This is a genomic window from Herminiimonas sp. KBW02, assembly GCF_003852535.1.
GTDB lineage: Bacteria > Pseudomonadota > Gammaproteobacteria > Burkholderiales > Burkholderiaceae_D > Oxalicibacterium.
Genome location: NZ_QAJP01000003.1, coordinates 341,984 through 398,123, shown reverse-complemented (window position 1 = coordinate 398,123; position 56,140 = coordinate 341,984). Strand labels below are relative to the sequence as shown.

60 protein-coding genes and 1 riboswitch (2 of these 61 cut by a window edge) are annotated in these 56,140 nt (G+C 55.1%); of the genes, 30 read left to right on the top strand and 30 right to left on the bottom strand.

Annotated features, from left to right (window positions below; translation table 11 throughout):
- Window positions 1–331 carry the final stretch of a TerC family protein gene (locus tag DBR37_RS03735; protein ID WP_124572982.1) on the top strand. The gene continues 437 nt to the left of window position 1, outside the view, so only the last 331 of its 768 coding nucleotides appear in the window; the start codon falls outside the window, past its left edge; it ends in the stop codon at window positions 329–331.
- Between the two features lie 50 nt (window positions 332–381).
- On the opposite strand, the gene DBR37_RS03730 is transcribed toward DBR37_RS03735, so the two are convergent.
- On the bottom strand, window positions 382–2,064 hold the full coding sequence (locus DBR37_RS03730) for a SulP family inorganic anion transporter (protein ID WP_124572981.1): 1,683 nt from the start codon (window positions 2,062–2,064) through the stop codon (window positions 382–384).
- A 131-nt stretch (window positions 2,065–2,195) separates the two neighbouring features.
- On the opposite strand from DBR37_RS03730, the gene DBR37_RS03725 reads away from it, so the two are divergent.
- A complete protein-coding gene (locus DBR37_RS03725; protein WP_124572979.1) occupies window positions 2,196–2,414 on the top strand; it encodes a DUF3717 domain-containing protein in 219 nt (72 codons plus the stop codon).
- 1 nt (window position 2,415) lies between these two features.
- Here DBR37_RS03725 and DBR37_RS03720 read toward each other — a convergent pair whose 3' ends face one another.
- Window positions 2,416–3,954, bottom strand: coding sequence for a B12-binding domain-containing radical SAM protein (locus DBR37_RS03720; protein ID WP_124572977.1), 1,539 nt, complete (start codon window positions 3,952–3,954; stop codon window positions 2,416–2,418).
- Window positions 3,955–4,082: 128 nt separating this feature from the next.
- Here DBR37_RS03720 and DBR37_RS03715 point away from each other — a divergent pair, with 128 nt between their 5' ends.
- A complete protein-coding gene (locus DBR37_RS03715) occupies window positions 4,083–4,910 on the top strand; it encodes a M15 family metallopeptidase (protein WP_233588266.1) in 828 nt (275 codons plus the stop codon).
- Between the two features lie 112 nt (window positions 4,911–5,022).
- Window positions 5,023–5,988 carry a magnesium/cobalt transporter CorA gene (corA, locus tag DBR37_RS03710; protein WP_124572975.1) on the top strand — a complete coding sequence of 322 codons (966 nt, stop codon included), beginning with the start codon at window positions 5,023–5,025 and terminating at the stop codon, window positions 5,986–5,988.
- Between the two features lie 22 nt (window positions 5,989–6,010).
- On the opposite strand, the gene DBR37_RS03705 is transcribed toward corA, so the two are convergent.
- Complete coding sequence (locus DBR37_RS03705; RefSeq protein ID WP_124572974.1) at window positions 6,011–7,636, bottom strand: NAD(P)/FAD-dependent oxidoreductase; 1,626 nt, start codon at window positions 7,634–7,636, stop codon at window positions 6,011–6,013.
- Window positions 7,637–8,106: 470 nt separating this feature from the next.
- Here DBR37_RS03705 and DBR37_RS03700 point away from each other — a divergent pair, with 470 nt between their 5' ends.
- From DBR37_RS03700 to DBR37_RS03690, 3 genes are all read left to right on the top strand, one after another.
- A complete protein-coding gene (locus tag DBR37_RS03700) occupies window positions 8,107–8,601 on the top strand; it encodes a chemotaxis protein CheW (protein WP_124572972.1) in 495 nt (164 codons plus the stop codon).
- A gap of 111 nt (window positions 8,602–8,712) precedes the next feature.
- Complete coding sequence (locus DBR37_RS03695; RefSeq protein WP_124572970.1) at window positions 8,713–10,425, top strand: methyl-accepting chemotaxis protein; 1,713 nt, start codon at window positions 8,713–8,715, stop codon at window positions 10,423–10,425.
- Between the two features lie 279 nt (window positions 10,426–10,704).
- Window positions 10,705–11,235: an SET domain-containing protein gene (locus DBR37_RS03690; RefSeq protein ID WP_124572968.1), complete on the top strand. Its 531-nt coding sequence runs from the start codon at window positions 10,705–10,707 to the stop codon at window positions 11,233–11,235.
- A gap of 44 nt (window positions 11,236–11,279) precedes the next feature.
- On the opposite strand, the gene sugE is transcribed toward DBR37_RS03690, so the two are convergent.
- Together sugE and DBR37_RS03680 are read right to left on the bottom strand one after the other, a co-directional pair.
- On the bottom strand, window positions 11,280–11,594 hold the full coding sequence (sugE, locus tag DBR37_RS03685) for a quaternary ammonium compound efflux SMR transporter SugE (protein WP_124572966.1): 315 nt from the start codon (window positions 11,592–11,594) through the stop codon (window positions 11,280–11,282).
- Between the two features lie 733 nt (window positions 11,595–12,327).
- A complete protein-coding gene (locus tag DBR37_RS03680) occupies window positions 12,328–12,897 on the bottom strand; it encodes a DNA-3-methyladenine glycosylase I (RefSeq protein ID WP_124572964.1) in 570 nt (189 codons plus the stop codon).
- 234 nt (window positions 12,898–13,131) lie between these two features.
- Between DBR37_RS03680 and DBR37_RS03675 the strand changes: the two genes are divergently transcribed.
- Window positions 13,132–14,373, top strand: a complete 1,242-nt coding sequence (locus DBR37_RS03675) for a TIGR03862 family flavoprotein (RefSeq protein ID WP_124572962.1) — start codon at window positions 13,132–13,134, stop codon at window positions 14,371–14,373.
- Between the two features lie 4 nt (window positions 14,374–14,377).
- On the opposite strand, the gene DBR37_RS03670 is transcribed toward DBR37_RS03675, so the two are convergent.
- Both DBR37_RS03670 and DBR37_RS03665 read right to left on the bottom strand, forming a co-directional pair.
- Window positions 14,378–15,391 carry an AI-2E family transporter gene (locus DBR37_RS03670; protein WP_124572960.1) on the bottom strand — a complete coding sequence of 338 codons (1,014 nt, stop codon included), beginning with the start codon at window positions 15,389–15,391 and terminating at the stop codon, window positions 14,378–14,380.
- A gap of 21 nt (window positions 15,392–15,412) precedes the next feature.
- Window positions 15,413–15,892, bottom strand: coding sequence for a CreA family protein (locus tag DBR37_RS03665; protein ID WP_124572957.1), 480 nt, complete (start codon window positions 15,890–15,892; stop codon window positions 15,413–15,415).
- 164 nt (window positions 15,893–16,056) lie between these two features.
- Between DBR37_RS03665 and DBR37_RS03660 the strand changes: the two genes are divergently transcribed.
- Window positions 16,057–16,359 carry an antibiotic biosynthesis monooxygenase gene (locus tag DBR37_RS03660; protein ID WP_124572955.1) on the top strand — a complete coding sequence of 101 codons (303 nt, stop codon included), beginning with the start codon at window positions 16,057–16,059 and terminating at the stop codon, window positions 16,357–16,359.
- Between the two features lie 86 nt (window positions 16,360–16,445).
- Here the strand turns inward: DBR37_RS03660 and DBR37_RS03655 are convergent, their stop codons facing one another.
- The 4 genes from DBR37_RS03655 to DBR37_RS03640 form a co-directional block, all read right to left on the bottom strand.
- Window positions 16,446–16,784 (bottom strand): DUF3144 domain-containing protein, encoded by a 339-nt coding sequence (locus tag DBR37_RS03655; protein ID WP_124572953.1) that lies wholly within the window; start codon window positions 16,782–16,784, stop codon window positions 16,446–16,448.
- Window positions 16,785–16,955: 171 nt separating this feature from the next.
- Complete coding sequence (locus DBR37_RS03650; protein WP_124572951.1) at window positions 16,956–17,408, bottom strand: YiiD C-terminal domain-containing protein; 453 nt, start codon at window positions 17,406–17,408, stop codon at window positions 16,956–16,958.
- Window positions 17,409–17,462: 54 nt separating this feature from the next.
- A complete protein-coding gene (locus DBR37_RS03645; RefSeq protein WP_124572949.1) occupies window positions 17,463–17,891 on the bottom strand; it encodes a VOC family protein in 429 nt (142 codons plus the stop codon).
- Window positions 17,892–17,948: 57 nt separating this feature from the next.
- Window positions 17,949–18,599 carry a DUF2238 domain-containing protein gene (locus DBR37_RS03640; protein ID WP_124572947.1) on the bottom strand — a complete coding sequence of 217 codons (651 nt, stop codon included), beginning with the start codon at window positions 18,597–18,599 and terminating at the stop codon, window positions 17,949–17,951.
- A gap of 327 nt (window positions 18,600–18,926) precedes the next feature.
- Between DBR37_RS03640 and DBR37_RS03635 the strand changes: the two genes are divergently transcribed.
- From DBR37_RS03635 to DBR37_RS03610, 6 genes are all read left to right on the top strand, one after another.
- Window positions 18,927–19,319, top strand: coding sequence for a DUF2946 domain-containing protein (locus DBR37_RS03635; RefSeq protein ID WP_124572945.1), 393 nt, complete (start codon window positions 18,927–18,929; stop codon window positions 19,317–19,319).
- Window positions 19,320–19,403: 84 nt separating this feature from the next.
- On the top strand, window positions 19,404–19,637 hold the full coding sequence (locus DBR37_RS03630; RefSeq protein WP_124572943.1) for a hypothetical protein: 234 nt from the start codon (window positions 19,404–19,406) through the stop codon (window positions 19,635–19,637).
- Between the two features lie 32 nt (window positions 19,638–19,669).
- Window positions 19,670–20,107, top strand: coding sequence for a copper chaperone PCu(A)C (locus DBR37_RS03625; RefSeq protein WP_124572941.1), 438 nt, complete (start codon window positions 19,670–19,672; stop codon window positions 20,105–20,107).
- Window positions 20,108–20,137: 30 nt separating this feature from the next.
- On the top strand, window positions 20,138–22,294 hold the full coding sequence (locus DBR37_RS03620; RefSeq protein WP_199739021.1) for a TonB-dependent siderophore receptor: 2,157 nt from the start codon (window positions 20,138–20,140) through the stop codon (window positions 22,292–22,294).
- Between the two features lie 8 nt (window positions 22,295–22,302).
- Entirely contained in the window at window positions 22,303–23,832 is a 1,530-nt protein-coding gene (locus DBR37_RS03615) for a PepSY domain-containing protein (RefSeq protein ID WP_124572939.1), read from the top strand.
- A gap of 185 nt (window positions 23,833–24,017) precedes the next feature.
- Window positions 24,018–24,830 carry a ParA family protein gene (locus DBR37_RS03610; protein ID WP_124572937.1) on the top strand — a complete coding sequence of 271 codons (813 nt, stop codon included), beginning with the start codon at window positions 24,018–24,020 and terminating at the stop codon, window positions 24,828–24,830.
- Here the strand turns inward: DBR37_RS03610 and DBR37_RS03605 are convergent.
- Window positions 24,795–25,004 carry a hypothetical protein gene (locus DBR37_RS03605; RefSeq protein WP_124572935.1) on the bottom strand — a complete coding sequence of 70 codons (210 nt, stop codon included), beginning with the start codon at window positions 25,002–25,004 and terminating at the stop codon, window positions 24,795–24,797. The genes DBR37_RS03610 and DBR37_RS03605 overlap by 36 nt on opposite strands.
- Before the next feature lie 340 nt (window positions 25,005–25,344).
- Here DBR37_RS03605 and DBR37_RS03600 point away from each other — a divergent pair, with 340 nt between their 5' ends.
- Window positions 25,345–25,593, top strand: a complete 249-nt coding sequence (locus DBR37_RS03600; RefSeq protein ID WP_124572933.1) for a DUF6139 family protein — start codon at window positions 25,345–25,347, stop codon at window positions 25,591–25,593.
- A gap of 171 nt (window positions 25,594–25,764) precedes the next feature.
- Window positions 25,765–26,904, top strand: coding sequence for a PQQ-dependent sugar dehydrogenase (locus tag DBR37_RS03595; protein ID WP_124572931.1), 1,140 nt, complete (start codon window positions 25,765–25,767; stop codon window positions 26,902–26,904).
- Between the two features lie 7 nt (window positions 26,905–26,911).
- Here DBR37_RS03595 and DBR37_RS03590 read toward each other — a convergent pair whose 3' ends face one another.
- The 3 genes from DBR37_RS03590 to DBR37_RS03580 form a co-directional block, all read right to left on the bottom strand.
- Entirely contained in the window at window positions 26,912–27,790 is an 879-nt protein-coding gene (locus DBR37_RS03590; RefSeq protein ID WP_124572929.1) for an EF-hand domain-containing protein, read from the bottom strand.
- A 151-nt stretch (window positions 27,791–27,941) separates the two neighbouring features.
- A complete protein-coding gene (locus DBR37_RS03585; protein ID WP_124572927.1) occupies window positions 27,942–29,012 on the bottom strand; it encodes an ATP-binding protein in 1,071 nt (356 codons plus the stop codon).
- On the bottom strand, window positions 29,009–29,725 hold the full coding sequence (locus tag DBR37_RS03580; RefSeq protein WP_124572925.1) for a response regulator: 717 nt from the start codon (window positions 29,723–29,725) through the stop codon (window positions 29,009–29,011). The genes DBR37_RS03585 and DBR37_RS03580 overlap by 4 nt, the downstream gene beginning before the upstream one ends.
- 222 nt (window positions 29,726–29,947) lie before the next feature.
- Here DBR37_RS03580 and DBR37_RS03575 point away from each other — a divergent pair, with 222 nt between their 5' ends.
- The 5 genes from DBR37_RS03575 (at window position 29,948) to DBR37_RS03555 (ending at window position 34,269) form a co-directional block, all read left to right on the top strand.
- Complete coding sequence (locus tag DBR37_RS03575) at window positions 29,948–30,226, top strand: hypothetical protein (RefSeq protein ID WP_124572923.1); 279 nt, start codon at window positions 29,948–29,950, stop codon at window positions 30,224–30,226.
- Between the two features lie 13 nt (window positions 30,227–30,239).
- Window positions 30,240–30,443, top strand: coding sequence for a DUF1653 domain-containing protein (locus tag DBR37_RS03570; protein WP_124572921.1), 204 nt, complete (start codon window positions 30,240–30,242; stop codon window positions 30,441–30,443).
- A 90-nt stretch (window positions 30,444–30,533) separates the two neighbouring features.
- A complete protein-coding gene (locus DBR37_RS03565; RefSeq protein ID WP_124572919.1) occupies window positions 30,534–31,217 on the top strand; it encodes a response regulator transcription factor in 684 nt (227 codons plus the stop codon).
- A complete protein-coding gene (locus DBR37_RS03560) occupies window positions 31,207–32,451 on the top strand; it encodes a HAMP domain-containing sensor histidine kinase (protein ID WP_124572917.1) in 1,245 nt (414 codons plus the stop codon). The genes DBR37_RS03565 and DBR37_RS03560 overlap by 11 nt, the downstream gene beginning before the upstream one ends.
- Before the next feature lie 108 nt (window positions 32,452–32,559).
- A complete protein-coding gene (locus DBR37_RS03555; protein ID WP_370454222.1) occupies window positions 32,560–34,269 on the top strand; it encodes a phosphoethanolamine transferase in 1,710 nt (569 codons plus the stop codon).
- Window positions 34,270–34,273: 4 nt separating this feature from the next.
- Here DBR37_RS03555 and DBR37_RS03550 read toward each other — a convergent pair whose 3' ends face one another.
- On the bottom strand, window positions 34,274–35,374 hold the full coding sequence (locus tag DBR37_RS03550; RefSeq protein ID WP_124572913.1) for an acyltransferase: 1,101 nt from the start codon (window positions 35,372–35,374) through the stop codon (window positions 34,274–34,276).
- Window positions 35,375–35,572: 198 nt separating this feature from the next.
- Here DBR37_RS03550 and DBR37_RS03545 point away from each other — a divergent pair, with 198 nt between their 5' ends.
- Window positions 35,573–36,058, top strand: coding sequence for a hypothetical protein (locus DBR37_RS03545; RefSeq protein ID WP_124572911.1), 486 nt, complete (start codon window positions 35,573–35,575; stop codon window positions 36,056–36,058).
- Window positions 36,059–36,088: 30 nt separating this feature from the next.
- Here the strand turns inward: DBR37_RS03545 and DBR37_RS03540 are convergent, their stop codons facing one another.
- The 7 genes from DBR37_RS03540 to DBR37_RS17125 all read right to left on the bottom strand — a co-directional run bounded on the left by DBR37_RS03540 (window position 36,089) and on the right by DBR37_RS17125 (window position 43,914).
- Entirely contained in the window at window positions 36,089–36,319 is a 231-nt protein-coding gene (locus tag DBR37_RS03540) for a hypothetical protein (protein ID WP_124572909.1), read from the bottom strand.
- Between the two features lies 1 nt (window position 36,320).
- Window positions 36,321–37,076 (bottom strand): PIG-L deacetylase family protein, encoded by a 756-nt coding sequence (locus DBR37_RS03535; RefSeq protein ID WP_124572908.1) that lies wholly within the window; start codon window positions 37,074–37,076, stop codon window positions 36,321–36,323.
- Window positions 37,076–40,195, bottom strand: coding sequence for an efflux RND transporter permease subunit (locus DBR37_RS03530; protein WP_124572907.1), 3,120 nt, complete (start codon window positions 40,193–40,195; stop codon window positions 37,076–37,078). Before DBR37_RS03530 ends, DBR37_RS03535 begins: the two co-directional genes overlap by 1 nt.
- Before the next feature lie 8 nt (window positions 40,196–40,203).
- On the bottom strand, window positions 40,204–41,394 hold the full coding sequence (locus tag DBR37_RS03525) for an efflux RND transporter periplasmic adaptor subunit (protein WP_124572905.1): 1,191 nt from the start codon (window positions 41,392–41,394) through the stop codon (window positions 40,204–40,206).
- A gap of 32 nt (window positions 41,395–41,426) precedes the next feature.
- On the bottom strand, window positions 41,427–42,881 hold the full coding sequence (locus DBR37_RS03520; RefSeq protein ID WP_124572903.1) for an efflux transporter outer membrane subunit: 1,455 nt from the start codon (window positions 42,879–42,881) through the stop codon (window positions 41,427–41,429).
- Window positions 42,878–43,621, bottom strand: a complete 744-nt coding sequence (locus tag DBR37_RS03515; protein WP_124572902.1) for a CerR family C-terminal domain-containing protein — start codon at window positions 43,619–43,621, stop codon at window positions 42,878–42,880. Before DBR37_RS03515 ends, DBR37_RS03520 begins: the two co-directional genes overlap by 4 nt.
- 134 nt (window positions 43,622–43,755) lie before the next feature.
- Entirely contained in the window at window positions 43,756–43,914 is a 159-nt protein-coding gene (locus tag DBR37_RS17125) for a hypothetical protein (RefSeq protein WP_158610221.1), read from the bottom strand.
- 338 nt (window positions 43,915–44,252) lie between these two features.
- Between DBR37_RS17125 and DBR37_RS03510 the strand changes: the two genes are divergently transcribed.
- On the top strand, window positions 44,253–45,140 hold the full coding sequence (locus DBR37_RS03510) for a polysaccharide deacetylase family protein (RefSeq protein WP_233588265.1): 888 nt from the start codon (window positions 44,253–44,255) through the stop codon (window positions 45,138–45,140).
- 11 nt (window positions 45,141–45,151) lie between these two features.
- Here DBR37_RS03510 and DBR37_RS03505 read toward each other — a convergent pair whose 3' ends face one another.
- Complete coding sequence (locus tag DBR37_RS03505) at window positions 45,152–45,295, bottom strand: oxidoreductase-like domain-containing protein (protein ID WP_233588269.1); 144 nt, start codon at window positions 45,293–45,295, stop codon at window positions 45,152–45,154.
- Window positions 45,296–45,494: 199 nt separating this feature from the next.
- Between DBR37_RS03505 and pnuC the strand changes: the two genes are divergently transcribed.
- Window positions 45,495–46,100 carry a nicotinamide riboside transporter PnuC gene (gene pnuC / locus DBR37_RS03500; protein ID WP_124572896.1) on the top strand — a complete coding sequence of 202 codons (606 nt, stop codon included), beginning with the start codon at window positions 45,495–45,497 and terminating at the stop codon, window positions 46,098–46,100.
- On the top strand, window positions 46,100–46,627 hold the full coding sequence (locus DBR37_RS03495) for an AAA family ATPase (RefSeq protein ID WP_124572895.1): 528 nt from the start codon (window positions 46,100–46,102) through the stop codon (window positions 46,625–46,627). The genes pnuC and DBR37_RS03495 overlap by 1 nt, the downstream gene beginning before the upstream one ends.
- Window positions 46,628–46,777: 150 nt before the next feature.
- Here the strand turns inward: DBR37_RS03495 and DBR37_RS03490 are convergent, their stop codons facing one another.
- The 5 genes from DBR37_RS03490 to DBR37_RS03470 all read right to left on the bottom strand — a co-directional run bounded on the left by DBR37_RS03490 (window position 46,778) and on the right by DBR37_RS03470 (window position 51,315).
- Window positions 46,778–48,964 carry a TonB-dependent siderophore receptor gene (locus DBR37_RS03490; protein ID WP_124572894.1) on the bottom strand — a complete coding sequence of 729 codons (2,187 nt, stop codon included), beginning with the start codon at window positions 48,962–48,964 and terminating at the stop codon, window positions 46,778–46,780.
- Window positions 48,965–49,024: 60 nt separating this feature from the next.
- Window positions 49,025–49,128: riboswitch (TPP riboswitch) on the bottom strand.
- Between the two features lie 130 nt (window positions 49,129–49,258).
- The gene (locus DBR37_RS03485; protein WP_124572893.1) at window positions 49,259–49,555 is read right to left on the bottom strand and encodes a hypothetical protein; all 297 of its coding nucleotides are present in this window, start codon (window positions 49,553–49,555) and stop codon (window positions 49,259–49,261) included.
- Between the two features lie 63 nt (window positions 49,556–49,618).
- Window positions 49,619–50,146, bottom strand: a complete 528-nt coding sequence (locus DBR37_RS03480; protein ID WP_124572892.1) for a GreA/GreB family elongation factor — start codon at window positions 50,144–50,146, stop codon at window positions 49,619–49,621.
- Window positions 50,147–50,333: 187 nt separating this feature from the next.
- Complete coding sequence (locus tag DBR37_RS03475) at window positions 50,334–50,519, bottom strand: 4-oxalocrotonate tautomerase (RefSeq protein WP_011979267.1); 186 nt, start codon at window positions 50,517–50,519, stop codon at window positions 50,334–50,336.
- Between the two features lie 37 nt (window positions 50,520–50,556).
- A complete protein-coding gene (locus tag DBR37_RS03470; protein WP_124572891.1) occupies window positions 50,557–51,315 on the bottom strand; it encodes a class II aldolase/adducin family protein in 759 nt (252 codons plus the stop codon).
- Between the two features lie 327 nt (window positions 51,316–51,642).
- Between DBR37_RS03470 and ahpC the strand changes: the two genes are divergently transcribed.
- On the top strand, window positions 51,643–52,206 hold the full coding sequence (gene ahpC, locus DBR37_RS03465; RefSeq protein WP_124572890.1) for an alkyl hydroperoxide reductase subunit C: 564 nt from the start codon (window positions 51,643–51,645) through the stop codon (window positions 52,204–52,206).
- 94 nt (window positions 52,207–52,300) lie between these two features.
- Window positions 52,301–53,896 carry an alkyl hydroperoxide reductase subunit F gene (ahpF, locus tag DBR37_RS03460; RefSeq protein WP_124572889.1) on the top strand — a complete coding sequence of 532 codons (1,596 nt, stop codon included), beginning with the start codon at window positions 52,301–52,303 and terminating at the stop codon, window positions 53,894–53,896.
- 68 nt (window positions 53,897–53,964) lie between these two features.
- Here ahpF and DBR37_RS03455 read toward each other — a convergent pair whose 3' ends face one another.
- Window positions 53,965–54,330 carry a hypothetical protein gene (locus DBR37_RS03455; protein ID WP_124572888.1) on the bottom strand — a complete coding sequence of 122 codons (366 nt, stop codon included), beginning with the start codon at window positions 54,328–54,330 and terminating at the stop codon, window positions 53,965–53,967.
- Between the two features lie 194 nt (window positions 54,331–54,524).
- On the opposite strand from DBR37_RS03455, the gene DBR37_RS03450 reads away from it, so the two are divergent.
- Together DBR37_RS03450 and DBR37_RS03445 are read left to right on the top strand one after the other, a co-directional pair.
- On the top strand, window positions 54,525–55,466 hold the full coding sequence (locus tag DBR37_RS03450) for a diguanylate cyclase (protein ID WP_199739020.1): 942 nt from the start codon (window positions 54,525–54,527) through the stop codon (window positions 55,464–55,466).
- 140 nt (window positions 55,467–55,606) lie between these two features.
- On the top strand, window positions 55,607–56,140 hold the 5' portion of the coding sequence (locus DBR37_RS03445) for an OmpW family protein (RefSeq protein WP_124572887.1). 192 nt of this gene lie beyond the right edge of the window; the window shows 534 of its 726 coding nt (coding positions 1–534); its start codon is at window positions 55,607–55,609; the stop codon falls past the right edge of the window.

Below are 56,140 nucleotides of genomic sequence, written 5' to 3'. Positions count from 1 at the left end.
CGCAGTCGGCATGGTGGATCAGATCGAAGTGATGGTGGCAGCGGTGATCGTCTCGGTCGCGCTGATGATGCTGTTTGCCGGACCGATCGGCCGCTTCGTCTCGCGTCACCCATCGATCAAGATACTGGCGCTGGCTTTCCTGGTTGCGATTGGCGTGGTGCTGATAGCCGAAGGTTTCGACCACCACATCCCGAAAGCCTATATCTATAGCGCGATGGGCTTCGCCCTGGTGGTAGAGATGATCAATATCCGCATGCGTTCACGCACCGCCAAACCGGTGCATCTGCATGCGCAGTATGCGAACGACGAAACTACGCCTGACAATAAGTAAGGAAGAATATGGTGTGACTGCAGCTCAACTGTGGTCACACCATCACTGGCTCAGGCCAGCTTGCGCATCGCGAGGATGGCTTCGTGATCGGTCATGAAAATGTGATCATCACCCAGCGCCTTGATCCAGCCCGCATGATCCAGCACATCCCACACCTGCTTCTTGATATTCGATGCATACAGTTCTATACCCAGTCCCTGCAAGGTAATCTGCAGGGACTCCAGGGTTTCAACGCCGGTCGCGTCTATATCATTGACCGCACCCACACATAGCAGCACCCGGCGGATATCGTGATCGTTACCGCATTGCGTCACGACAAAACGCTCCAGAGAAGAACCTGTCAGGAAGTTAAGTGCAGCATCTATGCGCACCGCCAGTACGCCCGGTGCCAGTCGTGGCAAATCGAAGCGCTGGCTATCGCGCAAAGTACCGTCGCCATGCTCGCTGACTTCAATAATGCGCGGCTGCATATGGCGATACAGATACGACACCATGGTCAGCGTAATCCCGGCGACCACGCCCCAGTGCAGGCGCGGCATCGAAATAATCGTGACAACGAAAGTGACGATGGCAATCGCCGCATCATCCCGCGAAATCATGAACAGACGCTTGAACGCAGAGAAATCAAACAAGCCAAATACCGGGATGATAATCAGCGCCGCCAATACTGAGCGCGGCAGGTAGTACAACAGATCCGCCAGGAACAGCAGGCTGAATAGCACGCACAGGGCGCTGAACAAAGTAGACCAGGCACTGGTTGCACCTGCATACAGATTCAGTGCCGAACGTGAAAAAGAACCGCTGACGGGGAAGGCACCACTCAGGCCGCTGGCCGCCTTGGCCAAACCCTGGCCTATCAATTCCTGGTTTTCATCCCAGCGTTCACGACGTTTGCGCGCCAGCACGCGGCAGCTCGACATCGCTTCGGTAAAACTGATCAACGCCAGTACCAGTGCCGCCGACCACAACTCACGATGATGCTCGAACGGGATCGCGGCAGGCAGGGCCAGTGGCGGCAAACCCTTGTCGATATCCCCGACGATAGCCGCACCGGTCGCGGCATAGCCGACCAGCCAGCTCAGGAAAGTACCGAGTATGGTCACCAGCAAAATTCCGGGGAAACGCGGGAATAAACGCTTGATAACAACCAGCAAGATCAGCGTGCCGAAACCGAAGGCACTCGTCATCAGCATGATGGATGGTGCGTCGATGACACGCTGTACCACCTTGCCGATATCAGCCACGAATAAATCCGGTACGCCTATCAGCGCAGGCAGTTGCGACATCATGATGATGATGGCGGCCGCATTGATAAAACCGATGATCACTGGCTGCGACACCAGATTGGACAAGCGCCCGAGGCGGAACGCGCCCAGCATGAACTGGATCACACCGGTATATATAGAGAGCCAGATCGCCAGCGTCACCCACTGCATGCTGGCCGGAGCCGCCATCGGCGACAGCGAGCCAAACACCAGCAAGCTGGTGAGCGCCGCCGGCCCCACCGCCAGCAAGGCGGACGAACCCCACAAAATCCCGATGACGCTAGGCAACAGAGCTGCATACAAACCCGTCGCGGCAGGCATCCCGGCCAGTGTCGCATACGCCACCGCCTGCGGAATCAACACCAGACCGACACTGATACCCGCCCAGGCATCGCTTTTCAGCGAAGCAACAGTCGGCCGTGGCCAGTTCAGGAAAGGGAAAAACCGCTTGATATCGAATGCACTCATGGAATCGAAAGGCCAGGCTGGGGATACAGAAAGGCATAGTTTACTCGCATTGCATTTGCCCCAGTGCAAAGCTGTGCAGCAACTTTTTACGCCTGCTTACCGCCACAGCGGTGCGAGCGTACAATGAGGCGATGGACATCACCCTAGCCGACCTCGAACAAGCCATTAATCACTGGCGCCACCGACGTCCCTCCACCGGGGAAGAGCGCGCCTTGTCGCCTGAGGTCAACATCCTCGCCAAGCTCTATGCACTGATGATCTTCCATCAGCAAAAGAGCATCGCGATGGATACCATAGACCCGGCGGCGCGCCAGTTAGTCGAGGCCTGGCAGCAACAACTGACGACTTGAATTACGACGCCATATGCCGTGCCTGCCGACGCGGAAGACTCGATAAGGCTTCCCCCTGCAACACGGCTTGCTTTTCTTCCTTGACGGCCTGCTTGTGCACGGCCTGCGTCTTGAGCTTGGTATTGGCCTGACCGGCGTAGTCGCTGCGCACGACTTCCGCCGCCGCTTCTTCGTCCATGCCTTCCAGCACCAGCCATTGCCGCACCAGTACCGCCAGGCGCTCCAACGCAATCCGGTTGGTCGCATCGGTAGTCGAGTAGAGCCAGTTCGATAGACGCATGAAGTTCGCGAACGGGGTCTCTCGCAGGATGAGCGGCAAGGTATGCGCGAAGCGGCCGGAGTTGGCGATCAGATCCCAGTAGCGCGCGAAGCGCACCAGCTGCTGCATTTCATTAAAATCTATGCGGTCCGTCGCGAGAATGGTGTAAGGCGGGTACGGATCGAATACCAGGCCGTATTCCTGCGTATGACGGATGATAGGCGTACCGCGCAAACGCTTCAGGATACCGAACTGAATTTCATGCGGACCCAGTTCCAGCAAGCGATCAAAGCCACGCGCAAAACTGGCCACATCTTCACCCGGCAAACCCGCGATCAGATCAACGTGCAAATGCGCGTGTGAGTTCTCGCAGAGCCAGCGGATATTCTCGGCGGCTTTTTCATTATTCTGTTTACGGCTGACTAAAGTCTGCACTTCAGGATTGAAACTCTGGATGCCGATTTCAAACTGCAAGGTACCGGCCGGGAATTTTTTGATGCCTTCTTTTAAGGCGTCGGGCAAATGATCGGGCACCACTTCAAAGTGTGCATAGACCGGATCTTCCGGATGCGCTTCCAGCTTGTCGAGGAAGAACTGCATGATCTTCAGGCTGGATTTGATATTCAGGTTGAAGGTGCGATCGACGAATTTGAACAGGCGTGCACCACGTGCATGCAGCGTTTCCAGTTCACCGAGGAATAAATCGAGATCGTAAGGCCAGGCGGTCTTGTCCAGTGCCGACAGACAAAACTCGCATTTGAACGGGCAGCCGCGCGACGCTTCCACATACAACGTGCGGTTCTTGATGTCTTCATCTGAATACAGGCTGTAAGGCATGGTCAGCTCGGCCAGCGGCGGCTGCACGCCTGCGTGTGTCTTCATCAGCGGCTTCGGACCGTGCAGTATCTGTTTGCATACTTGCGGGAAGGTGACGTCGCCCCAGCCGGTAATCAGATAATCGGCCAGTTGCACGATGGTTTGCTCGGACGACTCGTACGATACTTCCGGCCCACCCAGCACGATCACCACTTCCGGTGCCACACGTTTGAGCAGGGCAACCAGTTTGGTGGTTTCTTCCACATTCCAGATATAGACGCCAAAGCCGATGATACGCGGCTTGCTTTGCAGCAGCTTCTCCGCCATATCGGTGGTACGCGCGCCGATCACGAATTCCTGGATGTGCGTGACGTCCTGCAAGTCGCCCATGTTCGCCAGCAGATAGCGCAAACCGAGGGATGCATGCGTGTAACGGGCGTTCAGCGTGGAAAGCAGTATGGTCATGAGGCGAGAACAACGACGAAACGGCCATTTTACGCCGCTATAGTGGAAACCAACGCGGATTTGGTATAACTGGCAACATGGGACTCATATAATGAGCCATATCCTCACAAAAGCACCTTCACTGATTCATGACACCATTCCCGCTCATACACCGCTACCTCGCTATTGCTTTGTTATGCGTCGCAGCAACAGCCCAGGCCGGATCAAGCATCTCCGAAGTCAGCGACACCGCCTGCAACACCATGCGCCAGCAAGGCGTGATGCAAAAAGATGCGCCGCTTAGCTGCGCGCAATTGCGCATCGTGCATTTCTCTTACCTCGACTTCGACGGCAAGCTGCGCAACGACGGCGAGATCATGGTGCTGGCTGCGGTGGCCGAACATGTGCAGGCGATATTCGATACGCTGCTGCAACGCAAATTCGCCATCGCCCGCGCGCGTCTGATGGATCACTATCGCGGTGACGATGTCGCGTCCATGCGCGACAACAATACCTCGGCCTTCAACGACAGACGCATCACCAATGGCAAGACACCATCGCTGCATGCCTATGGCGTCGCCATCGATATCAATCCGCTGCAGAATCCCTACATCCAGTTTGAAGCCGACGGCAAAGCGCTGTACAGCCCACCCGGTGGCAGCAAGTATGCAAACCGTCTTGCCGTGCGCCCCGGCAAGGCTGCGCGGCCGGGCATGGCGGAAGAAGTGGTGGATGTCTTTGCCGAACACGGCTTCCTGGGTTGGGGCGGCAACTGGGATGCGCCCATCGACTACCAGCACTTCCAGGTCAACCGCGCACTGGCCTTGCGCATGATCAGCTTGCCAGTGCCTGAAGCGCGCAGCGTGTTCCATGCTTATGTCGAACGCTATCGCCAGTGTGTACTGGGCGGTAAAGAACAGAACCGCGCAAGCGTGCAGGCCAGCTGTGCAACTTCGGTCGAACGCAACGGTCAATAATCAAACACAGTCTGCATGGAAAGCTTGACTGAGCGACACAGTGAGTGTGTACTCTCCGTTAAGCGCAAGCAAAAATAAAAACCAAACAGCCCCAATTTCGGAGACTTTATACATGCTGATCAACTGCGTCGTCTATCAGGACGGCAATAAACTATCCGACATCCCGATAGAAGAAATCAGCGATTACCTGAAACGCCCGGATTGCTTCGTCTGGGTCGCACTGAAAGATGCAGATCCGGCCGAGCTGGAGAAGATGCAAGAGGAATTCAACCTGCACGAACTCGCCGTCGAAGATGCACGCAACGGCCATCAGCGTCCGAAAATAGAAGAGTATGCCGACTCGCTGTTTACAGTTGTGAAGACTGCAGAAATGGTGGATGGCGAATTGCATATAGGCGAGATCGATATCTTTACCGGCAAGAACTATGTGCTGTCGGTACGCAATCGCAGCAATCAGGGTTTCCTCGGCGTGCGTGCACGCTGCGAGCAGGAACCGGAGCAATTGCGTAAAGGCTCGGCCTTCGTCCTGTATGCGTTGATGGATGCGGTCGTTGACCGCTACTTCCCGGTAGTGGAAAGCCTGGAAGCGGAACTGGAAACCATCGAAGGCAAGATTTTCGAAAAAGGACTGGCGCGCCTGAACATCGAACGTTTATACGACCTGAAACGCCAGGTCGTGATGCTCAAGCACGTAGTCGCACCGCTGATGGAAGCGGTCGGCAAACTCTCCGGCGGACGCGTACCGGCACTGTGCGAAAGCACACGTGATTACTTCCGTGACGTCGGCGATCATCTGTACCGCATCAATGCGCTGACCGATGCGATCCGCGATACGGTCGCCACCGCGATTCAGGTTAACCTGTCGATGGTGACGATTGAAGAGAGCGAAGTGAACAAGCGGCTCGCAGCATGGGCCGCTATCTTTGCGGTAGCCACAGCCTTCTTCGGCTTATGGGGCATGAACTTCAAGTTCATGCCGGAACTGGACTGGAAGTACGGCTACCCGGCCTCGGTCTTACTGGTGGTCGGCGTCTGCGGCTATCTGTATTACCGCTTCAAGAAATCCGGCTGGTTATAAGTATCACCCGCCGGATCAATATTTAAAACGTGGTACCGCGGCTGACGCCGTCCAGCATGCTGAGTGCGACGGCTTCGGCCACGCGTATGCCATCTATTGCGGCTGACATAATGCCACCTGCATAACCGGCGCCTTCACCTGCCGGGAACAGACCACGCGTGTTCAGGCTTTGCAGGTCATCGTCATTGCGCTTGATGCGGATAGGCGATGAGGTGCGCGTTTCGATACCGGTCAATACTGCATCCGCCATCGAGAAACCTTTGATCTGCTTGTCAAAAGCAGGCAGGGCTTCACGTATCGCCGCAATCGCATAGTCGGGCAGCGACGGATTCAGGTCGCCGAGTTTGACGCCCGGCTTATAGGAAGGCAATACCGAACCGAAGGCCGTCGATGGACGATTCGCAATGAAGTCGCCGACCAGCTGGCCCGGCGCATCGTAGTTGCTGCCGCCGAGTTCATAAGCACGTGATTCCCACTGCCGCTGAAACTCCATACCAGCCAACGCATGACCCGGATAATCGGCTGGCGTGATGCCGACCACGATACCGGCGTTCGCATTGCGTTCGTTGCGCGAGTACTGGCTCATGCCATTGGTCACGACCCGACCCGGCTCGGATGTCGCCGCCACCACAGTACCGCCCGGACACATGCAGAAGCTGTACACCGAGCGACCATTGCTGGCGTGATGCACCAGTTTGTAATCGGCGGCGCCGAGGAGTTCATTGCCGGCATTCGGGCCGAAGCGGCAGCGATCAATCAATGATTGCGGATGCTCGATGCGGAAGCCCATCGAGAAGGGTTTCGGTTCGATATAGATGCCACGTGCATGCAGCATCTGGAAAGTATCGCGTGCGCTATGGCCGATGGCCAGCACGATATGGTCTGTTGCGATGTGCGTACCATCCGCCAGTTTCAGGCCGCGCACCTGGCCGTTTTCGACTTCGATATCATCTACCTTGCTCTCGAAACGGAATTCGCCGCCCAACTCTTCAATAGACGCACGCATCAGTTCCACCATCTTCACCAGACGGAAGGTGCCGATGTGCGGCTTGCTGACGTACATGATCTCTTCCGGTGCATCGGCTTTGACAAACTCGGTCAACACCTTGCGACCATAGTGTTTGGGATCCTTGACCTGGCTCCACAGCTTGCCGTCCGAGAAAGTCCCGGCACCGCCTTCGCCAAACTGCACATTCGATTCCGGATGCAGTTCGCGCTTGCGCCACAGGCCGAAGGTATCTTTGGTTCGTTCGCGTACAGCTTTACCGCGCTCCAGGATGATGGGGTTAAAGCCCATCTGCGCCAGGATCAGTCCGGCAAAGATACCGCAGGGACCGGTGCCGATGACGACCGGACGCGTTTTAAGACCAGCCGGCGCCTGCGCCACGAAGTGGTAACTGGTATCCGGAGTGAGTCCTACATGGCGATTGCCAGCCAGGCGCTTTTGTACCTTGGCTGCATTCTTTACTTCCACATCCAGCGTATAGACGAGTGTGATCGCGCTCTTTTTACGCGCGTCATAGCCACGACGAAATATCGTGTAGGCAATCAAATCATCTGCAGCAATACCCAGGCGCGCGAGGATCGCGGCCTTAAGATCTTCTTCTTGATGGTCGAGTGGGAGTTGAACGTCGGTCAATCGCAACATGCTTGTTTCCAGCCAGGCCCTGTAAAAAACTGTGCTGCCGCCAGGGTCGTGTCGGTCGGCAGCGCGCTATTTTACTCCAGCTAGGCCATGCGACCATGCTGCATATCGGCGGTATTGCGCCGCACACATGCGATGCCGGATAAGCAATTCCGGGATGATCCAGCCTTATTTAACAATCTTTTGCCTTCCTGCCCGATGCCAGCAGACGGCCGATATTCGTGCCTGACACGCGCACATTCTCCTATGACACGACCTGCCGCCAGCCACAAATAAACCCGGCTCTGCCCCGATTCCCGCGTCAGATATGGCCTCCGGCATTGTTGACGCATGGAAACTAATTGTTTATGGTGGGTGTGCAAGGCTGCAGCGGCTAGCATGGTCTTGTGGCAATCGCTCTACATCCATTAAGAATCGACGTTAAAAACTAGACGTTCACAGAACGCTTAACAGAGACCGCAAGGAGGATGCACATGGCCACACTCAGCACGCAATCCGCCATTCCCAGTCATGGCGAATCACTCGAATACCTGGCTTTCACGCTAGGCAAGGAAGAGTACGGCGTTTCCATACAAAAGGTGCAGGAACTGCGCGGCTACGACGCCGTCACGCAGATTGCCAATGCTCCCGAGTTCATCAAGGGAGTCGTCAATCTGCGCGGCATCATCGTGCCCATCATCGATATGCGCATCAAGTTCAATCTCGGCACCCCGACCTACGACCAGTTCACGGTTGTCGTCATTCTCAATATCAACAATCGTGTCGTTGGCATGGTGGTCGATAGCGTGTCCGACGTCATCACGCTGACAACGGAGCAAATCAAACCGGCACCGGAAATGGGCGGCGCAGTCGACACCAATTATCTGGTCGGCCTCGGCACCGTCGATGAGCGCATGCTGATCCTGGTTGATATCGACCGCCTGATGTCCAGCAATGAAATGGGCCTGATCCAGCAACACGCGGCCTAAGCCAGCCTGCCTTTACTCCTTGTCCGTCCGTGAGGATGGGCGTGCGCCCGTGCACGCCTTATCGGCAACTTTTCTTCCACTCCTGTCACATATCACTTGTCTGAGAGCGTCATGTTGAAGAATCTAACCATCAAATCCCTGCTGCTGTCCGTCATGGGCATTCTTGCCGCTCTGCTGGTCGGTACCGGCCTGCTTGGCCTGAGTTCCCTGTCCGCCACCAACAATGCGCTGAAAAGCGTGTACGAAGACCGCACCACAGCGCTGGGTGAATTGAACACCGTCATCACCTTGCTGACCATCAATCAGCTCGATCTCGCGACATCCATTTATGGCGATCCGAATCTGGTGCTGCCCAAGATGGATGCCATCGAGAAACGCGCCAAGAAAATAGAAAGCACCTTCGCCGCCTACGCACAAACCGAGGCCACTGCGGATGAAAAAGCACTTACGGAAAAATTCCGCGCTGATTACAAAACGTTTGTCGATAAGGCACTGACGCCGGCTATCGCTGCATCGCGCGGCGGCAACGTTCTGCGTGTCACCGAGATCGTGAATGAAACGATGGAAGGCCTGATCACGCCAGTGCGCAATGACGTCTCCGCGCTGATCGATATCCAGTTGCAGGAAGCCAGACATGAGTTCGAAGCTTCGCAGACGCGCTTTACGTTTGTCCGCAGTATTTCCATCGCCGCGATTATCGTCGGCGTTGTACTGGCCGCCTTCATGGCGTTCTGGCTGCTGCGCCTGATCGTGCGGCCATTGCGTGAAGCCGTCAGCGTCGCACGCAGCGTGGCCGCTGGCGACCTGACACAGCAAATCCAGGTACGCTCCGGCAATGAAACCGGACAATTGCTGCAAGCCATCAAGGATATGAACGACAGCCTGGCGCAAACCGTCGGCGCGGTACGGCACGGCACGGAAACCATAGCGCTGGCATCCGGCGAAATCGCATCCGGCAATGCCGACCTCTCCAGCCGCACCGAAGCACAGGCCGGCTCGCTGGAAGAAACCGCAAGTTCGATGGAAGAACTGACTTCAACCGTACGCCAGAATGCCGACAATGCACGCCAGGCGAATCAGCTGGCTGCATCTGCCTCCGAAGTCGCACTCAAAGGCGGCGTCGTGGTATCCGAAGTCGTACATACCATGGGTTCCATCCAGGATAGCTCGCGCAAAATCGTCGACATCATAGGTGTCATCGACGGCATTGCCTTCCAGACCAACATCCTGGCGCTCAATGCTGCGGTCGAAGCAGCCCGCGCCGGTGAACAGGGCCGCGGCTTCGCGGTCGTTGCAGCCGAAGTACGCAATCTGGCGCAACGTTCCGCCGCTGCCGCGAAGGAAATCAAAACCCTGATCGGCGATTCAGTTGATAAAGTCAAAGCAGGCAGCAAGCAGGTGAGCGAGGCCGGCGCAACAATGGATGAGATCGTCAGCAGCGTCAGGCGCGTGACCGACATCATGGCCGAGATCACCGCCGCCAGCCAGGAACAGACTTCCGGCATCGAGCAGATCAACCAGGCCATTGCGCAAATGGATGAGATGACGCAGCAGAACGCCGCGCTGGTTGAGCAGGCCGCTGCTGCTGCCGCTTCCTTGCAACAACAGGCAGGCGGATTGTCGCAAGTGGTCGGCACGTTCAAGTTAAGTGGCGGCTATAGCCAGCCTGACGATGCTCGTCATTACACTGCTGAGCCACCAGCACACATCGCCGGCAAACCCGTCCGCAAGGCGCTGCCTGTAAATAGCGCCGACAGCAGCGGCGCCAGACCACAGAAGGCAATCGCTACTGATCGCGGTAGCGGCGACTGGGAAGAATTCTAGTCCACACATGACAACAAGGTGGCGCGTGCCGGAGGCGCTGCCTTTTTTCTTTTCGCACGTCCTGTCATACCCCTGTCATCAAAGTGTTTTTACACTGACACCGATGTGGATGTGCATGCACTCTGTCGCGTATCTGCACTAATCTTCCGATAAAGCTATCCACTCAATTGTTCTTGCACGCGTATTGATAGACAATAGCGCGCGTAGCAAGTGGAACGCTTCTTGCAGATTGTTGTCGGACTCAAGCAAGCCTGAAAAACTCATCCCTTTAGATTCAACATGACCAAATTGAGCAAGACCCCAACTGCGGCATCATCAGAAAAACCTGCATTCCTCGTCAGAAATTCACCGGTACACGGCCGCGGCGTTTTCGCGACACGCAATATCAAGGCTGATTCGATGCTGCTGGAGTACGAAGGCGAGCGCATCAGCGACAAGGAAGCCCTCAAGCGTCACAGCACCGATCCGGAAAATCCGTACCACACCTTTTTCTTCAGCCTCGAAAGCGGAAAAATGATCGATGGTGGTGCAGACGGCAGCGACGCGCGCTGGATCAATCATGCTTGCGAGCCAAACTGCGAAGCACGCGAAGAAAAAGGACGCGTCTATATCTACACGCTGCGCGATATCAAACGCGGTGAAGAATTCAATTACGACTACGGCCTGATCGTGGAAGATCGTCAGACCAAGGCATTGAAAAAAGCTTATGAATGTCGTTGTGGCGCTGAAAGCTGCCGCGGCACGATGCTGGCACCGAAAGAGAAAAAAGCATCGAAGAAGAAAAAGAAGAGCAAAAAGAAAGACAAATAAAAAACGGAGCGCTGAGCTCCGTTTTTTATTCCTGCCTTCGCGTATTAGCTGAAGTACTTCAGACCGGCGATACCGGAAACAATCAGCATGATGCAGAGTATGCGCACCACGGTGACTGCATCACCCAGCAGAATCATGCCGAGAATGACGGTGCCGACGGTACCGATACCGGTCCAGACCGCATACGCAGTTCCTACTGGCAGCGTTTTCATCGCCACGCCGAGCAAGGCGACACTGATCACCATCGCCAGTACCGTACCGACAGTAGGCCAGAGCCGGGTAAAACCCTCGGTGTATTTCAGGCCGATCGCCCAGCCGATTTCAAACAAACCCGCAATAATCAGAATAGTCCAAGACATAGTGCTGCTTCCTATAGTGTCGAGGCCGTCCTCAATTGATGGTGGAGCGGTGGGGTCGTCCCCACTTCCTTGTACTTCACGGCCCGGCACATAGTGCGATGTGGCGATACCGACAACAATGCATAACGCTGCATCGCTTTGCATCAGCCTGCGGATATTAGCAAAGATTTTGCAAGTGCACCGAAGGCGAAAAATGCGTTTCAGCTGGTGAAATGATGTCGGGCTGACATATCTATGAGGCTTTTTGTACGCGGAAGGTGACAAAGATAAAGACAGTATGTGAGCAGTTACTGTGATTTAGAGACAGGCTGTAAGGGACTTTTACGGCAAAAAGTTGCCATATATGAAAATTCTATAACTGATATCAGAAAAGGAAAGTGGCCTGCAGGCGCGCCCATCCCTATACTTCAGTTGTCTCCTCTATGTCTCCTCCTTTGATATAGATTTAGCCCGCCACCTGCGCGGGCTTTTTTTTGCCCAAGAATAAGCGATCTGCCAACTTCTCGCCACTTCTTGCAGCACTTTACTGACATATCAAAACAGCCATTTTCATAGATATTCGCATTGTGAATATCGGATATCAGAAAAGGAAAGTGGCCTGCAAGCGCGCCCATCCATATACTTCAGTTGTCTCCTCTATGTCTCCTCCTTTGATATAGATTCAGCCCGCCTTCTTTGAGCGGGCTTTTTTTTGCCTGTCGCTCGCACAGCCGCGCCAGGCCTGGCTTACACCTTATTTCTTCCCCTTGTAGCAAAAGCAGTCGACCGTATGATCGTTGACCATGCCTATGGCCTGCATATATGCATACATAATTGTCGACCCGACAAATTTGAAGCCGCGTTTGGCCAGGTCTTTGGACAATTGATCCGATAACTCCGTCTTTACCGGCGCATCCTTGATGGTTGCCCAACGGTTTTTGATCGGCTTGCCACCCACGTATGCCCACAGATAGGGATCCAGGCCGCCGACCTCATCGCGCAGACGCAGATAAGCTCTGGCATTACCTATGGTGGCAGCGACCTTGAGCTTGTTGCGGATGATGCCGGGATTGGCCAGCAATTCCGCAACTTTCTTGTCACCATAGCGCGCGATTTTCTCTGCATCCCACTGGTCAAAGGCGGCGCGATAACTTTCACGCTTGTTCAGCACGGTCAGCCAGCTCAGACCAGCTTGCGCACCTTCGAGATTCAGCATCTCAAACAAGCGCGTTTCGTCATGGCAGGGCACGCCCCACTCTTCGTCGTGATAAGCCACATAAAGCGGACTATCGAGATTGACCCAGCTGCAACGTGTACGTGTCATGATTGCGTCCTATAGCTTGTGATGAACTTGATGTCAGACGCGCATTATCGCTGATAGCGTCTAATTGATTAAATCGGCACATACACTTGAGAAAATTCCATCCATGATCAAGAATGGCGCCTTCGCCGCTGCAAGCAATTGCAAAAGCCGTGCTTCATCCGACACCTGACCCCATGGACACAGCCGCTTACCCTTTGATCTGCCACACCATTTCCTTGCTTAAAGGAAGTGCAGATGCATGAGCTGCAGAAATATACGGTCGCTGTCATAGGCGGCGGCCCGGCCGGACTGATGGCGGCAGAAGTGCTGATCGCGCAGGGCGTACAGGTTGATCTGTACGATGCGATGCCCTCGGTAGGACGCAAGTTCCTGCTGGCAGGCAAAGGCGGGATGAACCTGACGCACACCGAAGCCGAACCTGCCTTCGTCGCGCGCTACGGCGCCCGCGCCACGCAACTCGCACCCATGCTGCAAGACTTCAACCCGGATGCTTTACGCGCATGGGTACATGAGCTGGGCATCCCCACCTTCGTCGGCAGTTCCGGACGCGTGTTCCCGACCGATATGAAAGCTGCGCCTTTATTGCGTGCCTGGCTCAAACGCCTGCGTGATGCAGGCGTACGTTTCCATATGCGGCACCGCTGGCTGGGCTGGGATGAAGCTGGACAATTGCGCTTCAGGACACCGGAGCAGGAATTACACGTCCAGCCTGATGCGATAGTGCTGGCACTGGGCGGCGGCAGCTGGGCCCGTCTCGGCTCTGATGGCAAATGGTTAGCGATGCTGGAACAGCAGGGCATACACAGCGCACCGCTGCAGGCAGCAAATTGCGGCTTCGAAGTTACGTGGAGTGCCCACTTCCGCGAGCGCTATGCGGGTGAGCCTGTCAAACCCGTGATCGCCGCTTATACCGACCAGCAAGGCCAGCAGCAACAAAGACAGGGCGAGTTCGTCATCAGCGATACCGGCGTGGAGGGCAGTTTGATCTATGCCTTGTCGTCGGCGCTGCGCGAACAAATCAACGCCAGCGGCAGCGCCACGCTCACACTCGACCTCGCACCCGGCAAGTCAGCGGAACGCGTACTCGAAGAAGTATCGCATCCGCGTGGTTCACGTTCGATGGCCAGCCATTTGCAAAGCAAGGTCGGCATCGCTGGTGTAAAGGCTGGATTGCTGCATGAATATCTGACTAAGGAAGAATACACACAGCCGGACAAACTGGCGGCAGCGATCAAGGCCTTGCCGCTGCGCCTGCAGGCAGCGCGCCCAATCGATGAAGCCATCAGCAGCGCCGGTGGCGTATTGTTTGAAACGCTGGATGCGCAATTGATGGCACGCAGCAAGCCGGGCGTTTTTTGCGCGGGTGAAATGCTGGACTGGGAAGCGCCGACCGGCGGTTATCTGCTGACCGCCTGTTTCGCCAGCGGTCGCACTGCAGGCCTGGGCGTGCTGGCCTGGCTACGCGCACAAGCCTGAGCACTTACACCAGGCCCCTATCCATCAATTCTTTTTTGACATAGGCATAGAACACCGGCGCGGCAATCACGCCGGGTATGCCGAATATCGATTCCATCACCAGCATCGCCGTCAGCAATTCCCAGGTACGGGCATTGATGTGCGAACCGATGATCTTCGCATTCAGGAAGTACTCCAGCTTGTGTATCACCATCATGAACACCAGCGAACTCAATGCAACATGCACTGAGTGCGACAGCGCGATGACGACCAGTATCGTATTTGAAATCAGGTTGCCGATGACAGGCAGCAGGCCGACGATGAAGGTCACCACCACCATGGTTTTACGCAAAGGCAGATCAACTCCGGCCAGCGGCAAAATCACGATCAGGTAAATACCTGTCAGCGCCGCATTGATGGCAGCGATACGCACCTGCGCAAAGACCACATTGCGGAATGAAGCGTGCAGCGCAATCATGCGTTCATGCAACGCCGCTGCCAGCGGTTGATACACCCGTGTCGTGGTGGTGTCGTACAAACCAGCCATCGCGCCGATGATCATGCCGATCAGGATGTGCGCGAGGATGCGGCCGGCTTCGCTACCCATGGTACGTGCCTCCAGCGCATGCGAGTGTAACCAGCCGGTGATCATGGTACGCAGCGCTTCCGCATCCACCGGGATATACGCGGCGATCCAGGCCGGAATCTGGCTGCGCGTCGCTTCCAGAATATCGGCCATCTTTTGCAACAGCACCGACAACCTGCCGACATCGCTGCGAAAGAAAGCAACCGAGCCCCAGACCAGCGCGAACAGAATAATGACGATCAGGCCGCTGAGTAAAGCGACGGCAGCAACCTTGCCTTTCTGCCCGACCAGCTTGCCGCCCAGTCTCGGCGCCAGCATCTGCACCAGTGAATACACCAGCAAGCCGGAGAACAACGCTGCCAGCAAACCCTGATGCATCACCAGCAGCAGGGAAAATGCTGCCAGGGAATAGGAAGCAGTGACTACATGGGAATTCTTGATCGGGGCAGACATGGGACTCCGTGTGTCTATGGCTTACTTGATCGGGATAGGATTGCTGCGCGGTACCGGCACGGCGGTCACGCCATTCTTCGGACTACCGTCGATCAATTTATCGGAGTAGGTCAGATAGACCAGGGTGTTACGCACCGGATCAACGATGCGCACGATGTGAAGGCGTTTGAACAGGATCGACTGGCGTTCCGAAAAAACCTCTTCCTGCTGCGGCAGTTTGCCTTTGAAGGTCAACGCATCACCAACCTGGCGACAGGCAATCGACGCATCCGCCGTATCCTCTGCCAGACCGACCGTGCCGCTGACACCACCAGTGCGTGCGCGGGACACAAAACAGGAAACACCTGTCACTTTGGGATCGTCATAAGCTTCGATCACGATACGGTCATTCTTGCCAAGGAAGCGGAAGGCAGTACTGACTTCGCCTATTTGCTGCGCATGCAGCGGCAGCGCCGCTATCGTACTGCCTGCCAAAATAATACTGACCAAAACTCTACGCATACTTATTCCTCTCGTGTATTTCTTATCAAGCATACTGACAGCTTACGCACATCACCGCTGACTGAACAGTAGCCGCCCGCCAGTATAGAAAACAGCGAAGGGATGCAGTCCACCGGGCAAAATGTAATAATTCCGCATTCACCACACTATTACAGGAAGCAAACATGATTCTCGAACTCGTCGATATCCGCATCCAGCCTGGCCAACAATCCGAATTTGACGCTGCCGTACAGCGCGGCCTGGAACAAGTGATAGGCAAGGCGACGGGCTATCAATCGCACGTCATCAACAAATGCATAGAAACGCCGGAACGCTATGTCATACAAATCTACTGGGCGACACTGGAAAATCATACCGTTGAGTTCCGTGGCTCGCCGGCCTTCCTCGAATGGCGCAGCATCGTCGGCCCATTCTTTGCATCGCCACCAGTCGTTGAACACTTCAACATCCTGTCGAAATCGGCCTAAGCCATTCCTGAGCAGATACAAAAAAGCCTCGCCACTGTTTAACAGGGCGAGGCTTTTTTATTAGTACACTGCCGGGCAGCTTAAGCTCAGCTTTTTTCCGGGTGATAGCTTTTGAAGTTCTCAGCATAATCACGGAAATTTTCACGCAACATTTTTTCAAACTCGGTGCGGAAGTAAGCAACTGCCGGCTCCTGTTCGGATTTATAGATCGCGCCGTTCGGTGCATCCACTGAAGCAGTAAACGCATTGAAACGTGCCGCCGCGTACATCATTGCTGCGCAAACCTGGCCGCGCTCTGCACCCTTGCAATTTTCATTCGCAAGGTGAATGAAGGTATCGGCGATATCCCAGAATTTGGCATTAGGATCCGGTGCTTTGGTGCTGGGACGGCTGACGTCCCGTGCATTGAAATTGTCGTCGCTCATGATTTAAAAGTGATATCTGATTGTAAATATTGCGTATTCATAAGCAGGAAAAACGGCATTTTTAAAGGGCGAAAACCGCTGCCCGGGCCAAGCCGCTTACTTGCGTGTGCAGCACTATAGCCTAAAAATGGACCGACGCTTACAGCCGCATACGGGCGGGCGTACCTGCTATCAGGGTATTTCCGGTGCCAGCGCGACGAATTCCCCATGCAATTTACCGGCTTGCTGCCCCTGAAATTCCAGCACCGAACTCACCGCAATCCGCGCGCGGCCCTTGCGCGCCAGCGTACGCACGAAGCGGGGCCAGTCCGCATCCGGCGCCAGACAGGAGCGCGCGGTAAAACTACCGGCGATAGGCAGTTCATATTGCATGGTGTTGCTCTGGATAAGCAGGCGACTACTGATGCCTTCATGCTGCAGGCGTACATGCAGCAACGACCATGCAGCCAGTATCGCCACCGCAGAGGCACTACCGCCGAAGATGGTTTCCTGATGATTGATGTTGGGCGGCAGGGGCGCGGTGAGCAGCACGCCGTCCGGCTGCGCGCTGAGTACTTCCACCTGCATCGCCTGTGACAAGGGAATGTGATCGTATAAATATTGCCGCAAGATACCCTGATCCACATTCAACCCCTTATAGTCATAACGCGATAATCGGAAGAGCGCCTGTGCGGCACATCATTGCCACGGATCGTAAGTGCCGATACTCCACAGACGACCTTCCAGATCACGGCAACTGAAACCGCGCCCGCCGTAATCTTCAAATTTGATATCGATAACAATCTCCGCGTCGCGCTTCAGTGCCCGCTCGTAAACCAGATCGGCATCCGCTACGACCAGATACGGACTTTGTGTTTCATCCCCGCCTATATCATCCGGCTGGCGTATCAGCTTGCCCCACTCGCTATCGGTGACCACCGATCCGATCATGAGCATGCCGCCACCCAGAATGAGCTGCGCATGGGCCACGCTGCCATCGGGATTGGTATACACCGCCTGCTTCTCAAAACCAAAGACTTCGCACAACCAGTCTATCGCCGCCAGCGCATCGCGATAACGCAGGCAGGGAATAATGGTGGATTTCGTTGCGACTGCAGATTTGCTCATGATGACCTCCTCAGCTAAAGATGAGAACGGATGACAGCATTAGCTTGCCACAGTTGCTCAGGGATGTCTGATCATGCGTGCGATTTGCCTGTCATGCCATCTGGCAAGCAGGATGACGGCTATCGTCGCACCGATGAACGCCATGCACATATCCGACTGTGTATCCCACTGATCACCTTGCGTACCAAGGAACTCATCCGCGCCTTGCCCCATGAGGACGGCCGCCCACCATTCGATCAGTTCATACCAGGCACTAATCGCCATCGCCACGCATATCGCCAGGAAGGCGACCATTTTCTTGCCCGTAACAAACTGCCTGCGCACCAAGATCTCTTTCGCCACCAATGCCGGCACCAGCCCTTGCCACAGGTGACCCAGCTTGTCGTAGGGATTACGCGCCAGCGAAAACAAATCCTGCACCCAGAAGCCGACAGGTACATGCGCATAGGTGTAAGTACCGCCGACGATCAGAATCAAGGCGTGCAGGAAAACCAGGAAATACAACAATGGTGTCAGTGGAAAGCGCTGATAAGTGAAGCCGAGCAAAGGCAGAGCGAACAATACCGGCATGACTTCCATCAGCCAGGTCAGGCGGTCATGCGGATTGATGAAGGAAACGACCAGCGCCAGCACGATCAGTGCACCTGCGGCAAGCAAGTAGCGCGGCGATGGCGGAGCTAACTGCGGAGATGGATGCAGTGCAGGCATGTAAGGGTATGGTTAATGAGCCAGCATCAACCATACCTTTTTTACCTGGTCAGCGCATGCGTGACGCGATGCAACACATTTTCCCGCCTGATCTTGAGCACGAGCAAATTGCATTTCCATCGCCAGCGAAAATTATTCTTTTCATAAGTGAAGATGCATATAACACGCCCTTCCGGCGTGCATAAGGATGGCGAGCACACAGGATTTATACGATAGCCACTATCGCTTTTACCAAAGGCACGGCTATAATCAGCCGCGATAAGTCGCCAGCCGTCAACAAGTTGGTTGTCTGAATTCCCCCTTTTCCTTGATGCCCGCGCCATGCGAATGACGAAAGCCAAGCATAGATGGACCACATGGATCGCATGTTTTGCGATCCTGCTGGCATCGCTTGCGCCGTCGATCTCGCATGCGGTTGCTGCGGCCAACGGTGCACCCAATGCCTGGGTCGAAATTTGTACGGTGGACGGCAGCAAGATGATGATGGTCGACCAGGACCAGAATACTCAAACCCCAAAACCGGCTGAAAGAACCATCCACTTTGAACACTGTGCGTTTTGTATGACGCACGCAGGCTCGGTAGGCTTGCCGCCTCCGGCCGATTTCGTGATGCCCGTCGTCAGCGGCGATCACATTCTTCCTTCCCTGTATTACCAGGCATCGCGCCCGCTGTTCGCATGGGCCGTTGCACAACCGCGCGCTCCCCCGGCTTTTTCCTGATCGTTGCTGAGTACCGCCAGCACGTACGCCTTCAGGCGTGCGTTTGTCTGGCGGTGTGTCTTCATCTCGAAACAGGGGTTTGCCATGTCAACTCGCCGTAAATTCGTCATCACCCTCAATCTGATTGCGCTCGTGATTGCTGCGCTGCTGATCAGCATCCAGCGTCATGCAACTGTCGCCGCATCGCCCGCTACTGACGCGGCCGTCGAAATGCAACTGGTCGCACTCCCGGTATTAGCCACGGGCAGCGATTGCAGCACATCCTGCATCGTCACGAGTCGCGCTGCGCTTGGCTTAGCTACGCAAATCGCACAGTAATCCATCACCATCTTCCATCAGAGGACATCCATATGAACAAGTTTTTACTCGCTTCATTGCTGAGTCTCGCCTGTACTTCATCCTTCGCTCAAGTTTTAGTCAGCGACGCCTGGGTACGCGCTACCGTGTCACAACAAAAAGCCACCGGCGCTTTCATGCAACTAAGCAGCGCCAAAGGCACGCGCCTGATCGATGCGCGCTCACCCGTCGCGCGCACAGAGATCCATGAAATGGCAGTGCAGGACCACGTCATGCGTATGCGCCAGATCAACGGCCTGGATTTACCCGCTGGCCAGAACGTGATGCTCAAGCCGGGCGGTTATCACATTATGTTTTTCGATCTGAAGCAGCCGGTTAAAGAGGGCGATGTGATTCCGCTCACGCTGATATTTGAAGACAAGGACAAGCAGCGCGAAACGCTGGAACTGCAAGTTCCGGCCCGCGCACTCAATAGCGCAGCCAAACACTAAGCGCTCCTTCAGACTATTTTTGGATCAACAATGAAACTCGTATTTGAAAACCGCACACTGCCACGCCGACTCGCACACGCTGTTTTGTACACGCATTGCACACTGGGATGCTTGCTGGCCATGCACTCCGCATCCGCGGCAGAGACCACCACCTTGCCTGGCATCTCGGTCAGCCCGGAGCCAGCCGGCACATTGAAATCGCCTGCGTCTACCGGCTCCAATCTGGACCTCACACCATTCCAGACACCAGCCAGCGTCAGCGTCATCACCCGTGAACAACTTGAACAGCGTGGCGACGCCAACCTGGTCGACGCCATTACCCGTAGTGCAGGCATCAGCGGCATGGGACATCCGGGCAATAGCGGCTCATCGCTCTCCGCGCGCGGCTTTACCGACACGACTTCCGTCATGCGCCTGTATGACGGCACCCGTCAATATGGCGGCGTAGGCGTGTCCTTCCCGTTCGACACATGGTCTATTGATCGCGTCGAAGTATTGCGCGGGCCCGCTTCTGTGATTTACGGTGACGGCGCAATCGGCGCAGTAGTGAACGTCATCCCGAAGAAACCTACGCGTGGTGCAATACAGAATGAAGTACAAGCCACCATCGGTACCGACAACACGCAGCGTCTGGGCTTCGGCAGTGGCGGCGCAATCAACGAAAAGCTGTCGTATCGCGTCGATCTCAGTGGCGATCGGTCCGACGGCTGGGTTGATATGGGCAATTCGCGCAACCTGAGCTTTTCCGGCGCATTGCAACTCGACGTCTCTGCCGACTTCCGTTTGAAACTGAGCTATGCACAAGGCCGGCAGGAACCGATGCGCTACTTCGGCACACCGCTGGTCAACGGCCGCCAACTGGAAGCGCTGCGCACCAAGAACTACAACGTCAGTGACAGCAAAATCCAGTATGACGATCGCTGGACCGAGTTATCCGCAGAGTGGACCCCGAATGCGGATACGACGGTGCGCAGCAAGTTGTACTACATAGACAGCAAACGTCACTGGCGCAACGCGGAATCCTATGTCTACAACCCTGCTACCGGCCTGATCGACAGACCGGCATCCAGCGGGGCGACTGAAATCATGCATGATCAAACCCAGATCGGGAACACCACCGACGCGACTTTCCGTGGTCGTCTGTTCGGCCTTAAAAATCAGGTATCGGTAGGTTTTGATGTGAGCAACAGTTCGTTCCAGCACACCAACAATACTTATTTCGGTGCCTCGCCATCCGTTGATCCTTATAACCCGGTGCCGGGTACTTTCTTCAGCGCGATACCTACCATCCCGCGTTACCGCAACAAAGCGCAGCAATATTCGGTCTTTGCCGAAAATCGTCTGGAGCTGACAGACAAATGGTCGGTACTCGGTGGTTTGCGTTACGACCACGCCGATGTATCACGCGCCGACCTGACGACGAATACCCAGTCTTTCGACCAAAAATATTCGAATGTAGGCTGGCGTCTGGGCACCGTCTACAACATCACTCCTGATACTGCACTCTACGCGCAGTATTCGGAAGCAGCCGATCCGGTCGGTGGCTTGCTGATGATTACGGCAGCAAACAGCAAGTTCGATCTGTCCACCGGGAAGCAAATCGAAGTCGGTGTGAAACAGGCGTTCTGGAACAAGAAGGGTGAATGGACGCTGGCCGCTTACAACATCAGGAAAAACAATTTGCTCAGCCGCGACACCACCAATCCTGCAGTACGTATACAGGTTGGTGAGCAATCATCGACCGGACTCGAAGGAACCTTGGCACTCGCATTTGCACCTGGCTGGCAACTCGATGCGAATGCTGCAATCCTGCGTGCGAAGTTTGATGACTTCAACGATTCTGTCGGTGGCGTCGCTGTCTCCCGTTCCGGCAATGTCCCGCCGAATGTCGCCGAACGCCTGGCCAACGTCTGGCTGAGCTGGAACTTCATACCTGCCTGGACTGCCAGCGGTGGTCTGCGTTACGTCGGCAAGCGCTATGCAGATAATGCCAATACTTTGGTCATGCCTGCGTACACCACCACCGATCTGGCGCTGCAATGGAAGGCATCACGCGATACCACGGTGACATTGCGCGGCTTTAATGTGTTCGACAAGCAGTACTTCACGACTGCTTACTACTCCGGCACGCAATGGTTTAACGGCCCCGGACGTCGTATCGAGCTGACCGCCAACTATCGCTTCTGAGTCACCACATGACCCTGTCCGCACGCGTCAAACGCCTGACTTACCTGATCCATCGCTGGACAGGCGTGGCCGCGTGCGTACTGATGGCCTTGTGGTTTGTCAGCGGCATCGTGATGCTGTTCATCGGTTATCCGAAGCTGACGCCGTGGGAACGATTGCAGACTGTGCCCGCATTGCAGGTACAGCATTGCTGTGTATCGCTGCAGCAGGCACTGGCACACAGTCGCGCACCGGATAAGGTGCAGGAGATTGTACTCACCTCTATCCGTAATCAACCGTATTACCGCTTGCGCGAAGGTAAAGGAAATTATCTGCTGGTCGATGCACGCAGCGGTGCACTGGCGCCAACGATGGATAAGCAACTGGCGCTGGCCGGCGCACGCGCCTTCGTTCCAAATGCAGACGCGCATTATCTCGGCATCGTGCACGAAGACAGGTGGACGCATGCACGCTCACTCGATCCACACCGCCCGCTGCATCGGGTGCAAATGGATGATGCAGAGCATACCCTGCTGTATCTGTCGGATAGCACCGGACAGGTCGTGATGGATGCGCCGCGCGCGCAACGGCTGTGGAACTACGTCGGCGCGTGGCTGCATTGGTTGTATATGTTTCGTGACCGACCAGTCGATCCGGTCTGGAGCTGGATAGTGATCGCGCTGTCTGCGTTCGGCACCTTGACTGCCATCAGCGGCACGCTGGCGGGTATCTGGCGCTGGCGTTTTCGCGGACGTTATAAATCCGGTGCACGCACACCTTATCGCGAAGTGTATTTACACTGGCATCACATCATAGGCCTGAGCTTTGCAGCGATTATCTTTACCTGGATCTTCAGCGGCCTGATGTCCATGAATCCGCTCGGCATCTTTGATGCGCGCGGCGAGAAACCAAATAGTGCGGCCTATCGTGGTGCGACTCCCGGCACCACACACTTGTCACTGGACACAGCACAGGCTGTCAATTTATTGAATGATGCAGGGTTCCGTGCAAATGAAATCGAATGGCGTGTACTGCATGGCCGCCCATATCTGCTGGCACGCAACGGCGCCAATGCGACACGCCTGATCGTTGAGGAAGGCGGGCGCTATCAGGTACGGGAACGATGGAGTGATGCGGAGCTGTTCCAAGCCGCAACGCAATTGCTGCATGCACCGATACGCGATCATCAGGTACTGACGCAGTACGATACTTATTATTACGGTCGTCAGCAGGAAGCGATGATGGGTGCCGCCGAGCGACGCCTGCCTGCCTTGCGCGTACGCTTTGACGAAACGCATCAGACCTGGGTACACCTGGATCCGTTTACCGGTGATGTGGAAAGCAGTTCGGATCAGGCGCAGCGCACCGGGCGCTGGCTGTTCAGCTTCCTGCATAGCTGGGATTTGCCGCCCATGTTGCAGGCCGGGGCGTGGCGCGATGCGATTCTGATTTTGCTCAGTCTCGGTGGTCTGGCCCTCAGCCTGACCGGCATCGTCATCGGCTGGCGTCGCTTGCGCACCTGGTTCGGCCAGCATAGTCAGCACCATCGCACACATTGACATATCAGGACGCTGGCGCAGATAGATCAATTCCGCCACATCATGATGTTACTATTCCATCAGCTCTTGTACGCCGTCGCCTCTTGTCAACAAATGAAAGCACGGTAGTATAAGAACCAGGTCACGACAAACCGGTATCACCAGATTGATACCGGCGATGCGCCAGCATCGAATCCGGGAGGGTTATGACGATAGTTACCGTATTCAACCAGAAAGGCGGAGTGGGTAAGACTACTACTGCGCTGAATCTCGCCGCTGCATTGGCACGGCGCGGTTGCCAACCCTACGGTATAGATCTCGACCCGCAAGCACACTTAAGCGCCATCGCTGGCATTACCGCCCAGTCGGGCGACGACACCATACTCAGCATGTTCCAGCGCGACCGTCCGTTACAGGAACTGGTACAGCGCTCGCCGACCAGCAGCCTGGGGCTGATCCCGTCGCATATGGAATTGTCCAAGGTGGATACCTTGTTCGGCAAAGGCTATGACGTCGTCAATCGTCTCAATGCAAATTTACGCGCCGAGAAGTTCAACACGGAAAACACGCCGGTGCTGATAGATTGCTGCCCACTGATAGGCGTACTGTCACTGAATGCGATTTTTGCGTGCGACTGCATCATCGTGCCGGTATCGGCCGATCATTTGTCCGCCAAGGGCGCGATGCAAATCGAAAAAACCCTGCGTGCGCTGGAGCCGGTACTGAAACGACGCGTGAACCGTCGCTACCTGCTGACGCGCTTCGACGGGCGACGCGGCATGGCGTGGGAAGTATTGAAAGTGCTGGAAGAAAAATTCGGTGCTGATGTATGTCGCACACGCATCGCAGAGAACGTCAGTCTTGCGGAAAGTCCTGCTCACAATAAAACGATTTTCGAACATGCGCCCAACAGTCGCGGCGCTCAGGACTATGAAACCTTGCTCGATGAATTACTGGCTGACGGCTTTATCCAGCAACCGGCATTAACGCGAGATGAGCGAGAGGATATCGTCAACTGAGTGTGCAATGCCGGGACGCTGCACCGCACCTTTGATATCACAACGCAGTACTTCGCAATGCCGATACATCTGTCGTAGCTTGCGCTCCGCATCACTACGATCCATACCGCCGATAACGATGCTTTCCAGCTTCTGGCCTTCGCGCGTCTTCACAGAAAAATCATATTTCAACATGAGCACCTCCTCTACACTGCACAAATGGGGCAGTCCGCATTGCGCTATAAAGGGGCGCAACGAATTAGCAGATTAGCACGGACAAACAAAATAGGTTTCCAAAACGTAACATAGAGCAACAAGAATGATCCTATTTTGTGCAAAAAAGCCACTAACTGCGTCTAAAACCCCGATTTACCGCCCGGCACTGCAAAAAGTCTTAAGAAAAGCTTAACTGGGGGAAACCCATAGCAAGTATCAAGCCATCACCGTGCGCCAAGATCGGCTATGCTGAGGACGCAACCTTTGTAGTGAAGCCTGGTCACAAAAGACCTTACCCTCATTTTTCCAAGGATTTGTCATGCGCATAGATATATATCGAAGAGCTGAAAATGCAGGCCATTTTTCTTACCTCGCCGTACCGGAAGGTAAGTTTTTACCGGAAGAAGTCGTCAACACCGATTGGGAACCCACTGACCGTAGCGTCGACCTGGAAGACGATGCCAAACACCTGGCGGATTTTGCGATTGATGATCCATTCGAACAAATCAATGCCAAAGGGTATGCCATCACCAGTGTGAAAAACCTCGCGAACGAACCACCGCGCTAAAAATAAAAGATTATTGAAACCAGGACGGCGACGCGACCTGGCTATTGATCAGCCCCTGCAACGGAATATCACTTCCTACGCTGATCAACAATTTGCAAATGAGCTGATTCAACCTTCCCCCGCCCGGCATGTACCGGGCGGTTTTCAAATCCGACTTGCGCAGAGGCCTGTATGCACACTCAACTCATCAGCACTCATCTCCTCGCTACCGCACTCGTACTCACATCCGGCTACGCATTTGCACAAAATGCAGACAAGCTGCGTACCGAATTACTGGCAGAAGGGCTGGACCATCCGTGGGCGCTCGCTTTCATCGGTGACGGGCGTATACTGCTGACCGAACGTTCCGGCGATATGCGTATCCTCCAGCCTGGTGCGCCGCTCTCCGCGCCGCTGACTGGCTTACCGAAGATAGAAGTCGGCGGGCAGGGCGGCTTGCTGGACGTCATCACCGATAGCAAATTTGCCGATAACCGCACTATCTATTTTTGCTATAGCGAAGAAGCGAATGCCCGCACCGGTGGCAGCGGCAATTCAACCGCACTGGCCTCGGCCCGCTTGTCGAACGATCTGAAAAAGCTGGAACAGGTCAAAGTGCTGTTCAGCCAGAAACCCAAATTTGCCAGCCGCGCCCACTTCGGTTGCCGCATCGTCGAACGGCCGGACGGCACGTTGTTCATGACTCTGGGCGAACGCTACAGCCGCATGCAGGATGCGCAGACGCTGGACAACCATCACGGCAAAATCATACGCATACGCAAGGATGGCTCGGTGCCGCCGGACAACCCCTACGTCGGCAAAACCGGGGCGCTGCCGGAGATCTGGAGCATCGGGCATCGCAACTCGCAAGGTGCCACACTGGGACCCGACGGCAGATTATGGATGCATGAACACGGCCCGCAAGGCGGTGATGAAATCAACCGGCCGGAAGCAGGCAAGAACTATGGCTGGCCGGTGATTAGCTATGGTGAAAATTATGGCGGCGGAAAAATCGGCGCCGGACTGACGGCACAAGCCGGCATGGAACAACCGCTGCATCAATGGACGCCGTCGATCGCACCGTCCGGCATGACCTTCCTGCGCAGTACGCGCTATGGCAAGGCGTGGCAGGGCAATCTGTTTGTCGGATCACTCAAGTTCCGCTATCTGGCGCGACTGGAACTGAAGGATGGCAAAGTCGTGCGCGAAGAGCGCCTGCTAACGAACCTGGAACAACGCGTACGCGATGTACGTGAAGGACCGGATGGCTTGCTGTATCTCCTGACCGATGAAGCGAACGGGCAGCTGATACGCGTGCTGCCCGCACCGTAAACCCGACTCAGGCGGTTGCGGAAATCGTATTCACGTTGCTGCGGGTATCAGCAACGCCAGACTCGAATTGCCCGTAGGTTTGCGCCAGTTGCGTCATGATTTTCAGTACGGCATCCATACTGGTTTTGGCGTCATCCTGCGCTTTGGATTCGGTGGCGTGACTCATTTGATACAGCACCAGTTCCTGCAGACTGACCGTGCCGTCCTGATTGGTATCAGCCGCTTCGTAGGTCGTTGCGGCAGTACTTTCCGCGCCACCACCACCACCGCCCCGTGCCGGTGGCGCGCCTTTAGCTTCCTGCACAGCGCCACTGCCATCGGCGGCAGCCGCACCTTGCGGCGCCAGTTGCTCCATCCCCGCGGCGAATTCTTCCTTGCTAATCTTGCTATCGCCATCGACATCCAATGCCTTGAAAATTTCTTCCACCTTGGCGGCATTGGCTTCGGTATCGCTTGAGTTTGCATCGAAGGCAGCCTGCAAGGATTCCTTATCCAGATAGCCCTGGTTTTTGCTATCCAGACTGGCGAAGATATCGTCCGAAGACGGCGGTGGCGGCGGTGACATGCCTTTCCCGGCGCGACTCACGCGGGCGCTGTCGAATTGCGCATCCAGCTGGTCGGCCAGTTGCTTGACGCCATCCGTCAGTTCCTGCTTGGTGATCTTGCCGTCATTGTCCGCATCGATCTTGCTGAGGAATTGCGCAACCTCGCTTGATGCGCCCGATTGACCATTCGCGGCTTGCTCCAGCGTCGCCTGCAACTCGGCGGTGTCGATATAACCCTGATTCTTGCTATCAACCCTGGCGAACAGATCGCTTGCGATCTTGCTCGCATCCGGACGCTGTATGGTGCTCCAGCTACTGCTGCTCACTCCGCCGATTGCCATGTTTTTTCTCCCATTGATTTGACGCCGGCAGATGCACTTGTTCCCGGCAGGCAAGTCAGCATGTCAGCTCTATGTATCCATGGGATGTGCGCTTTGTATCAACTTTGATACATTCGGCAAATCTGCAACAAACAGTGGTTGCCAGCCGTTATCAGCGCTTGATCGCAATGCTGGCGATGAGGCCGCCATCGTCTGCATTACGCAATGTGAGATGGCCGTCGCATTGCAGTGCCGCCTCGCGTGCTATCGATAAACCCAGGCCCACTCCGCCCAGGGTTTTATTGCGCGAACCATCGAGCCGGACGAAGGGTTCAAGCACCGCGTCCATCTTCTCAGGCGGGATCCCCGGGCCACGGTCGCGTACTTCTATCAGCAGTACGTCCTTGCTATCGTGCAAAGAAATGACGGCCTCGTGGCCGTAGCGCAAAGCGTTTTCCAGCAGGTTGGACAAACAACGTCGCAAAGCCATGGGCTTGGTGAACAGTGGCTCGGCATGGCCGGTCATGCTGACCTTGTCGCCGTGCGCACTGCCATCCTCCACCATGACTTCGATCAGGGCCTGTACGTCCAGCAATTGCAAGGCTTCGGTCGAGACACGCTCGCGCAGGTAGCTCATGGTGGCGTCCAGCATATTCGCCATCTCTCCGATATCGTCGCGCAGCTTTTGCTTCGCGTAGTTCTCGCCCAGGTTTTCTATACGCAGCTTCATGCGCGTGAGTGGTGTGCGCAGATCATGCGAGACCGCCGCCAGGAAGCGCTCGCGCTCTTCGATTTGTGCCCGCACCTTGTATTGCATATGGTTAAAGACATGCGCGGTCTGACGCGCTTCATCCGGCCCTTGCTCCTTCATCGGCACGCTGTACAAATTGTTCGCCAGTTGCGCCGACGCATGCGCGACCTGCTGCATAGGACGCGCGAGAAAGCGTGCGCCAAACCAGGCGGTCGCAGTCAGCGTAATGAACTGGACAATCAGGCCTATCCACAAACCCGGCGGCAACGGCGGCAAAGTATAGCCGCCGATTTCCCACATCGGAGGCGGCGGCCTGTGTCTGCCCATATCTGCAGCAGCCATTTCTCCGGCAGGAGGGCGCATGTGCGGCGGCGGAAAATCCCGCTCAAAGAACTTGAAGATCAAAAGGAAAGTCATGACATGACTGACTACCAGCGCCATCACCACCAGCGCGAACAGGCGCGCAAAAATTGTGTTCGGAATCAGTTTCATCGCACGACCCTGGCATCGAACATATAGCCTTCGCCGCGTATCGTCTTGAGGAACTTCGGATCTTTCGGGTCTTCCTCCAGCTTTTGCCGCAGGCGTGACACCAGCAGATCGATGCTGCGATCAAAAGCAGTCGCGTTCTGTCCGCGTGCCGCATCCATCAACTGGTCGCGGCTGAGTACACGATGGGGGCGCTCGATGAACACCGATAACAAACGGAATTCTGCATTCGATAGCGGCACCACCATGCGCTGCGGCGTCACCAGCTGGCGTGCGACGCGATTGATGGTCCAGCCATCGAAATGCCAGATATCGGGGTTTTCCGTCGTCTCGCGCTGCTTGCCGTCCCGGGTGCGGCGCAGGATAGTATGCAGGCGTGCTACCAGCTCACGCGGATCAAAAGGCTTGATTACATAATCGTCAGCACCCAGTTCCAGGCCGACCACGCGATCAGCTGAAGCGCCACGCGCGGTCAGGATGATGATGGGAATGTCGGTGCTGGCACGTAATTCACGGCACAGCGAGAGGCCGTCCGTTCCCGGCAACATCAGGTCGAGAATAATGGCATCGAAATTCCGCTCACCCATCGCCGCGCGCATCGCGTTACCGTCGGCAACAGCATGTGCTGAGATAGAAAACCCGGCCAGATAATTTGCCAATAAATCGCGGATTTCTTCATCGTCATCAACGATTAATACCGTGGTTGCATCCGTCATGTGCGCATTCTGTCTTGTGTGTTAGCGGTATTTATCCAACCGGTAATGGAGCAAATAAGGGAGCAGATAATCTCACAAGCAGATATCTGTTGTCAGCCTGACTCCACAAATTCCGCGCTGCTGCGGCAGCCGAGGTGGCAGTATCTGTATGCATTAAGACAATGCATAGCCCCTGCACTCTCTTACTCACTTACAATAGCGACTCTATTAAACGGAGTCTTTATGTTTTCAAGTAAATCGCTGGACGAATTGCTGGCGCAAAAGAAGGTCAGGATAGTACTCGCGGTGCTGTGTACTTACTTTGCACTCACAGGTGTCTATCAATTATTCACGGGCGTCAATCAGGCTGACTGGTTGCGTGGCGGCGGCAACTTGCTGGTTTGGGGCGGCTTTGCCGTTAGCAATGCGATGAAGGCTTATGGCCGTACGCAGCCTGGCATCAATATTCCTATCAATATCGGCGTGGTGCTGGTAGTGGCAAGCTGGCTCGTCCGCATGTAAGCAGGGAGTATTCATGCAATTCAGGCATTTCAAAGGCGGCATCTACGATTTCGTATGCGCCGCCAAACTGGAGTCGGATCCGACGGTAACGATGATTGTGTACACCGCTGCCGACGGTTCTTACTGGACGCGTCCGGAAAGTGTGTTCTTTGAGAAAATAGAACACAATGGACAGACCGTGCAGCGCTTCACGCCTATAGACGAAACAGCGGCTTGAGCCAGGGCTCCCCACTCGCCGCACATGGCAGGCTACAATCATTGCATGCTAATCCCGACTTTCCACTTGCAGGCTGACTGAGAAGAAAACGTGTACGCACTGATCATCGAAGATAATCCCGATATCGTCGCCAATCTCTACGGTTTCCTGGAGCCTTTGGGTTACACGCTGGACGTCGCACTGAGCGGACCGGCTGGCGTCACCCGCGCCACCAGCGCACACTACGATGTGATCGTGCTCGACCTCGAATTACCGGGGCTGGATGGCGTGGAAGTCTGCCGCCAGTTGCGCAAGGAGCAGCGACTGGCGACGCCAATCCTGATGCTCACTGCGCGCGATACGGTAAAAGATAAATTGGTCGGCTTTGAAGTCGGTGCCGACGATTATCTGGTCAAGCCGTTTTCCCTGGTCGAACTGGAAGCCCGGCTCAAGGCACTGGTGCGGCGTGCACGCAATGAAACGGTAGAACACATCCTGGAATTCGGTGAGTTACGTCTCGACCTCAGCCGCAGCGAAGCCACACGTGCCGGGCACAAGCTGGCGCTGACACCAACCGGTTATAAATTATTGGAAGCACTGATGCGCAAGGCGCCGGCGCTGATTACGCGTGAAGAAATCCTGCGCGAAATATGGGGCGACGATCCGCCTGACAGCGACGCCTTGCGCACCCACATCCATGCATTGCGACAAGCGATGGATCGCACTTTTGCCCAACCCATGTTGCGCACCTTGCCGGGTAGCGGCTACCGCCTGATCAATAACGATGAAAGCTAGCCAGTCACTCAAGAACCGCATTGCCGGTTCCTTCGTTTTACTCGCTTTCGTATTGTGCAGCTTCTTTACGCTGGCGGCCTATACCGCGGTCGAGCTGGCCGAATCGCAGCTGATCGACCACAACCTGGACAAGCTGGCGACCAACCTGATTGCCCAACACCTCAACAAGATCACACTCGAGTTACCGCCGGATATCAGTTTCTATGTCAACGAAGAAATCCCGCCCACCTTTCGCAACCTGCCAGTCGGCATACATGAAATAGAAACCGGCGAAACCGAAGCCCATCTGGTCGTACGTAAAGTCGGCGACCAGCATTTTGTCGTAGTCGACGACACCAGCGATTTTGAAGAAACCGAACTCCTGATTTTTATCTCGCTCGGCGTCGGCTTTGTCACCAGCATCCTGCTCTCGATCGCGCTGGGGCTGACCTCGGCCAAGCGCCTGGTCGCACCGGTGACCGCATTAGCGGCAGCGGTAGAACGCAACGATGCACCGGCCGACCTGCCGTCGCTGGACAAGGAAAATGAAATCGGCATCCTGGCGCGCGCCTTTGCCAAACGTACGGATGAACTGCAACGCTTCCTGGCTGATGAGAAATTGTTTACCGGCGATGTCAGTCACGAACTGCGTACGCCCCTGACCATCATGCTCGGCGCATCCGAACTCCTGAAAACCAAACTGGCAGATACGCCGGATGAGCTGGCGGTGGCCGAACGCATACGCCGCGTCGCCAGCGAAGCTGCGGAGCGGGTCGGCGCCTTGCTGTTGCTATCCCAGTCACCGGATATGCTGGGCGGCTCACAACTGTCGCTGACGCACTTGATAGAACGTGAAATTGAACGCTGCCAGCAAATACTGGGCGATAAACCGGTCGAGCTGCATTTCCATGCACCGCAAGATGTCTGGGTTCATGCACGCACCGAACTGGCCGGGATCGCGATCGGTAACCTGCTGCGCAACGCCTGCCAGTACACCGAACAAGGCACCGTTCAGGTCTGGCTGAACACTGACAATTTAACAATTGAAGACAATGGCCCCGGCATTCCGGAAAATGTGCGTACACGTTTATTTGACCGCTTCGTCCGTGGCCACGACAATCAGCACGTCGGTTCCGGCCTGGGGCTGGCAATTGTTAAACGGGTTATCGATCACATGGGCTGGGAAATCCGCTACGAAACACCGGTCGGCGGCGGCAGCCGCTTCGTTGTTAATTTTGCCAGCACTCATCCATAAGCAAACGGTGGCGGCAAAATCGCCTGACGCAATCAAGCAGCATTCCGCAGTCTTAACGCGGCATTAACGGCGCTCTCGATAGCGTAGCGACTTCATTCCTTGAAGTCGGTGCGCGCCTTGAAACTTCCGCAGACTGCCGGTACTCCCGGTGCAGTATTAGAAATCCGTGGCCCTCGCTACTATGCGAGCGCGTTCTTTGCCCGCCTCCCCGTGCTGCGGGTCGAATGGCTGGCCATACTCGCGAGCCTGTTCTTCTCATTAAGCTGCAACTATTTATTCTTCTCTGCCGCGCTCGCCAACCGCGACTGGAGCAGCCCGACTTCATGGTTATTTGGCGCAGGCCTGTTTGTTTCCATCACTGCGCTGCAAGCGATCGGCCTGTTGGTACTGCTGAACCGCTGGACCAGCAAACCGCTGCTGACCGTCCTGTTCCTGGTGACAGCAGCGGCTACCTACTACATGAATAAGTACACCGTGTTCTTCAACACGGAAATGGTCAGGAACATCCTGCGTACCGACGTCAAGGAAGCGAGCGAACTGTTTTCGTTTAATTTCTGCATCCACATGCTGGTGTTTGGCGTGCTGCCCAGTGTGCTGGTGTGGAAGCTGCGCCTGCGCACTACGCCTTTACGGCGTGCGATCCCGATCCGCCTCTTATATATAGTCAGTGCAATCGCGGTAGCAGCCGGTTCCACCATGCTGATCTTCCAGGACTTCTCTTCATTGATGCGCAATCAAAAAGAAGTGCGCTTCCTGATCACACCAAGTAATTACCTGTTTTCCCTGTCGCGGGTAGTCGCGGCGGATACCGCCCAGGCCAATACCCCCCGCATCAAGATCAGCGACGACGCCAAACTGGCGGCGGGCTGGGGCGGCCGTACCAAACCCATGCTGTTCGTTTTAGTCGTTGGTGAAACCACCCGTGCCGCCAACTGGGGGCTGAATGGCTATGAACACCAGACCACGCCGCAACTAAGTAAACTGGATGTCGTCAACTTCCCGCACGCTACTTCATGCGGCACCAATACCGAAGTATCCGTACCTTGCATGTTCTCCATCTATGGGCGTCACAACTATGACGAAGCGAAGATACGCGGCCATGAATCGCTGCTGCACATCATCGACAAAGTCGGCATCAATACCGTATGGCGTGACAATCAATCTGGCTGCAAGGGTGTATGTGACGGACTGGAAGAACAGATGCTGGGTGCCAGCAAAGATCCGAAACTATGCGACGGCGAGCGCTGCCTGGATGAAATCATGCTGGAAAATATGGATGGCGTGATACAGAAGGCAAAGAACGGCAATCTCTTCGTCGTCATGCATCAGCTGGGCAATCATGGGCCCGCTTACTATCGTCGCTATCCGGCGGCGATGCGCACCTTCACGCCGACTTGCGATACTTCAGACCTGAGCAAATGCACACGCGAACAGATTACCAATAGCTACGATAACGGTGTGCTCTACACCGATAACTTCCTGGCTAAAACAATTGCATTCCTGAAGACGCAAAGCAATGCGTATGACACCGCGATGCTATATCTGTCCGACCATGGTGAATCACTGGGCGAACGCGGTATCTATCTGCACGGTTTGCCGTACTCTATCGCGCCGAAAGAGCAAACTGAAGTGCCGATGGTGATGTGGATGTCGCCCGGTTTTGCATCCAGCTTCGGCGTCAACAAGGACTGCATGCAACGCCGTGCCGGTAATGCCGTCAGCCAGGACAATCTGTTCCACTCGATACTCGGCATGCTGCAAATCGAATCCAGGTACTACGATAAAACGCTGGATATGACTGCAGGCTGCCGCATCTGAGTGATCAGGTAATCTGGTGGGCGACTATCATGCCGCCTACCAGGAAGCCGGTCGGTGCCAGCAAACGTTTCTTGCTGCCGGGCCGGTTCTCCACCCAGCGGAACAACAAGGCACCGCCACCGATACTGACGCACACTGCGATCAGCATACCGATCATATTTGCCACTGGTTGCTGCGGGAAGAAATGGAAAAACACGGCATTCACAACCATGCACAAAGGGAAGTGAATCAGGAACACCGAATACGAAATGCGTCCCAGATAAGTCAGGAAACCCGGCATCACCCAACGTTCCAATGCACCGGATTGACGCGCCACACCCAGCAGCAACATCACGCAACCCGCCACCAGGATGCGCCCGCGGAATTCCACCAGCAACGCCGCCAGCACCACCACGCATAACACTGCCAGCCAGGCCAGGCCGTAACGTCTGCGCGTCGTCCAGTACGCCAGTGCACCCAGGCCATACGAGCCGAAGAAGTACAAGGCGGTTTCATCCAGACCCTGATTGCGGTTAAACACAAACAATGAGGCCAGCGTCAGCAGGGTGATGAAAAGCGGTCCGAGTACACTCAGGCGCGGATAGCGTGCTTCGATCTTTCCGGCCAGCCACAAAAGCAGGGCGGCCAGCGCAAATAACTGAAAATCGATAGCGACATACCAGACCCCGGCCGACAGCGCGTCCTGATCCAGCAAATCCTGCAGCAGAAAAATATGCGGCAACAATTGCATCAGGCTGGGCGCATCCGGGATCGAATCATTGCTCACCCATTCACGCGCCAACGCCGCGCACACGATAGCAAACACCAGTGCCACCAGGTAAGGAATGACCAGGCGCAGATACCGCTGGTAAATCGCATTCAGCGGACGGCTCACCGTCGCCGCGCCTTCCCGTGCAAACTTGGTCGCCAGCAGGAAACCGGCAATCACAAAGAAGGCTTGCACCGCCATCCGGCCATATTGATACAGCAGATCGATCACGGTCGGCATGAGCGGATAAGCAATATCCGACATGGGGCCGTAAAACGCGAGGTGATGAAAAACAATCAACAAACAGGCAACCGCCTTGAGTGCATCGACGCAAGGCATTCTTGAAACAGTGGACATGAACTCTGACTTCGTGGAATTTGATCTTGGAGCGGGCGCGCCATCAGCAGATGGGCGACAGGCAGCGAAAAAGCGCAGCAAGGGCGCAAGTCTACACGCTGTATGGTTTTTTTGCAGGATAGCCTTACGTCACAGGCACGCCGGATGCCAAATCCAACTATGATATGCACCCCGGTAGACACTCACAAAAGATTTCAGATGCACAACGACGACGCAGGACACGACGCCCCCATCAATGAAGCACGCCTGTGGCGCGACAACGGCTGGACGGCGCGCGTCATCAAGAATGAAGATGACGAAGGCTGGGCAGTGGAAATGATCAAGGATGGCGAATCCGAACCGGCGCTGGTCGGCCCGTGGACGATGGGACGCGATAAAAAGAATCCGAAACCATTGGATACACCAGCCTTCCACACGCTGGTCAAAACCGCATCCGAAGTCTTGCGACGCCACGAACAGCAACTGCATGCAGATCTGCACAAAAGCGTGATCGTCAACACGGCGACCGCCAGCATCACGGTGAAACTGGATATCGTGCCGGATGAAGATGACCCTTATGCAACCCTCAGCGCCATCGATGAAGACGGTGAGCAGATCGCCGAGGTGCGCGTTGCTCCCAACTACAAACTGACGCGCAGTAGCGCAGCGGACTGGATCGCAGCGGAATACCGCAGGCCGCGTTAAGGCCGGGCATCCGGAGACTAAGAGGAAAGATTACAGACGGCTGTACAAACGCTGGAATTCTTCATCCAGCGTGTTTTTAGGCAGGCTGCTATTGCCACGGCCATACCAGTAGCGCGCATTACCGAGGTCGCCTTCGACCCGGTGCAGATAGCCGTGGATCTGACACGAGAACTCATCCGAGTGCACTTGCACCAACGCATGTGCTTCTTCCCAGTGCCCCGCCTTTTCCAGATCCAGTACTTTTTTGTGATCGCAAGCCATTTCAATTCTTTCCTGTTGATTCATCTTCTGGCGCGTAACGCTCCAGTTCAAAGGCTTCTGCATACTCTGCATTCAATCCTTGCCCGGTACGACGATTCACGGCCAGCACGCGCTCATCAAAACCTTGTGCGCGTGTATTCAAATTTCTCTGATGCTGCGATGCATGCAGGCGCAGCAGCTCAGCCTTCCATGTTGCATCATCCGCACCAAACGGTGTGTACAGATCAGTGCGCATCGCGACTGTCTTGGCATCCTGGTTCAGCACTGCCCATACCGTCCATTGCTCGCCCAATGCGACGGCGCGAAACAAGGCATACGTACGCTGGTGCGTGACATTGCTGTCATTTCCATGCGGCATAAAAACCAGGTCGGGCTGACGTGCTGCCAGGTAATCGCGTATGGATAGCTGATTGGCTTCATCCAGACGTGGATTGCCTTTTTCATCAGGTGGCAGACGCAGAAAACTCAATCGCTCCGGTGGCAAACCAAAAAATGCGCAACTCGCCGCCTGCTCCTTTTCACGCAAAGCCGCCTTGTCATCAGCAGTATACGCGTCGGCGTAACCATCTTCCACACCACTGGCACCGGTCGTCAACACCGCCAGATGGATAGTATCGCCACGCTGGTGAAAATACCGCAACGTGACAGCGATCGCATCGAAATCATCCGGGTGCGGTGCCAGCACCACCAGTGTGAGTGGTGCCGGCAATTCCATTTGCGCTAGCTGTAATGGGTCTTGGACAGGCAATTGCAACATCAATGTTTCTCCGTACCCAGCTGCTCAGCAGACTTAGGTGCTTCATGATGCGCGATGCCACGCGCCTTCCGCATCATGCGTTTCACCCATTGTTCCAGATCATCGATATAAGTAAACACAGCAGGCACTACCAGCAGGCTCAGCAGCGTCGAAGTAATCAAACCACCGATCACGGTAATCGCCATCGGCGAACGGAAACTCGGATCAGCACCCCAGCCTAACGCCAGTGGCATCATGCCCGCACCCATCGCGATCGTCGTCATGATAATCGGGCGGCTCCGTTTATGACAGGCGTCAACCAATGCATCGAAACGATTCATGCCTTGCTGGCGTGCCAGGATCGCATAGTCGACCAGGAGAATCGAGTTCTTGGTGACGATGCCCATCAACATGATCAGACCGATCATCGACGGCATGGACAAGGCACGACCAGTAATCAGCAACGCCACAAAAGCACCACCGATAGACAGCGGCAAGGCGGCCAGAATGGTAATCGGTTGCATGAAATCCTTGAACAACAGAACCAGCACGCAGTAGATACACAAAACACCGATCGCCATCGCCAGGCCGAAGCTATTGAACAGCAGCATCATCTCTTGCGCATCACCCAGTTCGGCGATCTTCACCGCAGGCGGCAAATTACGCATTGATGGCAACGCACGTGCTTCCGTGTTCAACTCACCCAGCGAACGTGAACCGAGTTCGACATCCAGCGTCACGTTGCGGCTGCGATTCAGCCTATCAATCTGTGCCGGGCCACTGTCCATATAGACCGAGGCCACATTGCCCAGCATCACCGGACCATTCCGGCCTGGCACCGTCAGACGTTCGATAGCAGCCAGGTCAGCGCGCATATTGTCCGGCAGCTTGACGCGTATCGGTACCTGGCGCTCGGACAGATTCAGCTTGGGCAGATTCATATCGTAATCCCCGGCCGTCGCCACGCGTACCGTTTCACCGATACTCGATGTGGTCACACCGAGATCACCGGCACGTGCGGTATCCGGACGCACGATGATTTCCGGACGCACCAGTGACGCACTCGACGTAACATTGCCTATGCCTTTCAGACCACGCAATTCACGTTCAACTTTCTTCGCTGCTTCCGACAATGCCAGCGGATCCTCACTGCGCAAGACCAATTGCATCTTGACGCCGGTATCCGGTGCGCCGACAGTAAAGCGCGCGCCCGGAATATCGGCAATACGTTCGCGTATCTTGGCCTCGATATCCGAAATCTTTTCCTTGCGCTCGCTGCGATGCACAGTCGTCAGCGTCATCACCGCCCGACGTGCTTCGGCAGACGCGCCAGGCGCAAATGCATCACCGCTGGAGCCGCCGCCTATCGAGCTGAAAATACTGACGATTTTTTTATCCTGCGCCACGGCCAGGCGCACGCGCTCGGTGATCGCCATGGTTTCCTTCAGCGTGCTGCCCGGCGGCAATTCAATATTGATTTGCGTCTGCGCACGATCTGTCGGCGGCACAAAGCCGGTCGGCAACAAAGGTACCAGCATGATGGAACCAATAAAAAACAAGCCGGACGCGATGGCCGTTTTCAATCGATTGGTCAGGCACCAGCGCATCAGGGTGATGTAACGCTGCATCAGCCAGCCATCTTTTTGCTCATGCTGCTTCTTCGGCTTCAGAATGTAGGCCGCCATCATAGGCGTGAGTAAACGCGCGACCACCAGTGAGGCTAATACCGCCAGCACCGCCGTCCAGCCAAACTGTTTGAAAAACAGGCCAGGTATACCCGCCATGAATGCAGTCGGCAGGAACACGGCAACCAGCGCAAAGGTTGTCGCGATCACCGCCATCCCGATTTCATCGGCCGCTTCCATCGCTGCCTGCATAGGCGTCTTACCCATGCTCAGATGGCGTTCAATGTTTTCAATCTCTACAATCGCATCATCAACCAGCACGCCCACCACCAGTGCCAGCGACAGCAGGGTCACCATATTCAGCGTGTAGCCAAAGTAGGCCAGGCCAAGAAAGGTCGGAATTACCGACAATGGCAGGGCGGCAGATGCGACCAGCGTCGCGCGCCAGTCACGCAGGAACCACCAGACCACCAGCACCGCGAGCAATGCGCCTTCGTATAGCAAGGACATCGAGCCATCAAAATCTTCCTTGATGGGCTTGGCGTTATCGATGGCTTCCTTGAAGACGATATTGCTATTGTTCTTCTGCAGTTCTGCCACTGCTTCTTTCGCACCCTTGGCAACGGCCAGCTCACTTGCGCCTTTGGTGCGGAACACTTCAAAACCAACGACGGTTTTTCCATCCTGCGATGCCGACGTGCGTCGCTCGGCGATGGTGTCCGTTACCGTCGCCACCTGATCCAGACGAACATGGTGACCATCAGTCAGCGGGATATCCATCTTCGACAATTCGGCCGCCGTCTTCACGGTCGCAATAGTACGCACCGCTTGTTCGGCGCCACTGACATCGCCACGTCCGGCCGGTGCTTCCTGCTGCACCTGACGCAAACGACGCGAGACATCGACCGCCGCCACGTTCAGCGCCGCCATCTTGGCCGGATCGAGTTCTATCCGGACTTCACGCGTGACGCCGCCGACGCGCTTGACCGAACCGACACCCGGCACTGCCAGCAAACGCTTGGAGACGGTATTGTCAACGAACCAGCTGAGTTCCTGTTCATCGACAAAGCTACCCGGGGCCGCTGCTGCGGTGAAGGTAGTGATCACGCGACCAGCGGTCGACACTTTGGTGACCGACGGATCGCGTAAATCGGCAGGCATGTCTGCGCGCACCAATGCAACCGCATCGCGTACGTCATTCACTGCGTCGGAGATATTTTTTTCAAGAATGAATTCGACCGTCACGGTGACCGTACCGTCGAGCACCTTGGTATAAATATTCTTGATGCCTTGCAGCGTAGCGACCGAGTTCTCTATTTTGCGCGCCACTTCCGTTTCCAGCTGCGCCGGTGCAGCACCGGGCAGGGAAGCGTTGACGATCACGATAGGCAGTTCAATATCAGGGAAGTCCTGCACTGCACTCGATTTAAACGCGAGCAAGCCCCCCAGTCCCAGCAACACAAACAACATGATGGCCGGGATCGGGTTCTTGATGGAAAGCGAGGAAAAATTCACGCGTGCTCCTATTTGGTCGCAACGGTCGCGCCTGCCGCGGGCGTCGCTGCTTTTTGTTCTTTAGCACTCTCTGCAGCCGCTGGCGTTTCGGTCACGACTTTCACCAGATCGCCGTCGTTCAGGAAGCCTGCTCCGTTTGCCACCAGTACCGCGTCCGTCGGCACACCGGAGATAATTTCTATGCGGTCGGCCATGCGCCGTCCCGGCTGCACCTTGATTTGCGTCACGCGGTTATCCGGGTTCATGCGGAACACATAGCTGAAGCCGTCACGTATCACGATGGCCTGCTGCGGCACGGTCACCGCCGTCGAGTTACCTAAATCAAACTGACCGGTGGCAAACATGCCGGCACGTACCGGCGCGACATCGGCAGCGGTCGGTGCAAGGTCCACGTACACCAGCGCTGCGCGATTTTGTGCATCCACGGTCGGTGCAATCATGCGCACCTTGCCTTTGACTTGCGTGCTGTTGGCCGCAGTGATCAAGGCTGGCGTACCAGTCTTCAGACGACCGAGTTCAGCCGAGGTCACTTCCGCCCGCCACTCCAGACGCCCCTGGCGTATCAGCCGGAACAACTCGGTACCTGCACTGACGACAGACCCGACAGTCGCGTTACGCGCTGAAATCACGCCGTCATCCGATGCCAGCACTTGCGTTTGCGACAAGCGGACTTCCTGCACGGCCAGCAGTGCTTTCGCTGCTTCGGCCTTGGCTTTGGCAGTTTGCTCTGTGGTCAGATACTGGTTGATCTGTTGCGTGCTCAGGGCACCGGTGGTTTCCAGCGTGCGTGCGCGTTCTGCATTGTTCTTCGCATCGGCTGCGTTCGCTTCGGCTTCCATCAGGCTGGCACGCGCTTGTGCCAATTCGGCGTTCACCGATGCAACCGAGAAGGTCGCCAGTACCTGACCGCGCTTCACGACATCACCGACGTTGGCCCGCACATCGGTCAGTTTCAGGCCGTTCGACTCACTGCCTATGATGGCTTCCTGCCATGCCGTCACCGTACCGTTCGCAGTAAGGTATATCGGCAGACTGGCTTGTGATGGCTGGACGGTAGTAACGGCCAGTGCCGGCTTAGGACCGGTTTCGTCTTTCTTCTTCGCATCGGATTGACCACCGCCGACTACGAGTACTATCCCTGTCAGCACCAATACAGCGACCACAGCGATCACTATGGTTTTTTTGTTGAAACGTTTCATGTATGCGTCCGTCAATTAAATTCAGGATGGTGTTATTTCGTTGTGGTTGCGGCCGTACTTTGCGGATTCATCCAACCGCCGCCGGCGGCGCGATACAAGGCAATCCATGCCGACATACGTTCACGCTCCAGCGTGGTCGCGTTCAGTTCAGCGGCAAGGCGGGTACGGCGTAGATCTTCGAGGTCGATCAGGCTGGCCAGTCCATTCTGGTACAGGCTTTGCGTACCGTTGAACGAAGCGCGATACCCTTCGACCGCTATGCGTGCGTCTTCACTGCGCGACGCCGTGCTTTGCAGATTAACCAGTGCTTCTTCCACTTCACGCACTGCCTGGCGCACGCTGGCGCGGTAGGCGACGACTGCTTCTTCATAGCGCGCCTTGGCCGCTTCTACATTCGCGGCACGGGTACCGCCGTCAAAAATCGGCAGCGACAAAGCCAGCGGTCCGACCGACCAGGTTTGCATATTGGTGGTCGTACCACCCGAACGGAAACTACCTGCGCCGATCGAGCCGCTCAGTGTGAGACGCGGATAACGCTGTGCCTGCGCATTGCCGACTTCGGCACTCGCTGCTGCCACTTCCCGTTCGGCGATAAATACATCCGGACGTTGCGACAAGGTTTGCGCGGGCAAACTATCAATATTCAGTGCCGTGGTCGCTACCGCTGCAGTTGCGCTGTCGGCCATCTTGCGACGCAAAGCCGGCTCATCCATCGCCGTCAGATACACCAGAGCCTTGACGTCCAGATCGCACAAGGCGCTTTGCTGTGTTGCGCGGCCCTGACCTTCAGCAGCGCTGGCGCGGGCCAACGCGGCAGTAGCAGGAGCCTGGAAGCCCGCCTTCGCGCTGAGTTCGGACAGGCGTGCTGTTTCTGCACGCGAATCTGCATCGGCACGGGTCACGATTTCCAGCTTGTTGCAGGTACGCAGGCTGTAGTAACGATTCGCCACTTCGGCCGCAACGGAGACACGTGCGTCATGCCAGTTCGCTTGCGCACCTTGCAGACGTGCCTGTGCTGCACGTGTAGTTGCACGGTTCGCGCCAAACACATCAATTTCCCATGACGGCTGCAAGGCCGCTTGCGATGTCGTTCCCAACGGTAGCGGTGGTTGCGAATTGGTACGCTGCACACTCGCGCTCACATCCAGCTTGGGCCCCAGTGCGGCACCGGCAGACACGCTGGTCGCACGCGATTGCTCTATGCGCGAGACGGCGGTTGCCACCGTCGGACTGACGGCTTGCGCCGCTTGTATCAGTTCGACCAGCAGCGGATCGTTTTGCTGTTCCCACCATTTGCTTAAATCGGCGAGGGTGCCGTGATGGGGCAGGTTCTCGACTTCAGGCGAGGCAGCGACCGGTTTAGCCGGCAGCGGCGCGAACCATTTATTAGGGGGCTGTACCGACACGGTTTCCGGCGGTGCAGTTAGTGCGCAACCAGCGAGCCAGAAGGGCAAGCCCAGGCAGGCAAGTAATTTTGTGTTCTTCATGATTTTTTCTTACTGATCAGCGCACGACGCCGCTGCGCTTCAAATTCGGCCATCGCTTCTGCATAAGCGCTTATTCTCTCAGCCCACTCGTCAATTTCTGCAGGGCTTGCCATCAAATTGGGACGAATCGCGTCGATCACATCGCGCGCAATATACATTTGCAAGGGCAGGCCGACGATGGAGAAAGCCAGCCTATGAATTTCATCATCTGCTTCCTCCACACCGAGGTAGCGCGCCAGCATCGCCACCATCGCAGCATGTGCAGGCTTGATGTTGTTATCGATATCCTCGGCCCACAGGCCAGTGGGCTCCAGCATTTCGCGGAAGTGCAGACGTACGCATAGCTGCACCAGATCACCCTGCTTCAGCGGCTCAAGAAAGCCGGCAAAGAAACCCTGCAAGGATGCCCGCAAGCTCAGATCCTGTCCGACCAACAGCATGAAGTCACAGGGATTACCCATCGGCTCGGTAAACACCGCGCGATACAAACCCGCCTTGTCGCCAAAGTAGTATTTGATCGCCGCGATATTTACGCCCGCGGTCTGGGCGATATCACGCGTTGAAGTTTTGCTGAAGCCTTTGTCGGCGAACAAACGCAAGGCCGCCTGCAGCAGGCGCGCACGTGCTTCGGCACCGTCGGAACGTTGCTTACGCGTGTCACCATCGACATGAGAGGACTCGGCACCTTGCTGGGCGGCTGGGGGAGGGGGTTTATGGGCGGCAGAATTCATGCCTCGCATTAGAACACATAAATCAAACGTTTGATTTAATTAAATCAATTGATTGTGTTCATCTGCGATACATTGTTGCCAAATAGGAAATGTCCGATAACGCATCATGCCCTGTGGGCATGCCAGGCTTCGGGATGTAATGTTTAGCGGGTGCTATCGACGCGGACGGGAAGGAAGGTAATCATCAAGGCGGACAGGGACAATATGCCCAGCAACACCGCAGCGAAATCCGGCTTCATGGCAAACCAGCCTATGGCAGAAACAACTCCCGCGGTAGATAAAAGCTTGGCAATAGATAACATAGTGTCCCCCTTTTCAATCTGGCTGATCCGGCATTTCTGGATCAGATGCCAATGTAGCCAAGATGGATAGCAGAAACTATAGGATTAACAGCCGATTACATGTCAGCGTCGTCCTACGTACTTGTGTTGTCTATCTGCGTCACTTGTTATTAAAGGTAAAAATCTGAATGTCCTTACCCTGCTTTCAGGTAGGCTGGCGCATCTTTATTTTTACCGCTATTGCCGCCCTCTTATTTATGCTTCGCCTGGTCACACGCAGCCTCTGCCAACATTTTCTGCAAACTCCTCTCAATAACGCCGTCAAGCTACCACGGCCGCTCTGCTTCATGGCGGCGCCCTTGCTCGGACTGCTGCTGTCCGGCTGCGCACTCATTAAGCCGGCGTCGCCAGACATCTCGCTCATAGAGCCGATTTCACATCCGGTGCGCTTTTTGCTGACCTTCGATGATGGCCCAAGCACCTCGAATTCGCAGAATCCGACGGCATCCATCCTGCATGACCTCGAACACAACCCGATTCAACCCGGCATCAAAGCCTTGTTTTTCGTGCAGACACGCGGCGCAACCTTGCGTTCACCCGGTCGTGAACTGTTGCCACGCGAACATGCTGACGGCCATCTGATCGGTTTCCACACTGCTACCTCCGGACATAAAAACCATCGCTTCCTGTCGCACGAAGACTTTATCGCCTCGCTTGAAAATGGCATTAGCGACATACAAAAAGTGACAGGTTCAGCCCCAAAACTCGTGCGCCCGCCATTCTGGAATTATGACGCGCGTACATTTGACGCCTATCAAATGCATGGCATGCACGTCTTGCTGACCGACCTCAGTGCAAACGACGGCAAAATCTGGGGCTTTAACGGCAGCCCTCGGCGACGCATCAATCTATACAATCAACTTTCGACCATGCGCCCGAAGATGGTCGTCGGGCAAATTCCTGTCGTTGATAACGTCATACCTGTCGTTGTCACCTTCCACGATACCAATCCCTATACAGCACGTCATTTGCATGAGTATTTGCAAATACTGCTGGAGGTTGCCGCGGAATTGAATATCCCCGTCAGCCCCCAACCGTTCTATCAGGATAAAACCGCACTCGAAAGGGCCGCTTTGGCGCGCACCATCAAAAGTGAAAGCGAAGTCGTCGTCCTGCCCGGCATATGGTCATGGATCTGGGGTTCGAATCCGGATACGGGAAAGGCCAAGCTCGCAGCATTTAACTGATGGCCGATACCTCATCCGGGATCAGGTGAGGCCCGGCTTCTTTCCCACTCCTGCAAGGCTGTCCGATAACTCTCCATCTCAAGTTCATACAAATCAAAGATGCAGGGTTCACATCCGCTATGACAACATTCGTCGTTATCGGGGCGCACCGGCATCAGCGGCGCGCGAGCCGGGGTGGTGGATGCGGCAGATTTTGGGCGCAGGGTCTTCGACATTATTTAACAGTAAGCAAGCGAAATATCATTTCGTTGATGGTTTCTTTAATATACTGCGAACTCACATAGCGGGGCGCTTTTAACTCCGCCCAGGCAGCAGCGCCCTCAGACCGCGCACTCCACACCACACACACTGCGCATGAACGCTACGCTTACGCTCTTCGGTATAGTCGATACTTCCATACTGGAACTGGCCTCGTTCGCACTCGCGCTGATCATGGTGCTGCTCAACATCCGTCAGTCGCCATGGGCCTGGTTATTCTCCATCGTATCGGCCGCGATGTATGCAGTCGTGTTCTACGACAGCAAGATCTATGGCGACATGTCGCTGCAATTCTTCTTCATTGCAGTCTCGCTGTGGGGCTGGTATCAGTGGCTGTTTGGCGGTGCCACGCATCACGGCATACAAGTCTCACGCCTCACGTTGCGATCCTGGCTTTATTCAGCGGCAGCATGGCTGGTCGGCTTCGTTGCGATTGCCGCCTTCCTGCGCATGTTTACCGATACCGATGTGCCACATATGGACGCCTTCCTCACCGCTGGCAGCCTGGTCGGCCAGATCCTGCTCTCGCGCAAAAAACTGGAGAACTGGTATGCGTGGATAGTGATCGATCTGATCTACATAGTTTTATATCTGCACAAAAATCTCTATCTGACTGCGCTGTTGTTTGCGATCTTTGCGGTGCTGGCAGTGGTTGGTTTGCGTGCATGGGAGAAATCATTGCGTGAACAGGAATTGCCGTGATGGCGAGCCCGACGCTCCGTATCGCATTGCTCGGCGCAGAATCCACCGGCAAGTCGACACTGGCTGCGGCCTTGGCACATCACTACCAGACCGCGTGGGTGCCTGAATACCTGCGCGAGTTTGTGGAGGTCCATCAGCGCACACCGCAAGCACATGAACAGATACTGATCGCGCGTACCCAGATCGCGCGCGAAGACCTGGCCATCATGCAAGCAAATCGTTATCTGTTTTGTGACACAACACCGTTGATGACGGCACTCTATAGTGAATTTTATTTTGGTGTAGTTGACGCGCCGCTCAGCGAATTGGCACACGCGCATCGTTATGACTGCACGATCGTGGCAGAACCGAGTAACCCGTGGGTGGCGGATGGCTTGCAGCGGGAGTCGGATAATGTGCGACAGGAAGTGCACAAGCGTTTACTGCGGCAATTGGATAGCGAACAGATAGCGTACTTGCTGGTTGCCGGGGATACCGGGGATCGGGTTGAACAGGTTGCTGCTTACTTGTTGAAGCAAAATAGTTAAGAGTCAGCTTTGGTCCTTAGTCTTTTTAAACAGCGGCCGGCAAACCAAGGTTGATCGAAGAAAAACCGCATCAACAACAAATCACTGAATAAGACAGACAATAAAAAAGCACGCATATAGCGTGCTTTTTTCATCCCAAAACAAACTAAATCAGAAATCCACCTGTGCCGACAAGCGGAACAAGCGCGGCGCACCCGGAATCAAATATCCACCAAAGGCATTCGCCGAATCACCCCAATAAAATTTGTTGAATACGTTATCCACACCAAAGCGGAAGGTCGTCTTCTTGCCACTGATTTTGGTCGCATAACGTGCGCCCAGATTCAGCACATGGTAGCCATCCACCGATTTGTTCAGTGAAGCGATCTGGCTGTTAGGCGCGAACACCTTGCTGGTCGAGTAGATCCAGGTTGCGTTCAGTTTCACTGCAGGCATTTGTGGCAAAGCATAGTCAGCATAAACCGCTGATTTAAACTTCGGCACGTTACCGACACGTTTACCTTCAATCGCCGAGTCACCCGTATCCACTGCTTTCGCTTCCATTGCAGTGAAGCTGGCGCCCAGCATCAGGTCACGCGTCGCACGACCTTGCAATGCGAACTCCAGACCACGATTAACTTGTTCACCCGCTGCGACATAAGCTGCGGTAGTCGCTATCGCAGTCAAATCCGAGGATTTCACGTACTCATTACGACGTTTGATCTGGAACAGCGCGGCGGAAACCATAACATCTGGTGTGATTTCAGCCTTTACGCCGACTTCGATCTGTTTTGATTTATATGGATCGAGCACAGATTCAGAGTTAGGCAAACCCGATGGAATTTCGCCACCTGGTTCCAGGCCTTGTGCATATGACGCGTAGAAAGCCAGATTGGCTTTCGGGCTATACACGACGGCAACGTTAGGCAAGACAAAGCCTTCATCGGTGTTACGGATATTCGAGCCATCAGCTGCAAACTGCACGCGCTTCAGCTTGGTATAACGCACACCTGCAATCACTTTGAATTGGTCATTGAGTGCAATCGCATCCTGCACAAAGATGGATCTTTCATCATCCTTGCGACGCAGCGCGACAGGCAACGCTTGTTCAGGCACCAGGGCGCGTTGCGGCAAGGTGTAGATATTGCCCGGCAAGCCGCCAACCGTCGATGTAAACAGGTAGTCCGCGTAATTATCCCGGCGATTCAGTGTCGACACACCCGTGGTCAATTCATGCTTTACGCTGCCGGTTGCAAACTTACCTTGCAACAAAGCCTGCGTGGTCATGACCGAACGCTTGTCGTTTTCGCGACGCAAGTCATACAAACCGAAGTCGCCGTTCGAGCAATACCCAACTGCCAAAGTTTGGTCTGGACATCCAGATGCCAGCGCAACCGCATCATCCCTGCGCAATTCGAATTTGTTTGCCTGCAAAGTCGTACGCCAGTTGTCGTTTAACTCGTATTCAAATTTAACGCCGAGGTTGTTGGTGTCATCCGTCACCGGCAAACTCCAGGTCTGGTTGTTCAGCATGGTCTTGCCACTGACGCCGGTCGGTATGCGTTGCTCAGGGCCAAGCAACTGGAAGCCAGGCACCGTCAGCTGCGACTTGTGCTGGTAGTCCATATCCACTTGCAGCAAAGCACGTGGGCTGATGCGCCAGTCGAAGGAGCCAGAGACAAAACGACGATCGCCGTTCGAACCTTGCACATAGGATTTGATGTCCTCGGCAGCAGCATTGATGCGATAACCAAAACGCTTGTCGTCGGAACGACCGCCGAGGTCGATCGCGCTGTATATCGTGCCGCGTTCACGCACTTCAAAAGTGGCGGAACGTACAGGCGTGTCGGTAGGGCGCTTAGTCACGTAATTGAGGATACCGCCGGCTGAGGCGATACCTGCCTGCATGCCAGCCAGGCCTTTCAGAATTTCCAGGCGCTCTTTGTTTTCCATCGGGATCGCGGAATGCGCGAGGATGACCATGCCGTCTTTGCGATAGTTGGAACCCATATCCAGCGTGAAACCGCGAATTGCAAACCAGTCAGAGAGGCCAACCGCGTTATAGGAGTTCTGTACGCTGGCATCGTATTTCACCGCGTCAGTCGCGGTACGTATGCTGCGCTCCTGCATCTGTTCGGAAGTAATCACGCTGATGGATGCGGGTGTCTGCAACAAAGGAGCATCCGTGTAGCCGCCTACGCTGGCATTGCGCGCGATTCCATCCGGCGCCGCTTCAGAAGTGACGACGACTTCAGGCAAGACGTTTTCAGCAGACTCGGCCATGGCGACAGGCGCAAACGCACAGGCCTGGGCAACAGCCAGGGCAATCAGGGAACGACGGGAATGTGGTGCAGACATGTTTTGTTCAATCAATCGCGTTAGAAAAACGAATGCGCGCGAAGGAATGGACAAAGAAATTACGTGGACTTTGCGCTTCCCTACGCTGGCATTATCCAGGTCAGGTACGGAGGGTTTTATCTCACCCGAAGACGTTTAACTCTTCAGGACCCCTAGCGTGGCCGAATGGTAACACGAAAGAATAAGCGGACGGAATGGCATTTTTGCCGCAAGTTGCCGCAAATTTCGCCGATCTTAACCGAGGTCAACAAAACGACCTGCCCGCCCGGCCGGGTCGTCAACAGCTGATACGGCTTATTTGTCCTCTTTGGTAAGCGCAGACTTGCCCTGCCGGATACGGGTGATACCGGAAGTTACCGAGATAGGATCGCTGGCCGGGAAGCTCAGATCCAATGCCGTATCGAGCAATTCGTCCTTTGCTTTTTCCTGTCTGGACGGCGCGTGGTCGCCCGGGATTTCTGCCACCGGATCGCTGGCAGGGAAGGTCGCCTCCAATGCATCGTCCAGCAACTCTTCGTCATGCGTATGCGTTTCTACGTCGGATGGTTTTCCTGCAACTGCCGGTTTCGCTTTGGATCGATGCTCAGTCATGGAAGACTCCTTGCGATAGTGGATAGTGCGATTAACTATAGGACAACTTGCAAGCCACGGCGTTCAACTGCGGTGCGGATAGCGCACTGTCAACACTTGCAATTCTTCATGACCGGCGGGAGTCTCCAGCGATACCGCGTCACCTTCATGCGCACCGAGCAGGCTTTGCGCCAGCGGCGATAGCCAGCTGATCCGACCTTGCACCGGATCCAGCTCATCCAATCCCACTATCGTCACTTGGTGCCGTTCACCTGCAGCATTTTCGTATTCCACCGTTGCGCCAAAGAATATCTGCTCGCCATCTTCATGCACGCTGGCATCGACTATCTCTGCCGTTTCGAGGCGGCTCTGCAGATAGTGAATACGTATATCAATGTCGCGCAGGGAAGCTTCCTGCTTCGATTCCATTCCCGTATCTTCAGCATCCTCTTGCAAAGCGGCAGGTCGCACTACGTCCAGCAAGTGTTGCAATTCCGTTTGCAACTCGCGGTAACCGTCCGGCGTGATGTAATTCCTGACGCCGACCGGCATCTCCGGCACCGGCGATACCGCATCGTCGTCATTCGTTTCTTTTACAAATGCCTTGTTCATGATGGCCTCCTGCACTGCACATGCATAAGTACCTACATTAACGCATCCCTCGAATGACTGCTGTGCACCAGCGGGAAGAACTTTGCCGCTGGCTTGCCATCGTTGACCGCGATGGCATCGGTGATGACGCCAAGCGCCTGTCCATACTTAGTCAGGTATGGACAGTCACTTGCAAACAACATGGTGCTTAGACGTCAGACCACAGTTTGCCGCCGGTAGCCCAGTTCTCACGTTTCACGTCTTCGATGATGATATCGACGGATTCAGCGCTGGAACCCAGGGTCGCGACAGTGGCTTCGGTGACAGCTTTGACGAATGCACGTTTTTGTTCAACGGTACGGCCTTCGAATAATTGCACATTGATAGTAGGCATGAGTTTTCCTTTTTAATGAGTAAGAGTAATACAGCGATTAGTTACGATAGGAAGGCGACACGGCATCCAGTTTGCGCAGCAGCGCAGGCCATTCGAGTATGCCTTCAGGCGAACCGTCACCCAGCAATTCCTTGTAGGTCTTGGCGCAGACTTCTGGTGCCGGTATGTTGAGCGGGCCGCCGCCGGATTGCGCTTTGAGCTGGAACGAGCAGGCCTTATCCAGCGTATCCATCAAGACATAGGCTTCGGCTATGGTGCGACCACTGATCAGCGTACCGTGATTACGCAAGAGCATGGCCGGGTAATCACCAAGGCGCTCGATCAAGCGCACCTGCTCGACCGGCGACAAGGCCAGCCCTTCGTAATCGTGATAGCCCATCTGCTGGTAGAAGCGCATCGCGTGCTGCGACAAGGGCAACAAGCCTCCTTGTTGCATGCCGATGGCGACCCCATTTTCATTATGCAAATGCATGACGCACATCGCGTCGGCGCGTGCGGCATGTACAGCACCATGGATCGCGAAGCCTGTGACATTTACGCGATAGGTCTGGTCGCCGATGATATTGCCCTGCAAATCGATCTTTACCAGATTGGACGCAGTAATTTCATCGAAACGGTAGCCGAAAGGATTGATCAGGAAGCGACCTTCTTCACCCGGCACCGTGGCCGAGATATGCGTATAAATCAGGTCATCCCAATTTTTGAGAGCGCACAAATGGTAGCAAGCTGCCAGGTCGATGCGGACCTGCCATTCGGCGGCACTGATGCCTGCGGGCGGAGTTGCTGGGGTAGTCATATCACCTTGCTAAGTATCTGAAGCAAACGACGCCGCTCAGGCGTCACCAAGGGTGAAATTATAGAGTCATAGTGTGCGGCACGCTGATTTCGGGCCAAATCAGCCGATTTCACGTCGAATTTTCTTTAAAACCCGGCTTGTCACACCAGAGTCGCAGTAAAACTGCATAATAGTAGCTTCGATATCGGCTATGGCATCGCCTTTTTGATAGCGAAAATAAATTGATTTTGTAAATTAAATCAATTATGCAAATGACGGATACTTCTCTATCATTCGTACTTGTGCAGTAACGAAGCTACTTTTTTAACCCAACCAAGGAAAAACGACATGTCCCTTATTAATACACAGGTCCAGCCTTTCAAGACCCAAGCTTTCCACAACGGCAAGTTCATTGACGTTACCGAACAATCGTTGAAGGGCAAATGGTCCGTGCTGATTTTCATGCCAGCAGCGTTCACATTCAACTGCCCAACAGAAGTTGAAGATGCAGCTGACAGCTATGCAGAATTCCAAAAATTGGGTACCGAAGTTTACATCGTTACAACCGATACCCACTTCTCGCACAAAGTTTGGCACGAAACATCGCCAGCAGTTGGCAAAGCTAAGTTCCCATTGGTTGGCGACCCGACTCACCAACTGACCAACGCATTCGGCGTGCACATTCCTGAAGAAGGCCTGTCGCTGCGCGGTACCTTCGTGATCAATCCAGACGGCGTGATCAAAACTCTGGAAATCCACTCGAACGAAATCGCTCGTGACGTTTCGGAAACACTGCGCAAGCTGAAAGCTGCTCAATACACCGCAGCACACCCGAACGAAGTTTGCCCGGCAAAATGGAACGAAGGCGAAAAAACCCTGGCTCCATCGCTGGATCTGGTCGGCAAAATCTAAGTTGTAGTGAATAAGTAATTGCAGGACTGTCCGGGCCGTGTGGCCCGGACATGCAGGACTTTATTTTTAAACTGAATAGAAAGCAGGGACCATCATGTTAGATGCCAATCTCAAAACCCAATTAGCCGCTTATTTGGAAAAGATCGTGCAACCGATCGAGATCGTTGCGTCACTCGATGGCAGCGACAAATCTCGTGAATTGCAGGAGTTGCTGCAAGAAATCGTTGTGCTGACCGACAAGATCACACTGATCGAACGCACCGATGATAACGAGCGCAAACCTTCTTTTGTCATCAAGCGCCCGGACGCACACGCAGGCATACAATTCGCCGCGATTCCGATGGGACACGAATTCACCTCTCTGGTGCTGGCTTTGCTGCAAACCGGCGGCCACCCATTGAAACTCGAAGACTCGGTCATCGAACAGATCCGTAACCTGGACGGCGACTACACCTTCGAGACTTATATGTCTTTGTCTTGCCATAACTGCCCGGAAGTCGTGCAGGCGTTCAACGTCATGGCTTTGATCAATCCGCGCATCCGTGCCGTCACTATCGATGGTGGCTTGTTCCAGGACGAAGTCAAGGAACGCGAGATCATGGCTGTGCCGACGACCTTCATGAACGGTCAACCGTTCGAGTCTGGTCGCGTCAGCATCGAACAGATCCTGGCCAAGCTCGACACCGGCGGTAACAAACGCAAGGCTGAAGAGCTGAGCGCGAAAGCACCGTATGACGTGCTGATCGTCGGCGGCGGACCTGCAGGTGCAGCAGCTGCGATTTATGCGGCGCGCAAAGGCATACGTACTGGCGTAGTTGCTGAGCGCTTCGGCGGTCAGGTGCTGGATACGCTGTCGATCGAAAACTTTGTCTCGGTACAGGAAACCGACGGCCCGAAATTCGCCGTCGCGCTGGAACAGCACGTGCGCAGTTATGAGGTCGATATCATGAACGTGCAACTGGCGTCCGAGCTGGTACCGGGCAAGCTGATCGAGATCAAATTGAAAGACGGCGGTTCGCTGAAAAGCAAATCCGTGATCCTGGCAACCGGTGCACGCTGGAGAACCATCAACGTGCCGGGCGAAAACGAATACCGCAACAAAGGTGTTGCGTACTGCCCGCACTGCGACGGCCCATTGTTCAAAGGCAAACGTGTAGCAGTCATCGGTGGCGGTAACTCCGGCGTCGAAGCAGCAATCGACCTGGCAGGTATCGTCGGTCATGTGACCCTGATCGAATTCGGCGCAGAATTGCGTGCCGATGCGGTCTTGCAACGCAAATTGCATAGCCTGGCGAATGTCACCGTGATCACGTCGGCACAAACGACGGAAATCACCGGCGACGGCAAACGTGTCAACGGCCTGGTCTACAAGGATCGTAAAACCGAAGAAAGCAAATCGGTGGAACTGGAAGGCGTCTTTATCCAGATCGGCCTGGTGCCTAACACTGAATGGCTGAAAGGCACTGTTGCCTTGTCGCGTCATGGCGAAATCGAAGTTGACTCGCATGGCCGTACCTCGGTACCAGGCGTGTTTGCAGCTGGCGACGTAACCACGGTGCCGTACAAGCAAATCGTGATTGCGGTCGGCGAGGGTGCGAAGGCATCGTTGAGCGCCTTCGATTACCTGATCCGCAGCTCGGATACGGATGAGGTCGAAGCACCGGCTGCCAGCGAAGCCGTAACAGCGTAAGCATCGTAATACGTAGTCCAACAAAAAAGCCGCAGCGATGCGGCTTTTTCTTTTGGGCTGCCTTAGGCTTAAAAGTTATATTCTCCGAAGACATACTTGTCGAAACTGAACTTGGTTCCTCCCGGCAGCGTATCGACCAGGCGCTTGGCATTCTTCGCCGAGATAAAAACATCGGCCATCTGATCCTTGCAGCGGAACTTGGTCGCGGGACTCAAAATGGTATTGGCCTTGATGCGGATATGGCGAAAGCTTTTCGCCTTTTCACTACAGATCAGGAAATGTCGCTCCTGGCGAAATCCCGACAACGGGATGTTCAGCCACCAACCTTCGTCACCGGCGTACGGCACGACAGTTGACCACTGTGTATTTTTATCATTCAACAGGTTGGCATGCAGCTCTTCATTGACCCGTTTCATGGCTTCATTCTTAGTCATAATTCTTCCAGCGATTTGAATACCGACAGCTTATCCATTTTTACCCGAGAAAAGCACGCAACACATCATATTTATTAGCTTTCCACGTGATAGAGTGATCGGCAGCAGCATCAGATTTCTATATATAAAAGCTGAGGAAGCCGGCAAAGCGCTGAATGCCAGCTCACGAGGCTACACTATCGAAGCCGGAAAAGATGAATGATATTGCACCAAAGATGGAGCTCGACAGTTCCGTCTATAAGACTTTGCTCGAGTCGACCAAAGCGATACCGTGGAAGATAGACTGGGCCACCATGCAGTTCACCTATATCGGGCCGCAGATAGAAGGCGTGCTCGGCTGGCCGCAGGATAGCTGGGTATCGGTGAACGACTGGGCTTCACGCATCCATCCGGATGAGCGTGAAGCAATTGTCAATTTCTGCGTCGCGCAATCACAAGCTGGCGCCGACCATGAAGCCGACTACCGGGCATTGGCCCAAAATGGTGACTACGTCTGGATCCGCGACGTCGTGCATGTGGCGCGCAAGCCAGATGGCTCAGTCGATGCATTGATCGGTTTCATGTTCGACATCAATGAACGAAAAAAAACCGAAGCCAAGCTGATTGACCTGCAAAAAGAACTGGAAACCCTCTCCTTCAAGGATGGCCTGACCGGCGTTGCGAACCGCCGCATGTTCGATTCCGTCATGAAACTGGAATGGGCGAATGCCAAAAACGACAAGCGGCCGATCTCCGTCATCATGCTGGATATAGATTACTTCAAGCAATATAACGATCACTACGGTCATATCCAGGGCGACCATTGCCTCAGGCAGGTAGCGCAAACCCTGAGTAGTGCGGCCAGCCGCTCACGCGATTTCTTTGGCCGCTTTGGCGGCGAAGAATTCATCCTCATCCTGCCGGAAACCAATGAACTGTCAGCACTGACCGTGGCCGAACGCTGCCGCAAGCTGATCGCGGACGAACAGATCGTGCATGAGAAATCCGGCATAGGTCAACGATTAACCATCAGCCTCGGCGTGCATACCGTCATCCCATGTTATGGGGATGAGCCGTTGCAATTCATCGAAGAAGTCGATCGCAGACTTTATCGGGCGAAACAAAAAGGCCGTGACTGTATCGCCAGCGATACGTAAATTTTACAGATGTCACCGAACCAGACTGTTGCGAAATCGTTTAATCGCTCATCCAGCAGTTGTAGAACTTTTTTGAAGAGGGTAAGGTAAGAACGCAATCCCAAAAACTGCCGAAGCATAACAATATGAGGGGACTAATAATGACAAAACCTTTTAGTGTGCTATCTAAACTTGCCGCCGTATCCGTACTTGCGGCAATTTCTTTACCTGCAGCAGCGCAGCAGGCCGGCGACAACATCGTTAACGTAGGTTGGTTTCATTTGCGACCAGATGAAAAAAGTGAACCACTTTTTAGTCGCATGGCACCAATCGGACCTGTAGCCGGCAGCAGCGCCACCATCAGTAATGCCGATACTCTTGGCGTCGCCTTTACTCATTTCTTCACCGATAACTTTGCACTTACTGCCGATTTGGGCATCCCGCCGAAATTCAAACTGTACGGAGGCGGCACACTAGCGAGTCTTGGCCAACTAGGTGAAGCCAAGCAATGGAGTCCTGCACTCATTGCGAAATGGTACTTCGGTGACAAAAATTCGAAATTGCGTCCGTTTGTGGGTCTGGGCGTAACTCGTGTCTGGTATTCAAGCGTTAACTTGTCCTCCTCGTTGCAACGCCGAGTCACTGGCAATGCACCAGGCGGAACTGCGACAGCCGACCTTAGTTCCTCGTGGGCG

What these genes read in the sequence shown, in the direction of transcription:
- DBR37_RS03730 (WP_124572981.1), bottom strand. Translation starts at nt 2,064, where the DNA reads ATGAGTGCATTCGATATCAAGCGGTTTTTCCCTTTCCTGAACTGGCCA.
- DBR37_RS03725 (WP_124572979.1), top strand. Translation starts at nt 2,196, where the DNA reads ATGGACATCACCCTAGCCGACCTCGAACAAGCCATTAATCACTGGCGC.
- DBR37_RS03720 (WP_124572977.1), bottom strand. Translation starts at nt 3,954, where the DNA reads ATGACCATACTGCTTTCCACGCTGAACGCCCGTTACACGCATGCATCC.
- DBR37_RS03715 (WP_233588266.1), top strand. Translation starts at nt 4,083, where the DNA reads ATGACACCATTCCCGCTCATACACCGCTACCTCGCTATTGCTTTGTTA.
- corA (WP_124572975.1), top strand. Translation starts at nt 5,023, where the DNA reads ATGCTGATCAACTGCGTCGTCTATCAGGACGGCAATAAACTATCCGAC.
- DBR37_RS03705 (WP_124572974.1), bottom strand. Translation starts at nt 7,636, where the DNA reads ATGTTGCGATTGACCGACGTTCAACTCCCACTCGACCATCAAGAAGAA.
- DBR37_RS03700 (WP_124572972.1), top strand. Translation starts at nt 8,107, where the DNA reads ATGGCCACACTCAGCACGCAATCCGCCATTCCCAGTCATGGCGAATCA.
- DBR37_RS03695 (WP_124572970.1), top strand. Translation starts at nt 8,713, where the DNA reads ATGTTGAAGAATCTAACCATCAAATCCCTGCTGCTGTCCGTCATGGGC.
- DBR37_RS03690 (WP_124572968.1), top strand. Translation starts at nt 10,705, where the DNA reads ATGACCAAATTGAGCAAGACCCCAACTGCGGCATCATCAGAAAAACCT.
- sugE (WP_124572966.1), bottom strand. Translation starts at nt 11,594, where the DNA reads ATGTCTTGGACTATTCTGATTATTGCGGGTTTGTTTGAAATCGGCTGG.
- DBR37_RS03680 (WP_124572964.1), bottom strand. Translation starts at nt 12,897, where the DNA reads ATGACACGTACACGTTGCAGCTGGGTCAATCTCGATAGTCCGCTTTAT.
- DBR37_RS03675 (WP_124572962.1), top strand. Translation starts at nt 13,132, where the DNA reads ATGCATGAGCTGCAGAAATATACGGTCGCTGTCATAGGCGGCGGCCCG.
- DBR37_RS03670 (WP_124572960.1), bottom strand. Translation starts at nt 15,391, where the DNA reads ATGTCTGCCCCGATCAAGAATTCCCATGTAGTCACTGCTTCCTATTCC.
- DBR37_RS03665 (WP_124572957.1), bottom strand. Translation starts at nt 15,892, where the DNA reads ATGCGTAGAGTTTTGGTCAGTATTATTTTGGCAGGCAGTACGATAGCG.
- DBR37_RS03660 (WP_124572955.1), top strand. Translation starts at nt 16,057, where the DNA reads ATGATTCTCGAACTCGTCGATATCCGCATCCAGCCTGGCCAACAATCC.
- DBR37_RS03655 (WP_124572953.1), bottom strand. Translation starts at nt 16,784, where the DNA reads ATGAGCGACGACAATTTCAATGCACGGGACGTCAGCCGTCCCAGCACC.
- DBR37_RS03645 (WP_124572949.1), bottom strand. Translation starts at nt 17,891, where the DNA reads ATGAGCAAATCTGCAGTCGCAACGAAATCCACCATTATTCCCTGCCTG.
- DBR37_RS03640 (WP_124572947.1), bottom strand. Translation starts at nt 18,599, where the DNA reads ATGCCTGCACTGCATCCATCTCCGCAGTTAGCTCCGCCATCGCCGCGC.
- DBR37_RS03635 (WP_124572945.1), top strand. Translation starts at nt 18,927, where the DNA reads ATGACGAAAGCCAAGCATAGATGGACCACATGGATCGCATGTTTTGCG.
- DBR37_RS03630 (WP_124572943.1), top strand. Translation starts at nt 19,404, where the DNA reads ATGTCAACTCGCCGTAAATTCGTCATCACCCTCAATCTGATTGCGCTC.
- DBR37_RS03625 (WP_124572941.1), top strand. Translation starts at nt 19,670, where the DNA reads ATGAACAAGTTTTTACTCGCTTCATTGCTGAGTCTCGCCTGTACTTCA.
- DBR37_RS03620 (WP_199739021.1), top strand. Translation starts at nt 20,138, where the DNA reads ATGAAACTCGTATTTGAAAACCGCACACTGCCACGCCGACTCGCACAC.
- DBR37_RS03615 (WP_124572939.1), top strand. Translation starts at nt 22,303, where the DNA reads ATGACCCTGTCCGCACGCGTCAAACGCCTGACTTACCTGATCCATCGC.
- DBR37_RS03610 (WP_124572937.1), top strand. Translation starts at nt 24,018, where the DNA reads ATGACGATAGTTACCGTATTCAACCAGAAAGGCGGAGTGGGTAAGACT.
- DBR37_RS03605 (WP_124572935.1), bottom strand. Translation starts at nt 25,004, where the DNA reads ATGTTGAAATATGATTTTTCTGTGAAGACGCGCGAAGGCCAGAAGCTG.
- DBR37_RS03600 (WP_124572933.1), top strand. Translation starts at nt 25,345, where the DNA reads ATGCGCATAGATATATATCGAAGAGCTGAAAATGCAGGCCATTTTTCT.
- DBR37_RS03595 (WP_124572931.1), top strand. Translation starts at nt 25,765, where the DNA reads ATGCACACTCAACTCATCAGCACTCATCTCCTCGCTACCGCACTCGTA.
- DBR37_RS03590 (WP_124572929.1), bottom strand. Translation starts at nt 27,790, where the DNA reads ATGGCAATCGGCGGAGTGAGCAGCAGTAGCTGGAGCACCATACAGCGT.
- DBR37_RS03585 (WP_124572927.1), bottom strand. Translation starts at nt 29,012, where the DNA reads ATGAAACTGATTCCGAACACAATTTTTGCGCGCCTGTTCGCGCTGGTG.
- DBR37_RS03580 (WP_124572925.1), bottom strand. Translation starts at nt 29,725, where the DNA reads ATGACGGATGCAACCACGGTATTAATCGTTGATGACGATGAAGAAATC.
- DBR37_RS03575 (WP_124572923.1), top strand. Translation starts at nt 29,948, where the DNA reads ATGTTTTCAAGTAAATCGCTGGACGAATTGCTGGCGCAAAAGAAGGTC.
- DBR37_RS03570 (WP_124572921.1), top strand. Translation starts at nt 30,240, where the DNA reads ATGCAATTCAGGCATTTCAAAGGCGGCATCTACGATTTCGTATGCGCC.
- DBR37_RS03560 (WP_124572917.1), top strand. Translation starts at nt 31,207, where the DNA reads ATGAAAGCTAGCCAGTCACTCAAGAACCGCATTGCCGGTTCCTTCGTT.
- DBR37_RS03550 (WP_124572913.1), bottom strand. Translation starts at nt 35,374, where the DNA reads ATGTCCACTGTTTCAAGAATGCCTTGCGTCGATGCACTCAAGGCGGTT.
- DBR37_RS03545 (WP_124572911.1), top strand. Translation starts at nt 35,573, where the DNA reads ATGCACAACGACGACGCAGGACACGACGCCCCCATCAATGAAGCACGC.
- DBR37_RS03540 (WP_124572909.1), bottom strand. Translation starts at nt 36,319, where the DNA reads ATGGCTTGCGATCACAAAAAAGTACTGGATCTGGAAAAGGCGGGGCAC.
- DBR37_RS03535 (WP_124572908.1), bottom strand. Translation starts at nt 37,076, where the DNA reads ATGTTGCAATTGCCTGTCCAAGACCCATTACAGCTAGCGCAAATGGAA.
- DBR37_RS03525 (WP_124572905.1), bottom strand. Translation starts at nt 41,394, where the DNA reads ATGAAACGTTTCAACAAAAAAACCATAGTGATCGCTGTGGTCGCTGTA.
- DBR37_RS03520 (WP_124572903.1), bottom strand. Translation starts at nt 42,881, where the DNA reads ATGAAGAACACAAAATTACTTGCCTGCCTGGGCTTGCCCTTCTGGCTC.
- DBR37_RS03515 (WP_124572902.1), bottom strand. Translation starts at nt 43,621, where the DNA reads ATGCGAGGCATGAATTCTGCCGCCCATAAACCCCCTCCCCCAGCCGCC.
- DBR37_RS17125 (WP_158610221.1), bottom strand. Translation starts at nt 43,914, where the DNA reads ATGTTATCTATTGCCAAGCTTTTATCTACCGCGGGAGTTGTTTCTGCC.
- DBR37_RS03505 (WP_233588269.1), bottom strand. Translation starts at nt 45,295, where the DNA reads ATGCCGGTGCGCCCCGATAACGACGAATGTTGTCATAGCGGATGTGAA.
- pnuC (WP_124572896.1), top strand. Translation starts at nt 45,495, where the DNA reads ATGAACGCTACGCTTACGCTCTTCGGTATAGTCGATACTTCCATACTG.
- DBR37_RS03495 (WP_124572895.1), top strand. Translation starts at nt 46,100, where the DNA reads ATGGCGAGCCCGACGCTCCGTATCGCATTGCTCGGCGCAGAATCCACC.
- DBR37_RS03490 (WP_124572894.1), bottom strand. Translation starts at nt 48,964, where the DNA reads ATGTCTGCACCACATTCCCGTCGTTCCCTGATTGCCCTGGCTGTTGCC.
- DBR37_RS03485 (WP_124572893.1), bottom strand. Translation starts at nt 49,555, where the DNA reads ATGACTGAGCATCGATCCAAAGCGAAACCGGCAGTTGCAGGAAAACCA.
- DBR37_RS03480 (WP_124572892.1), bottom strand. Translation starts at nt 50,146, where the DNA reads ATGAACAAGGCATTTGTAAAAGAAACGAATGACGACGATGCGGTATCG.
- DBR37_RS03475 (WP_011979267.1), bottom strand. Translation starts at nt 50,519, where the DNA reads ATGCCTACTATCAATGTGCAATTATTCGAAGGCCGTACCGTTGAACAA.
- DBR37_RS03470 (WP_124572891.1), bottom strand. Translation starts at nt 51,315, where the DNA reads ATGACTACCCCAGCAACTCCGCCCGCAGGCATCAGTGCCGCCGAATGG.
- ahpC (WP_124572890.1), top strand. Translation starts at nt 51,643, where the DNA reads ATGTCCCTTATTAATACACAGGTCCAGCCTTTCAAGACCCAAGCTTTC.
- ahpF (WP_124572889.1), top strand. Translation starts at nt 52,301, where the DNA reads ATGTTAGATGCCAATCTCAAAACCCAATTAGCCGCTTATTTGGAAAAG.
- DBR37_RS03455 (WP_124572888.1), bottom strand. Translation starts at nt 54,330, where the DNA reads ATGACTAAGAATGAAGCCATGAAACGGGTCAATGAAGAGCTGCATGCC.
- DBR37_RS03450 (WP_199739020.1), top strand. Translation starts at nt 54,525, where the DNA reads ATGAATGATATTGCACCAAAGATGGAGCTCGACAGTTCCGTCTATAAG.